The 56099-nt window shown below is 66.6% G+C and carries 53 protein-coding genes, 1 tRNA gene and 1 pseudogene (1 of these 55 only partly in view); 35 read left to right on the top strand and 20 right to left on the bottom strand.

Annotation, left to right across the window (positions count from 1 at the left end; translation table 11 throughout):
- Positions 1-540 precede the first annotated feature (540 nt).
- Positions 541-702 carry a hypothetical protein gene (locus tag ACWPXK_RS22930; RefSeq protein WP_454198232.1) on the top strand — a complete coding sequence of 54 codons (162 nt, stop codon included), beginning with the start codon at positions 541-543 and terminating at the stop codon, positions 700-702.
- 139 nt (positions 703-841) lie between these two features.
- Here the strand turns inward: ACWPXK_RS22930 and ACWPXK_RS22925 are convergent, their stop codons facing one another.
- Together ACWPXK_RS22925 and ACWPXK_RS22920 are read right to left on the bottom strand one after the other, a co-directional pair.
- Positions 842-1099, bottom strand: coding sequence for a hypothetical protein (locus tag ACWPXK_RS22925; protein WP_454198231.1), 258 nt, complete (start codon positions 1097-1099; stop codon positions 842-844).
- A 25-nt stretch (positions 1100-1124) separates the two neighbouring features.
- Entirely contained in the window at positions 1125-1592 is a 468-nt protein-coding gene (locus ACWPXK_RS22920; RefSeq protein ID WP_454198230.1) for a hypothetical protein, read from the bottom strand.
- 1074 nt (positions 1593-2666) lie between these two features.
- Here ACWPXK_RS22920 and hsdR point away from each other — a divergent pair.
- The 3 genes from hsdR to ACWPXK_RS22905 all read left to right on the top strand — a co-directional run bounded on the left by hsdR (position 2667) and on the right by ACWPXK_RS22905 (position 7915).
- Complete coding sequence (gene hsdR, locus ACWPXK_RS22915; RefSeq protein ID WP_364335415.1) at positions 2667-5117, top strand: EcoAI/FtnUII family type I restriction enzme subunit R; 2451 nt, start codon at positions 2667-2669, stop codon at positions 5115-5117.
- Between the two features lie 72 nt (positions 5118-5189).
- Positions 5190-6773: a class I SAM-dependent DNA methyltransferase gene (locus tag ACWPXK_RS22910; RefSeq protein ID WP_364335418.1), complete on the top strand. Its 1584-nt coding sequence runs from the start codon at positions 5190-5192 to the stop codon at positions 6771-6773.
- Entirely contained in the window at positions 6770-7915 is a 1146-nt protein-coding gene (locus ACWPXK_RS22905) for a hypothetical protein (RefSeq protein ID WP_454198229.1), read from the top strand. Before ACWPXK_RS22910 ends, ACWPXK_RS22905 begins: the two co-directional genes overlap by 4 nt.
- Here the strand turns inward: ACWPXK_RS22905 and ACWPXK_RS22900 are convergent.
- Both ACWPXK_RS22900 and ACWPXK_RS22895 read right to left on the bottom strand, forming a co-directional pair.
- Positions 7899-9524, bottom strand: coding sequence for a GmrSD restriction endonuclease domain-containing protein (locus ACWPXK_RS22900; protein WP_454198228.1), 1626 nt, complete (start codon positions 9522-9524; stop codon positions 7899-7901). The genes ACWPXK_RS22905 and ACWPXK_RS22900 overlap by 17 nt on opposite strands.
- A 453-nt stretch (positions 9525-9977) precedes the next feature.
- Positions 9978-10451 (bottom strand): hypothetical protein, encoded by a 474-nt coding sequence (locus ACWPXK_RS22895; protein WP_364332385.1) that lies wholly within the window; start codon positions 10449-10451, stop codon positions 9978-9980.
- 105 nt (positions 10452-10556) lie between these two features.
- On the opposite strand from ACWPXK_RS22895, the gene ACWPXK_RS22890 reads away from it, so the two are divergent.
- The 7 genes from ACWPXK_RS22890 (at position 10557) to ACWPXK_RS22860 (ending at position 16380) form a co-directional block, all read left to right on the top strand.
- Positions 10557-10874 carry a hypothetical protein gene (locus ACWPXK_RS22890; protein WP_364332382.1) on the top strand — a complete coding sequence of 106 codons (318 nt, stop codon included), beginning with the start codon at positions 10557-10559 and terminating at the stop codon, positions 10872-10874.
- Positions 10871-12628, top strand: coding sequence for an alpha/beta hydrolase (locus tag ACWPXK_RS22885; RefSeq protein ID WP_454198227.1), 1758 nt, complete (start codon positions 10871-10873; stop codon positions 12626-12628). Before ACWPXK_RS22890 ends, ACWPXK_RS22885 begins: the two co-directional genes overlap by 4 nt.
- 32 nt (positions 12629-12660) lie before the next feature.
- Positions 12661-13239, top strand: coding sequence for an LppA family lipoprotein (locus tag ACWPXK_RS22880; protein WP_454198226.1), 579 nt, complete (start codon positions 12661-12663; stop codon positions 13237-13239).
- Positions 13240-13317: 78 nt separating this feature from the next.
- Entirely contained in the window at positions 13318-13686 is a 369-nt protein-coding gene (locus tag ACWPXK_RS22875) for a hypothetical protein (RefSeq protein WP_454198225.1), read from the top strand.
- Complete coding sequence (locus tag ACWPXK_RS22870) at positions 13683-14309, top strand: DUF3558 domain-containing protein (RefSeq protein ID WP_454198224.1); 627 nt, start codon at positions 13683-13685, stop codon at positions 14307-14309. Before ACWPXK_RS22875 ends, ACWPXK_RS22870 begins: the two co-directional genes overlap by 4 nt.
- Positions 14310-14311: 2 nt before the next feature.
- A complete protein-coding gene (locus ACWPXK_RS22865) occupies positions 14312-15673 on the top strand; it encodes a hypothetical protein (protein WP_454198223.1) in 1362 nt (453 codons plus the stop codon).
- Entirely contained in the window at positions 15670-16380 is a 711-nt protein-coding gene (locus tag ACWPXK_RS22860; protein WP_454198222.1) for an ESX secretion-associated protein EspG, read from the top strand. The genes ACWPXK_RS22865 and ACWPXK_RS22860 overlap by 4 nt, the downstream gene beginning before the upstream one ends.
- A gap of 208 nt (positions 16381-16588) precedes the next feature.
- On the opposite strand, the gene ACWPXK_RS22855 is transcribed toward ACWPXK_RS22860, so the two are convergent.
- The 4 genes from ACWPXK_RS22855 to ACWPXK_RS22840 are packed head-to-tail and all read right to left on the bottom strand — an operon-like array spanning position 16589 to position 19713.
- Positions 16589-18886, bottom strand: coding sequence for an AAA family ATPase (locus ACWPXK_RS22855; protein ID WP_454198221.1), 2298 nt, complete (start codon positions 18884-18886; stop codon positions 16589-16591).
- Positions 18883-19272, bottom strand: coding sequence for a hypothetical protein (locus ACWPXK_RS22850; protein ID WP_454198220.1), 390 nt, complete (start codon positions 19270-19272; stop codon positions 18883-18885). The genes ACWPXK_RS22855 and ACWPXK_RS22850 overlap by 4 nt, the downstream gene beginning before the upstream one ends.
- Positions 19273-19301: 29 nt before the next feature.
- Positions 19302-19517: a DNA-binding protein gene (locus ACWPXK_RS22845; protein ID WP_454198219.1), complete on the bottom strand. Its 216-nt coding sequence runs from the start codon at positions 19515-19517 to the stop codon at positions 19302-19304.
- The gene (locus ACWPXK_RS22840; RefSeq protein WP_454198218.1) at positions 19507-19713 is read right to left on the bottom strand and encodes a helix-turn-helix transcriptional regulator; all 207 of its coding nucleotides are present in this window, start codon (positions 19711-19713) and stop codon (positions 19507-19509) included. The genes ACWPXK_RS22845 and ACWPXK_RS22840 overlap by 11 nt, the downstream gene beginning before the upstream one ends.
- Positions 19714-19805: 92 nt before the next feature.
- On the opposite strand from ACWPXK_RS22840, the gene ACWPXK_RS22835 reads away from it, so the two are divergent.
- Complete coding sequence (locus ACWPXK_RS22835) at positions 19806-20294, top strand: helix-turn-helix domain-containing protein (protein ID WP_454198217.1); 489 nt, start codon at positions 19806-19808, stop codon at positions 20292-20294.
- A complete protein-coding gene (locus ACWPXK_RS22830) occupies positions 20291-21679 on the top strand; it encodes a tyrosine-type recombinase/integrase (protein ID WP_454198216.1) in 1389 nt (462 codons plus the stop codon). The genes ACWPXK_RS22835 and ACWPXK_RS22830 overlap by 4 nt, the downstream gene beginning before the upstream one ends.
- Positions 21680-21783: 104 nt before the next feature.
- Here ACWPXK_RS22830 and ACWPXK_RS22825 read toward each other — a convergent pair.
- The 4 genes from ACWPXK_RS22825 to ACWPXK_RS22810 form a co-directional block, all read right to left on the bottom strand.
- Positions 21784-21855, bottom strand: a tRNA-Val gene (locus tag ACWPXK_RS22825).
- A 17-nt stretch (positions 21856-21872) separates the two neighbouring features.
- On the bottom strand, positions 21873-22337 hold the full coding sequence (locus tag ACWPXK_RS22820) for a peroxiredoxin (RefSeq protein WP_454198215.1): 465 nt from the start codon (positions 22335-22337) through the stop codon (positions 21873-21875).
- Between the two features lie 76 nt (positions 22338-22413).
- Positions 22414-22836: a DUF3052 domain-containing protein gene (locus tag ACWPXK_RS22815; RefSeq protein ID WP_195130917.1), complete on the bottom strand. Its 423-nt coding sequence runs from the start codon at positions 22834-22836 to the stop codon at positions 22414-22416.
- A 124-nt stretch (positions 22837-22960) separates the two neighbouring features.
- Positions 22961-23518 (bottom strand): hypothetical protein, encoded by a 558-nt coding sequence (locus ACWPXK_RS22810; RefSeq protein ID WP_454198214.1) that lies wholly within the window; start codon positions 23516-23518, stop codon positions 22961-22963.
- A gap of 188 nt (positions 23519-23706) precedes the next feature.
- Between ACWPXK_RS22810 and aceE the strand changes: the two genes are divergently transcribed.
- The 7 genes from aceE to ACWPXK_RS22775 all read left to right on the top strand — a co-directional run bounded on the left by aceE (position 23707) and on the right by ACWPXK_RS22775 (position 32871).
- Entirely contained in the window at positions 23707-26649 is a 2943-nt protein-coding gene (aceE, locus tag ACWPXK_RS22805) for a pyruvate dehydrogenase (acetyl-transferring), homodimeric type (RefSeq protein WP_454198213.1), read from the top strand.
- Positions 26650-26660: 11 nt separating this feature from the next.
- A complete protein-coding gene (locus tag ACWPXK_RS22800; protein WP_364332342.1) occupies positions 26661-27995 on the top strand; it encodes a PucR family transcriptional regulator in 1335 nt (444 codons plus the stop codon).
- Between the two features lie 128 nt (positions 27996-28123).
- Positions 28124-29038, top strand: coding sequence for an ACP S-malonyltransferase (locus tag ACWPXK_RS22795; RefSeq protein WP_454198212.1), 915 nt, complete (start codon positions 28124-28126; stop codon positions 29036-29038).
- A 122-nt stretch (positions 29039-29160) separates the two neighbouring features.
- The gene (acpM, locus tag ACWPXK_RS22790) at positions 29161-29463 is read left to right on the top strand and encodes a meromycolate extension acyl carrier protein AcpM (protein ID WP_040776189.1); all 303 of its coding nucleotides are present in this window, start codon (positions 29161-29163) and stop codon (positions 29461-29463) included.
- Positions 29464-29473: 10 nt separating this feature from the next.
- Positions 29474-30724, top strand: a complete 1251-nt coding sequence (locus ACWPXK_RS22785; protein WP_454198211.1) for a KasA/KasB family beta-ketoacyl-ACP synthase — start codon at positions 29474-29476, stop codon at positions 30722-30724.
- A 115-nt stretch (positions 30725-30839) separates the two neighbouring features.
- Complete coding sequence (locus ACWPXK_RS22780) at positions 30840-32273, top strand: acyl-CoA carboxylase subunit beta (protein WP_454198210.1); 1434 nt, start codon at positions 30840-30842, stop codon at positions 32271-32273.
- A 112-nt stretch (positions 32274-32385) separates the two neighbouring features.
- Complete coding sequence (locus tag ACWPXK_RS22775) at positions 32386-32871, top strand: winged helix-turn-helix transcriptional regulator (RefSeq protein ID WP_454198209.1); 486 nt, start codon at positions 32386-32388, stop codon at positions 32869-32871.
- Here ACWPXK_RS22775 and ACWPXK_RS22770 read toward each other — a convergent pair.
- Positions 32861-33154 (bottom strand): nitroreductase family protein, encoded by a 294-nt coding sequence (locus ACWPXK_RS22770; protein WP_454198208.1) that lies wholly within the window; start codon positions 33152-33154, stop codon positions 32861-32863. The genes ACWPXK_RS22775 and ACWPXK_RS22770 overlap by 11 nt on opposite strands.
- A gap of 164 nt (positions 33155-33318) precedes the next feature.
- Between ACWPXK_RS22770 and ACWPXK_RS22765 the strand changes: the two are divergent.
- Positions 33319-33933 (top strand): annotated as a pseudogene (locus ACWPXK_RS22765) (Eco57I restriction-modification methylase domain-containing protein); the annotation flags it as partial.
- A 1155-nt stretch (positions 33934-35088) separates the two neighbouring features.
- Here the strand turns inward: ACWPXK_RS22765 and ACWPXK_RS22760 are convergent.
- Positions 35089-35694, bottom strand: a complete 606-nt coding sequence (locus tag ACWPXK_RS22760) for a TetR/AcrR family transcriptional regulator (RefSeq protein WP_454198207.1) — start codon at positions 35692-35694, stop codon at positions 35089-35091.
- 285 nt (positions 35695-35979) lie between these two features.
- On the opposite strand from ACWPXK_RS22760, the gene ACWPXK_RS22755 reads away from it, so the two are divergent.
- The gene (locus ACWPXK_RS22755; RefSeq protein WP_454198206.1) at positions 35980-36792 is read left to right on the top strand and encodes an SDR family NAD(P)-dependent oxidoreductase; all 813 of its coding nucleotides are present in this window, start codon (positions 35980-35982) and stop codon (positions 36790-36792) included.
- Positions 36793-36918: 126 nt separating this feature from the next.
- Positions 36919-37917 carry a GAF domain-containing protein gene (locus ACWPXK_RS22750; RefSeq protein WP_454198205.1) on the top strand — a complete coding sequence of 333 codons (999 nt, stop codon included), beginning with the start codon at positions 36919-36921 and terminating at the stop codon, positions 37915-37917.
- Between the two features lie 14 nt (positions 37918-37931).
- Here ACWPXK_RS22750 and ACWPXK_RS22745 read toward each other — a convergent pair whose 3' ends face one another.
- The 3 genes from ACWPXK_RS22745 to ACWPXK_RS22735 form a co-directional block, all read right to left on the bottom strand.
- On the bottom strand, positions 37932-38144 hold the full coding sequence (locus tag ACWPXK_RS22745; RefSeq protein ID WP_364332319.1) for a hypothetical protein: 213 nt from the start codon (positions 38142-38144) through the stop codon (positions 37932-37934).
- A 140-nt stretch (positions 38145-38284) separates the two neighbouring features.
- Positions 38285-38800, bottom strand: a complete 516-nt coding sequence (locus tag ACWPXK_RS22740; protein WP_454198204.1) for a gamma carbonic anhydrase family protein — start codon at positions 38798-38800, stop codon at positions 38285-38287.
- A 10-nt stretch (positions 38801-38810) separates the two neighbouring features.
- The gene (locus ACWPXK_RS22735; protein WP_454198203.1) at positions 38811-39806 is read right to left on the bottom strand and encodes a GlxA family transcriptional regulator; all 996 of its coding nucleotides are present in this window, start codon (positions 39804-39806) and stop codon (positions 38811-38813) included.
- Between the two features lie 71 nt (positions 39807-39877).
- Between ACWPXK_RS22735 and ACWPXK_RS22730 the strand changes: the two genes are divergently transcribed.
- Entirely contained in the window at positions 39878-40714 is an 837-nt protein-coding gene (locus ACWPXK_RS22730; protein WP_454198202.1) for an MBL fold metallo-hydrolase, read from the top strand.
- Between the two features lie 129 nt (positions 40715-40843).
- Positions 40844-41953 carry an alanine dehydrogenase gene (gene ald / locus ACWPXK_RS22725; RefSeq protein WP_454198201.1) on the top strand — a complete coding sequence of 370 codons (1110 nt, stop codon included), beginning with the start codon at positions 40844-40846 and terminating at the stop codon, positions 41951-41953.
- 241 nt (positions 41954-42194) lie between these two features.
- Here the strand turns inward: ald and sigJ are convergent, their stop codons facing one another.
- The gene (gene sigJ / locus ACWPXK_RS22720) at positions 42195-43151 is read right to left on the bottom strand and encodes an RNA polymerase sigma factor SigJ (protein WP_454198200.1); all 957 of its coding nucleotides are present in this window, start codon (positions 43149-43151) and stop codon (positions 42195-42197) included.
- Positions 43152-43296: 145 nt separating this feature from the next.
- Between sigJ and ACWPXK_RS22715 the strand changes: the two genes are divergently transcribed.
- From ACWPXK_RS22715 to ACWPXK_RS22700, 4 genes are all read left to right on the top strand, one after another.
- On the top strand, positions 43297-44220 hold the full coding sequence (locus ACWPXK_RS22715) for a cobalamin biosynthesis protein (protein WP_454198199.1): 924 nt from the start codon (positions 43297-43299) through the stop codon (positions 44218-44220).
- A 446-nt stretch (positions 44221-44666) separates the two neighbouring features.
- Positions 44667-45197 carry a hypothetical protein gene (locus ACWPXK_RS22710; protein WP_454198198.1) on the top strand — a complete coding sequence of 177 codons (531 nt, stop codon included), beginning with the start codon at positions 44667-44669 and terminating at the stop codon, positions 45195-45197.
- A 195-nt stretch (positions 45198-45392) separates the two neighbouring features.
- Positions 45393-46601, top strand: coding sequence for a cytochrome P450 family protein (locus ACWPXK_RS22705; RefSeq protein WP_454198197.1), 1209 nt, complete (start codon positions 45393-45395; stop codon positions 46599-46601).
- Positions 46602-46631: 30 nt separating this feature from the next.
- Positions 46632-47078, top strand: a complete 447-nt coding sequence (locus ACWPXK_RS22700; RefSeq protein ID WP_454198196.1) for a helix-turn-helix transcriptional regulator — start codon at positions 46632-46634, stop codon at positions 47076-47078.
- Positions 47079-47144: 66 nt separating this feature from the next.
- Here ACWPXK_RS22700 and ACWPXK_RS22695 read toward each other — a convergent pair whose 3' ends face one another.
- Both ACWPXK_RS22695 and ACWPXK_RS22690 read right to left on the bottom strand, forming a co-directional pair.
- Positions 47145-48011 carry an SURF1 family cytochrome oxidase biogenesis protein gene (locus tag ACWPXK_RS22695; RefSeq protein ID WP_454198195.1) on the bottom strand — a complete coding sequence of 289 codons (867 nt, stop codon included), beginning with the start codon at positions 48009-48011 and terminating at the stop codon, positions 47145-47147.
- Complete coding sequence (locus tag ACWPXK_RS22690; protein WP_454198194.1) at positions 48011-48532, bottom strand: low molecular weight protein-tyrosine-phosphatase; 522 nt, start codon at positions 48530-48532, stop codon at positions 48011-48013. The genes ACWPXK_RS22695 and ACWPXK_RS22690 overlap by 1 nt, the downstream gene beginning before the upstream one ends.
- 44 nt (positions 48533-48576) lie before the next feature.
- Between ACWPXK_RS22690 and cobC the strand changes: the two genes are divergently transcribed.
- The 6 genes from cobC to ACWPXK_RS22660 form a co-directional block, all read left to right on the top strand.
- Positions 48577-49614 (top strand): Rv2231c family pyridoxal phosphate-dependent protein CobC, encoded by a 1038-nt coding sequence (gene cobC, locus ACWPXK_RS22685; protein WP_454198193.1) that lies wholly within the window; start codon positions 48577-48579, stop codon positions 49612-49614.
- A 439-nt stretch (positions 49615-50053) separates the two neighbouring features.
- Complete coding sequence (locus ACWPXK_RS22680) at positions 50054-51175, top strand: Nif3-like dinuclear metal center hexameric protein (RefSeq protein WP_454198192.1); 1122 nt, start codon at positions 50054-50056, stop codon at positions 51173-51175.
- A gap of 307 nt (positions 51176-51482) precedes the next feature.
- Complete coding sequence (locus tag ACWPXK_RS22675) at positions 51483-52127, top strand: hypothetical protein (protein ID WP_454198191.1); 645 nt, start codon at positions 51483-51485, stop codon at positions 52125-52127.
- 180 nt (positions 52128-52307) lie between these two features.
- Positions 52308-53045 (top strand): zinc ribbon domain-containing protein, encoded by a 738-nt coding sequence (locus ACWPXK_RS22670; RefSeq protein WP_454198190.1) that lies wholly within the window; start codon positions 52308-52310, stop codon positions 53043-53045.
- A gap of 182 nt (positions 53046-53227) precedes the next feature.
- The gene (locus ACWPXK_RS22665) at positions 53228-54418 is read left to right on the top strand and encodes a bifunctional RNase H/acid phosphatase (RefSeq protein WP_454198189.1); all 1191 of its coding nucleotides are present in this window, start codon (positions 53228-53230) and stop codon (positions 54416-54418) included.
- Positions 54419-54735: 317 nt separating this feature from the next.
- Positions 54736-56099: the 5' portion of an FAD-dependent monooxygenase gene (locus ACWPXK_RS22660; protein ID WP_454198188.1), read on the top strand. 1108 nt of this gene lie beyond the right edge of the window; the window shows 1364 of its 2472 coding nt (coding positions 1-1364); its start codon is at positions 54736-54738; its stop codon lies off the right edge, out of view.

Genomic DNA, 56099 nt, shown 5'->3' with positions numbered 1-56099 from the left:
CAATTGGTGAGTCAAATCACATCATTGCGCGTTTTGTATCAATGGTTGCAGCACCTCGACTCGGAATATCCGAATCCCACGTCGGGCGTGTCTTCGTAGCGTGACGAGCGGCACCCGGGTCTATCTCGGGCCTTCGGGCAGGAATCGGGGCCACACGAGCTGGGCGCATGAGTCGAACTCCCTGGTGAAGGCAGGCACGGAGCGCTGGCAACTGTGGTAGCTGGACAGTTGCAGCCGATGTTTCTGCTGCCGTTATCTTTTCGCGATTCGTGGTGACATATCTCGCACGGATTCGCCGCGAAATTTCTTGAGCGTGCGCATTTCGCATTGCAGCGGCTAGGTGCCCATCAGCGGTGGATGTAGCGTCGCATCCGGTTCAGTGGAGGGCTCGAAACGTGAAGCCGCCCCGGGAATCCAGGCAAGGACCGGGGCGGCTCGCAGAGCCCGATTCCGAGTTGAATAACCATGTCTCAGCTATCTCACGGAGGTAAGGGCTCTATGCCCAACGTAACGGAACCCCTGCGCACGAACAATTCCGTCATGGGATTGATCGACCGCTTCATCACCATCGGAGGAGGGTGCGCCTCGGCGGTTCTGATCACTGGTACCGAGCATCCGGGCATTGGTGCGTGCATCATGGCAGCCTGTGTTGGCACCCAGATCCCCAAGGCTGTTCTGGACATCTTCCGCACCCAGGCCTAGGGACCCTGGCGACCGGAAACACCGGTCGCAGGACCGATCCGGACCCCGGCCCTGCATGAGCAGCGTGCAGTGCCGGGGGCGCTCGTACGGTGTACCCGGTCGGCCATCGCTAATTTCGCCCACTTATCGGCGGCCAAAATCAGTCCCTTTGAGGAGGCGAGATAGTGAGAACATCACCCCATTTGAGTCGGGTCGTCCCGCGGTCACCCCAGTCTGGGAACCACCACGGCAGCATGTCTTGCTCATGCGTGGGAAGCGCCAGTCCCCGCAGCGGCTTGATGTCGGCTGCGATCGAGCCAAGGCGTTGCAGGATCAAACAGCAGTCCCGCATCCATCTCATCGCCTTGAGCGCATCTGCCAGATCATCCTCGGTGATCGTGTCGAGGTGCATCGTCATCTGTGACCAGGGGAGGCCATCGGGTTCAGAGTCGGGGTCTGGCACGTGGCGCCAACTCAGCCCGCGTGGGTGCCCCTCCGCTGTGGTTCTCGGCTCGCCCGGCACACCCATACGCACGATGTTCATAGTGCGCGGCTTTAGTGTCGGTGACGGAGTCGATGTAGAGCAGATGCGCAAGCTTGTGTCGCACCTTGCTGGTGAGGTCGGCTCCAGCCGACCAATCATCGTGCGGCCATCGAACGCCGAAGTGCTCCGCAGCCTTCCGAATCTTGGCAGGCAGAGTCACCTTCTCCAAGGGTGAGGCGCCGGGCCCTGCCGAATGGAAGTAGGCGAAGTTCACCTCCGACACCAGCATCTGCCAGCATCCGACCACGTTCCACGCCGTTCGTTCGAGGCTGTCGGCGGGATGCCACGCGGCCTCTTCCTTCCGCTGTCGCTCTTCCATTTCTCGGAATATGCGTTTCGACCGCTCTTCGTGCGTTTCGCCGTCCATGTGCACACCGTAGGCAGCACGGTCACCTCACTGAGCCCAAGACGCCATCTCAGGCCGAAACGGATAAGTCATCCCGCCGTGGACGTCGGCGACCTATGCAGCAGTGTGGAAGCGGATCTAACGATCGGCTGCCCCATGTCTGCCCCACGGAATCATCGTGGGGCAGACTGGCGAAGTGGTGCAGGCGATCTCTACCTGCTCTTCTTCGGTGGGCGCAGAGGGGATCGAACCCCCGACCGCTGGTGTGTAAAAGCGTGACATACCGTCCGGTCGGTACTATTCCGTCCATCTCGCCCAGGTCAGAAGCTTGATCGTGTCCAGCGTGTACCGCTGTTTCCTGCCGATATCTGCCTGTCTTGGCAAGCTCTTGGCAAGCTGGGGAATCGCTATGCTGCTCTGATCGTCACTCCACGGCCCGAACGCGTCGTTGATACAAAATATGATACAGAGAGAGTCGGGCGACAGATGTGTCATGGCTAGCTTGATGAGCGGGTTGAGATGCGGACCCCTCCCCCCGGGGGGTGCCTTGACCGGTGCTGTCCCTCCTTCGTCCCCAGATTCGGCACCGTGATCAGTCGGCCTCTGCTCCAACCCACCCTTGCCTGGAACCCCTGACTGTATCGCCTGGCGACAGCCGGACCGGGGGCAGTTACTGCGGACACAACGGCCACAGCAACGATTGCCGTCGCACCAGGGAGCGCTGTATCCGAACCGCCACTCATGGAGCGGGTAGCGGGACGTCCGGAGAGAGCGAGCTGATGTCGAAGTATGTGTCTGCTCAGTGATCGATCAGATTCCGGCTATCCTGATCTTGGACCGGAGGTCATGCTTCCGCATCGGCGCGGGTTTGCGTGCACGTTGCCCGACGAGGGTGCGGATAGAAGCCAGCACTTGCAACACAGCCGAGTACGCGCCCACGTGCTCGACGCTGTCCGGTCGAATGTTGTTGTCCGTCTTCATAAGAGCGACGTGCGCTCTCGGTGGGCAGGATTCACTCAGACGGGCATGTGTCGCTGTAGCCGACAATTACATGTTTGGGTGGCGCGCTGAACACCGGTCCGATATGAAGGGAACGTGTCTACTCTGCCTGGCGGGCGCGACGAGGCCGAAACCCGTGCTGCCCTAATCGATCCAGCGTTGCGACGGGCGGGCTGGGAGGACTCCCAACTCAACCTGGAATTCTGGATCGGCGATGGTCAGATCGTGGATGCCGGGGGGATCGCATACCGCAGCAGCCGCCTTCGCGCGGACTACGTGTTGGAGCACGAGCCTGGTTTTCCGCTCGCGGTCGTTGAGGCTAAGCGAGAGGATGAGCCGGCGGCCACCGGCGTCGAGCAGGCTAAGCGGTACGCGCGCGGCTTGGCCGTCCCGTTCGCGTACGCGACTAACGGCCACGAGATCCGTGAGATCGACATGACGGCGGGTACGGAGAAGGTCATCAACGCCTTCCCTCGGCCGGAGAAACTGTGGCACCGGTTCGTCACCGCCAAGCACTTGGACAACCAGCTGGCAATGAGGTTCCGGCGCACACCGTTCAGCCAGGCGCTGGCCAACTACGACGGCACGATCAAAAGGCCGCGCTATTACCAGAAGGCAGCGGTGGACGAAGCGCTCACCGCGATCGCGGCAGGCCAGCGGCGCATCCTGCTGACGTTGGCCACCGGCACCGGCAAGACCTTTGTTGCGTACCTGCTCGCCGCCAAGTTGTGGGATACCCAGTGGCCCAGCGGGACTGGCAGGCCGCGTGTTCTCTACCTGGCAGATCGCAACATCCTGGTGGATCAGCCAAAGGACGAGTACTTCATCCCGGGCTTCGGTGACGAGGCCGTGTGCAAGCTGGGCGAGGGCAGGGCTGTGACGAGCCGCAGCTTCTACTTCGCGCTCTACCAGTCGCTCGACCAGACCCGAGCCGACGACGCCCTATTCCTTCAGTACTCCCGTGACTTCTTCGACCTGATCATCGTCGATGAATGCCATCGAGGGTCCTCCGCCGCAGACTCGGCCTGGCGGGAGATCCTGGAGTACTTCGAACCGGCCGTGCAGGTTGGCATGACCGCAACCCCGGTGGACGACTCGACTCGAAGCACATATGAGTATTTCGGCGACCCCGTATACACCTACTCGCTCGGGGATGGAATACGCGATGGTTACCTCGCGCCGTACCGGGTTAGGAAGATCCAGCTGAACGTCGACATCACGGGTTGGCAGCCCGAGCCGGGGCAGCTGGACCGGTACGGTCGCGAGATCCCGGATAAGGTATATGGACGCAAGGAGTACGAGCGGCTGCTCGCAATAACTGAGCGGACCGTGGAGGCCGCACGTGCACTGACCGAGCATCTGCGCAATACCGACCCAATGTCCAAGACCATCGTGTTCTGCGAGAACATCGATCACGCGGGGCGGATGCGCGAGGCCCTGACCAACCTCAACGCTGACTTGGCGGGCCCAAACCACGACTATGTGTTCCGCATCACTGCAGACGACGGCAGCGCCGGGCTGGCAATGCTGTCGATGTTCCGCAAGGTGGATACCGAACGTCCGGTCATCGCTATCACCTCCCGACTCCTCAACACCGGGGTGGACCTCCCAACGGTGCGCAACATCGTGCTGTTCCGGATCATCGGATCGGTGCCGGAGTTCAAGCAGATCATCGGGCGCGGCACGAGGCTCTTCGAGGAGGACGGAAAGCTCGCCTTCGACATCATCGACTTCACTGACGCCACCAAGCACTTCAGCCGCCCGGACTTCGACGGCTTGCCCCTCGGGCGGCCCACCGTATCGGTTACCAACACGCAAGGTCACCTGGTCGATATTGATATGCCGGACCCGGACTCGGCTGGCGAGCCTGAAGAAGGGCTCGTTCAAATGAGCGAACCCGCGCCAGCCTACGGGCCTAGTGCTGGTCAAGTAGTGGCCGATCCGGTGCAAGCCGCGAGGATTCGCCAAAGCCGGGAGAGGTACTACGTTGATGGGGTTGAGGTTTTCGTTTTCAACGACTCGCTATACATCCTCAACGCCGGAACGCAAGAGTTGCGGCTGACAGAGTACCGCCAATGGGTCGGTGAGCAGGTACGTCGTCTGGACCTCACACCCACAAACCTGCGTGCTCAGTGGGCTCGTGCCGTCACCCGACGGAAGCTCGCCCAAGCCTTCCGCGATGCCGGGATCGGCACCGAGCAGGTATACCGGCATTTCGGTCACGAGGATGTCGATGAAGTCGACCTACTGCTGAACCTCGCTTACAACACCGCGCTGGTCACCAGGAGTGAGCGCGTCAAGCGAGTACGCCGGGAGCACCAGGCGTTCCTCGAGGGTTTCGCCGCGGAGGCCAGGGAGATCCTGGAGATCCTCCTGGACAAATACGAGCAGTCCGGGATCGAGGAGTTGTCAGCCAAAGCGCTACGGACCCCAGCTTTCGCTGGTATGGGTGGGGTAGTCAGCCTCGCAGGGCGCTTCGGCGGCGGCGAGAAGTTGCACGACGCGCTCGACAGCTTGACTGCCCGCCTGTACGACATCGCAAATTGACCGCCGTAATGTAGTGGCCTGCGCGGGCCGTTTCCGCGTGCTGCGTGAGTGGATAGTGGGAGCCGGGAGAGGATGACAGAGGACAATCAGGGCGCGTTGTTCGTAGCTGAATCAAGTCGGGCTCCCAAGCGCAAACCGAGGGCCCGTGCGCCCCGCAAGCAGGCGGCTCCGAAGCCGGCCCCCGTTCGTCTGGCGGCCATCGTGAAGTCTGCTCGCGACATCATGCGCACGGACGAGGGTCTCAACGGCGATCTCGACCGCCTTCCCCAGTTGGCCTGGTTATTGTTCCTGCGGTGTCTGGATGCCAAGGAGGACGAGCGAGAAGTCCTTGAAGGAGAGGCATTCACACCCGCGATCAAGCCCGAGTACCGGTGGCAGAGCTGGGCCGCGGACCCTCGTGGCCGGACAAATCAGGAGTTGATCGACTTCGTCAACACCGAGTTGCTGCCCTATTTGGCCAACCTGGAGAAGGAGATCGACGAGGACGACAGGGCTGGCTTCGACCCGCGACTGGTCATATCGGCGGTGTTCAAGGATCTCAGCAACCGCATGCGCAATGGCGCCTTGCTGCGCGAAGTGATTGACCAAGTCAACAAGGTCGACTTCACTCAGCAGGAGGACATCCACACGATGGCGGCCCTGTATGAGGGAATGCTGCGGGAGATGCGCGACGCCGCAGGCGATTCCGGCGAGTTTTACACCCCTCGACCAGTCATCCGGTTCATGGTGCAGCAGCTGTTCCTTGAGCTCGGCGAGTCCATCCTCGATCCAGCCTGTGGCACTGGCGGATTCCTCGTCGAGGCGCTTACCGAACTGGCCCCCAAGGCCGTGGACTCCCAGCTGATCGATCAACTGCACGCGGACCTGCGCGGCATCGAGAAGAAGTCCCTACCGTACCTGCTGTGCAACATGAACCTGCTGCTGCATGACGTCCCCCAGCCACACGTCCTTCGAGCCAACGCCCTCGTGCAGATGCGCAAGGAGGTCGGCGCGGCGACAAAGGTCGATGTCATTCTCACCAACCCGCCCTTTGGTGGCGAGGAGGAAAAGTCGGTCAGCAACGCGTTCGATGCTGGCTTCCAGAGCCGGGAGACTGCATGGCTGTTCCTGTATGCGGTGATCGACAAGCTCAAGCGTGGAGGGCGCTGCGGCATAGTCCTGCCGAACGGCGTGCTCTTTGGCAATGATGCCGTGGCAGTCAAGATCAAAGAGAGGCTGCTGGCCGATTGCAACCTGCACACTGTCGTCCGTCTCCAACAAGGTGTCTTCGCCCCTTACACCGACATTCCGGCGAACCTGCTGTTCTTCGAGAAGGGCACTCCGACCACCGAGACCTGGTACTACGAGCTCCCACTGCCAGAAGGACGACGCGCCTACACCAAGAGCAAACCGCTGTCCTTCGACGAGTTCGCGGAATGTCGGCGATGGTGGGGAGGTGCCGAACGGACCGGCCGCGAGAAGACGCCCCATGCATGGTGTGTCCCCGTTGAGGATCTCAAGGAACGAGGCTACAACCTCGATCTGAGCAACCCCCATAACACTGATAGCCTCGCTGATCACGATCCAGTCGAACTCGTCGCAGATCTGATAAAGACGCAACATCAGATCCTCGGATTGCTTGAAGAATTGCAGGCAGAATTGGAGGGCGGCCGATGAGTTATCCACAACGCCCGCTCGGAGAAGTGCTCCAGCTACATTGTGATGCCGTCGAAGTCAGAGCTGACAATACGTACAAGATTGCCGGTGTATACAGCTTCGGGCGTGGGCTATTTGAGCGGGAAAGTATCGCGGGCGTGCAGACCCAATACCGCTACCTTCACAGGCTTCATGCAGGGGCGGTCGTGCTAAGCAAACTAAAGGCATTCGAGGGTGCGATAGCGGTCATTCAGGAGGAATTTGAAGGCCGATATCTGTCGCCAGAATTCCCTACATTCATGATCAACAGCTCCGCAGCTGACGCGCGCTATATCCACTACCTTTGCTCCTGGCGCCAGCTGTGGGAACGGCTTGCCCAGAAATCAACGGGAATAGGATCGCGCCGTGAGCGCGTCAGCCCCAGGCAGCTGCAGGAAACCCTAGCCCCCCTCCCGGACCTCGCCGAGCAGCGCCGCATCGCCGCGAAGCTTGACGCTGTGATGGGGAAGCTGAAGCAGATCTCCGATCTCCAAGCGAGAAGTTCAAACCTACGAGATGCGTTCCTGCAGTCCGTATTTAATAAGCTACGCGGGGAAACGCATCGCACGATGAGCGACCTTGTGGAGTTTGAGCGATTGCCCGTAGACCTTCAGGAGAAAAAGGAGTACGTACAGATTGGCGTTCGTTCGTTCGGTAGGGGTATCTTCCACCGCCCTGCAGTGCGTCCGGATGAATTGAGCAAGCTAAAGTATTTTAAGATAATCCCTGGTCGGTTGATTGTTAGCAACATTATGGCATGGGAAGGGGCTGTAGCCCTGTCGAAATCTGCGGAAGCGGGTTGTATAGGATCGAGTCGGTTCCTAAGCTTTGTTCCAAAGAATCGTGTCAATCCCGCATACCTAAACTACTACTTCCGGACACATGAAGGACGACTGAGTATCGCGAGCGCCTCCACAGGTACAGTGAAGCGTAACCAGACACTTTCGGTTCGTAACTTCGAGCGCATCGCGATCCCTGTTCCTGATGTTGAAGTGCAGAACGAGGTAGTCCGCATGATTGATCTCACGGAACTACGCATCCACACTCTAGAGCAATCTCAGTCGGACAACGCGAAAAGTACGCGGACAGCGCTACTGGACGCTGCTTTCACGGGTCGGTTATAGAGCGTGTTGTGTCGGTGAGGTCCCGCGCGCGCTTGCAGAGCAATGCTGCCCTCTCTGTGAGGAATGTGTCGTAGTCGTTAACTAGCGCAGCGTCGAACGCAGCAGGCGGAACGAGGCTGGCCGCGCAGTTCGCGCGTATAGTTGCCTCGCCGTGCATGTCAATCAAGTCCTGGAGGTACTCGGATGGACGTTGGTCCGAGATATGGATATTCGTGATCGAGGTGAGCATAATTATGTTTGCAACCGAGTTGATGACGGCATCGCCATAGCCTTGCTTCTTTAGATACGCCTGCGGGAAGAAGTGGTGGTACTCCTTATCGTTGCTCCAAGACAATGCCTTGCCCACGTCGATCGGTCGTCCGGAGCGGAGATCCACTGGTCGTTCGCGTGCGAGCAGGAGTGCATGTGCCTTCGAGAACGCTGCTCCTTGCCGGAATCGGGTTCGTTTCCACGCGTCGGCTCCGGGCATTCCAGTCGCTGGTGGAAGCTCGGCGATATCGCCCGCAGCGAATGCCCGGATCGCGTCACGGGTTGCGATCATTTGCCGTCCGGACCAGCCGCTGAAGTAGCCGGCGAACGAGGTACGCCAGAACCAGCGTTCGAGCGCGGTGATCTGAGAGGAGGTCGGTTTGTCGACACGGTGGAACAGGTCAGCGAGGACGGTGAACTGGTTCTGGTAGGGCAGTGCTGCTGCACTGGGCAGTCCGAGGTCGGTAGCGAGGAAGTCTGCCGCGCGGCGGGCTCCCTCGGACGCCTTCTTGATGACGACCCGAAGTTCGGCCGAACTGTGGCGCCGTAACTTGTCGATATCTTCACGGTCATAGCCGTGTTCCGCCGCCGCAGCGATGATGCGGAGAAGAGTTGGTGGCTCGACTGTATCGAACCGCTTCGGTGCGAGACTGAGCGAGGCGTCCTCGAGTAGGTCGGCCAAATCGAAGTCCCGAGTCCAGGTCGCCGCGCGGATCAAGTCAGCGATGGTCAGCGTGGTCGCGGTGCTGTTGATCCGCTCGAAGACTCGCGCCACCTCATCGATATCCATGTCCTTGATGGTGGCGACCGCGATCTTGTAGTCCTGGAAGCGCCTGTACAGCCTGTCGGCCCGGTCTCGATACTCCTCGAGATTCGCACCAGCACACCGGAAGAAGGCTGCCCCGTCCGACAGTAGACGCGCGGGGATTTGGTGCACTGGCGGGTTCTCGAGCGTGGAGGCGTGAGTGAATTCCTCGGCGGCGAGGTCGTAGACGATGTTCCAATAGCTGTCCGGGTCGCCTTCGGGCATCCAGTACAACGCCCCGCAGATCGTGGACAACCGCTGCTGCCCGTCAAGCAGATAGTTTCGTGGGTAGTCCTCCCGCGGATCGGCCACCTCCAGGTTGGCGATCGCCCGGTCGCTGGCCAACTCTTCACGGCTCTGCCACAGCAGTACGCTACCGATCGGATAGTCACGCGCGACGGAATCCAGTAGTTCCAGAACTTGTTTGCGGTTCCACACGAACTCCCGCTGGAACTTGGGCAACAGGATGTCACCACTCTTGATCCGACGCGCGAGATCGATCAAGCTCTCGGTCCCAGTGTGCAACGCCCGCACCGACGCCAAACCGCCTGTCATTACTGGTCCTTTCGACGGGAGCCGCCATGCCCATGCGACCCTAGCAGCGAGGTCCGACAACGCCTCGGCGGCGCGGGATGCTGCTAGACGTAACCCAGGAAACGAGCTGAACGTTGGTGGCCGCTATACGCAGAGCGGGTCGTCTCCTATGGGCGGACGCGGTGACCGAGGGGTATGCACTGCCGCAACATCTCGCGGTCGTGACACCCCCTGAGGAATGTCATGTCACTAGCAGAACCGGGGCCCCGTCCCTTGTCCTACCCATCCTGAGCGTGGCGGTCGGCGGTCAATCGGTTGTGTTGTCCCGGACCAGACTGAAGGCCCGTCGAGACGATGAGCGGGGCTGACCAGGACAAACAGTGCAAATGACGGTAGACCAGCCCGTACCCGAAATCACTCACAAGAGCATCGGTGGGTCTAGGGTCAGGCGCGGGATGCACGACATTCCGCTCACTATTCGAGCCAGCTCTTGCGTTGGTAGTAGCGGTCCATCTCTTCGTCCTCCTCCGGCGTCGGTTCGCGTCGCTGCTGCGGCCTGGACTGCTGCGGAGCTGGCCAGGAAGGAGTTCGCGGCTGCGACCACGATGGCGCGGCTGGAGAAACTTCGCGAGGCAACGGCTGGCTGAGCGCGTCAACGGCACGCTCGTGCTGTGCGCGCAGGCGGGGATCGTTCTCGATCTGCGCTATCGCCGCGGCAACGGACTTGCGCGCATTGGCGAGCGCGGTGGCGTGCAGGCGAACGATAGCCTCGACAAGGGTGTCGGGGTCGAGTCGACGGCCGACATCGGTGAGCCGGATCGCGCGTAGGCTTCCATCCGGACCGACTTCCACGGCTGCGACATCACCGGCCATGGACGCCGTGGCGGGCTGGGCGAGGGAGGTTTCCAGCTGTTCGATGTTGCTGGTGAGCGGGTCGATATCCGACATGAGAAGTCCTCCCCGTTTCCTGATTCCTGCCGCCGAAGCTTATAGTGACCGGGGACCGGGAAACCAGCGGGCCGGAGGGTGGCCAAGCGAACCGAGGGGGAAAACTTGGGGGCACAAGACATTCTGTATCTCGACATCCCCGCCACCCGAGCGCTTGCCGATGGGCTCGGAACTGCCGGTGAACAGGTCCGCGTGGTCGGCCGGGGTGGTGCTCTCGCCGACGGGATGGTCGACGGTTTCCCAGGTGCCAACGCGCCCAACGCCTACCACGCTGCGAGCCGTCGAGCGGACCAAGCGATGGGCGCAGTAGCCACCGCGATGATGGAGATGGGCGGCACCGTCGTCGGTGCGATTGTGACTTATCAGCAGCGTGATCAGTCCACCGCCACCGGAATCGGTGCGGCCACCGAGGGTGTGCGATGAGCCAGCACCTGACCGTGCCGCAGGTATTGAGTTGGCGTCCCGAAGCATTCATCGCCCAAGCAGGCGACTGGGATCGGCAGGCGAACGAACTGCGTACCAACCTCGATGTCCAAAACCGCTCTGTCGACGGCTCTCACGAGACATTCCAGGGCCGGGCTGGCGACGCGATGCGCGATCGGTTTCGGCAGGTCTACGACAAGGCCCGGAAAGCTTTGGAGGCGTTGGAGAAAGGCCGTGATGCTGCCAAGATCGCGAGCTTGAACTTCACTGCAGCCAAGTCCCTGGTGCAGCAGACCAAGGCCGCTGCCGAGGCGAAGGGGCTGGATGTCGCTCCTGATGGCACCTGCACGATCAGGGAGTCGACCAAGCACGCCGTTTACGCATCCGTCAACGGTGATGCGAACAGGTACGTCACCGCTATGGCGGCGCTTCGGACATCCTCCGACCAGCAGACCGCATTCGTCAAGCAGGCGCTGAACCACGCTGCCGACGTGGATAGCCAGGCGGAAAGGGCCATCAACACCGCCTTCGCCGACCTACCAGCCGCGGATTCCTTCGGCAACGCGACCACGCCGACGTCGCAGCCGAAGCCGGCACCGAAGAACGGCACACCACAGGAGAATCGCGCGTGGTGGGATTCACTGACACCCCAGGAACAGGCGTCGATGATCAACACGCAGCCCGCGTCCGTGGGTAATCTCGATGGCTTGCCCGCCAGCGTGCGAGATCAGGCCAACCGAAATCTGATTCCGATCGAAAAGGCACGGCTCGATCAGGAAATTGCGGTCAACGAGGCACTGGTGAAGGCCAGCCCTACATCGGCATATGCGCAGCAACAGCTCGAAGACTCCAAGAAGCGCCGAGACGACCTTCTGGCCGTGGAGAAGGCGATCATGAACCATGATGGCAAACCGCCTCGGCAGCTGATGGTGCTCGATACGCAATCCGGTCGGCAGGTGCGGGCCGCCGTCGCAGTCGGTGACCCGGATAGCGCCGACCACGTGTCGGTAACCACTCCGGGCCTCGGCACGAACGTGCGTGAATCGCTGGGCAGCATGGTCAACGAAGCAGAGCAACTCAAGAAGGAATCCGAGTCACAACTGTCACAGGCGGGACGACCGAACGAGACCGTTTCCACAATCGCGTGGATCGGCTACGACCCACCGCAGAAGACATACAACGACCTCGATATCGTCAACGTTGCATCTCCGGACCGTGCGCAGGAAGCAGCACCGGTGCTGGCCAAGTTCTACGAGGGCCTCGATGTCGCGAGCACACAAAATGATCCGCACATCACGGCTTTGGGCCACTCGTACGGGTCACTGACAACCAGTTTGGCGCTCCAAGAGAACGGCCGGGCGGTCGACGACGTCGTGTTCTACGGGTCACCGGGCCTCGGCGGACATATTCCGGCAGCCCCCATCCCCGCACTTCCCGGGTTGATCGCGATGTCGGGTGTGAACGACGTAGTCGACTCGCCAGCTGATCTAGGGTTGCAGAGCCACCACGTGTACCAGATGACCGAGCACGATGACCCGGTGGCGAACTTCAGCAGCTTCGGTCGCAGCCCCAACCAAATTGATTGGATCACCCCTCTCAGCACCGATCCGATCACCGTGGATGGTCGGACTTACACGGGGGCATCGGGACATGCCGAATACCCGCGTACCGACCCCAGCACCGGTAACCTGCACCGCTCCGGATACAACCTCGCCGCAATCGTGGCAGGACTACCCGAGAATGCAATGCGATGAGAACCCGATTCCAACGGATCAGCCTCACCGTCGTGATCATCATCGCGAGCATCGCCTTGTCGATTATTGGGGCCGTCGTGCTGACGGTCGTGGTCTACGAGGCAGCCGATGATCCGCACCCACGGACGACAGACGAGGAAACTCGGCAGGCTACGCAGCAGCTGCTTGATCGACCCAGCCTCGAGGAAGCCGAACGCCAGGTGCGGACGATCATGGAACAGATCGGCACCGTGGCCGGCGAACTTGTGCCAGGAATCCGGCTGGGCCCGAACCGCGACCGAGAGGTCGCCAGCTGTCCGCGGCCATTCGACCAGACAGAGGGCCGTACCGTGCGACTTCAAAATCTGTACTCGGACACACGAATACCCGACGACGTCTGGCAAATGTATGTCGAACGCGTACGTGCGCTGGTCGCCACTCTTGGTGCCATCCAGCAGCGGCAGGCAACTGAGGAACCAAGCGCCGAGGTGGGGCGTGGGGCGAACTTCTACAACCCCGATACTGGCACGACGATATGGATCGGCAGCGACCGTGTCACCATCATCTCCGGAACCGTCGGATGCCACCTGCCGCAGGACAAGTTCGGCTCGACTATCCCGTCGACTCGGTGATATTCGTGGCAGGTGGAACCGTTTGGCCGCGCGGCACGTCCAACTAGGTAACCGCACGCTGTAGCAGGAAGGTCAGTGATGGACATCGGATACACCTCGGCGGCCGAACTGTGGCAGGCAGCGGTAGCCGGGCAGTTCCGCCTCGAGCCAGGTGCCGCGCGTGAATGTGCGGCCCACTTCGACTGGTTCGCGGAGATGATGCGCCTTCGCCAAGAGGAGATGGGACGACTCCAGAAGCTCGATGGATTTGGCGGATTCGACTCAGCGCAGCAATTGCAGTCTGGGTTCGAGGGCAAGGCTGTTCAGGGGGCAGAAGCCCTGATAGCTGCAGAACAAAGTGCGCTTCGCATGAAAGCGGCAATCCTCCGCGCAGCTGGATTGCTCGACGAGGCGGACGCTGCCAACGCAGCCGCGATCAGCACCGCAACCAGGGAGGTCACGCAATGAAATGGGGTGCCATCGGTCATAAGACAGCGGTGCTCGCTCTGACTATCGGAGCGCTGGGGGCGTGTTCGAACGACGGCACCCCGGCATCGGAGACGTCGGCATCTGAGCCAGCCACGGCGACGACAACTCTCAGCAGGCCAACCTTGACGGCATCCAAGCTGCAACCGCCTTCGCAGGACAACGAATTCACGAAAGCCGGTGGACGCCCCATGGTTGTAGTGGATCCTTGCACGTGGATCGAAGATGACGTGATTGCTCGACTCGGGTTCGACCCGGCCACACGGAAGCGCGGCAATGACATTGTCGGTGAATATACCTTCCTCACATGCGATTTCAGGACTTTGGACAGGACCCTGCAACTCGATTCCGGGAATGTCGCGCTCGAAGAGGTAAAGAGCAAGTATGCAGGGAAGACGCAGTCGGTGACCATCAATGGTCGTGAAGCCGTTATCACGCAGAAGACTAATCTCGACGAGTGCTCACTCGACATGCGAACAAAGGCGGGGTATCTCGGTCTTTCCTTCTTCGTTAGCACCCCAGGCCGCGTTAAGGGCCTCAAGCCCTGCGACGGCATAGTAGGAGCCGCGACAGCCCTTGAACCTTCCATCGGCAAGGATAACTGATCGTGGGCAACGACGAGTCGAACCCGTCTGGGTCCCCGTTCCCCGTCCTGCCGGGTATACCGGATCTTGATTCGAAGGTGGCGCCGAAACGTGATGCGTCACAAACGATGCAGCGTGGTGCCGAGGGTGCGGACCGTCTGGTTGGTCATGGAGGCCGGGACCCTGCCTACATCCAGCGGATGGAGGAGTTCGCTGGACTGTCGCATCAGGAGATCTACGAGAAGGCGCAGGCGATGCAGCCTGGTGTCATGCATTCGTCGGCGCAGGCGTGGAAGAAGATCGGTGACGCCTTCCTGGCCAACATGATGGGTCTCAACGGGAAGTTGCGTACGAGCATCGCACAAGGCTGGGAGGGGGCCTCAGCGGACGCAGTGCAGGCCGCGACGCAGCGTTTCCTGAACGAGTTGGGCGATATCCAGGACATCGTCCAAGGGGTGTACCAGAGGATCGAGGCTTCCGCTTTTGGGGCGGAGGTGGTGAAGGCGCAAATTCCGCCAGTCCCCCCGTCGGCGCCGATTCCCGCGCTTGCGGGTGCGGAAAGTCCCGCGCAGGCGGTCGCTCAGCAGGCGATTGAGCAGGAAGCGCATCAGACCGCCATCTGGGCGATGCGGAATTACTACGTGCCAACATACGAGCCTGCCGGACAAGGAGTCCCGACCTTCGTCGCCCCGAGTTCACCAGCGGACGGCCCTGGGTTGCCGGTCTCCAACGGCCTGGGCTCGACAGCAGGCTTCGCCAACGGCAACGAGCAGGTCGGCAGTGGCTCCAGTGAACCGACCGCGCCTGGCGGGCCTGACACCCAGGGACAGCCGGGAACCGAGGCAGCTGGCGTCTCACCGGCCGCTACGGCCGCGGATTCGCCTGGGAGCCAGGGAAGCAGTCCGCAGACCACTGGTACGCCAGCATCGACCACGCCCGCCGGTGTCGGTCCCGGCAATACCACGCCGACGGGAGCTGCTCCGGGGAGTGCCCCCGGACAACCAAGCTCCAGAATCCCGGGTTCGCCCGGTCCGGGCACCTCAGCGAGCCCTGGGGGTCCGGGGCATAGCGTCCGGAGTCCTGCCGGGACACCCGGAGCTGGCAACCCGTCCGGTGTGCCCGGTGGCGTTGCGGCACGGCCCACCGCTTCGGCGGGAATGCCGGGGATGATGCCACCCGGTGCGCGGGGGAAGTCCACGGACGACGACAAGGAGCACCAGGGCCGCCGGGAGCTGTTGGTCCATGAGCGGAACAAGATCGACCTCGTCGGTGAGCGCATGCCAACTACCCCGCCAGTGTTCGGCGCGGACGCAGCACCACCGTCCGATGACTGGACCGACGCTCGCGACCAATCTCGACCAGACCAGGGTGAGCGCAGTCGATGAGGTGGGAGTTCAGCCCTGACGAATTCCTGTATGCGTGGCAACAATTGGGTGCCGACCGCAACCCCGTCCCGCTGAGCCTGCGGCCGTCGGTGGCGTGGCGCGACGAATGGGAGGAGATCGAACGCGAACTGCGGCGACGACTTCCGGTGCTCGAGGATCCTGACCTGCTGCCGGTGCTGCGGACCGCCGCGGACCCAGACATGTCGCTCATCCTGATCGGCAGCCGGAGACACCCGCTACGCGCCTGCGGTGCGGTGACCGCGAACATCGGTGTCACGATGGTGCAGCGGCCCGGCCCGGAGCCTGCAGTCGGCGGCAACGTGATTATCGAGGTCGGCTCTCCAGGACTGGTGCCGAAGGTCTTTGCCGCTGTCTCTGGAAATCAGCCTGCGGGCCGACATGCCAGCATGGTCGCGACCTGGGACCGGCTCCAGGAGGCACACCCGGTTGTCGGGCTGGTTCGCGACGAGTCGTCAAATCTCGACCGGATGCGTAGCCTGCTTGCCGCACCTCGCGTCGGCTCTGGGCATGTCGAGATCCTGTGTGACCGCCGCGCGGCACGCCCTCTTCCACCCCGATACCTGAGCTGGTTCGATGTCGAGGGTGACGGCCGCTACAAATACACGCGCCAGCACGGCGACTTCCTCATCGACCCATGTAGTGCTGATGAGTTCTGTCGATCCCTTACTCAGCTGATGGAGGCGTAACCGCGCCGCTATAGACACCAAGATCCTCACGACGACGCCCGGCGGGGGAGGGGGTTGCCGGTGTGCCGGAGGAGGTCCGCGACGACGGCCTATCGGGAAAATTCACTCTCTAGTTGAACCTTTCACAAGACTGCTGAGCTATCGGGTCGATCCGTGGCCAGCCGCGTAACCGTGGGTAATTGGTTGTCGCACTTTGCAGCAACCCCTCTCATGGCATCGCCTGTTGAGTTTCGCCTTCGGCTTCGCGTTCACAATCGAAGTGCATGAGGTGCCCTTCCGGGACACTGTCGTATCCGCATCGCGAACAGATAGTTCTCGCGTTCGGAGTGGAATTCGGTCCAGTGGCGCCGTCCCTCACCGCTTGGCGCGACTGGAAACATCTGCCAGTGGCGCCAACGTGTTTATGCAGGTCAGGCCCAGTTGCGCCAGTGGCGCCAAGGTTTGGAGTCTCCGGGCGGTCATCGAGCACGGTGGCGCGACAGGGTAGCGACCACCACGTGACCCGCGGGAAGCCCTTCGGTTCGACCCTGACGCCCAGTTTCTTCGCGGCGCGCTCGACGGTGCGTTCGGCGATACCTGCCTTCCTGGCCTCGGCCTTGACCGCCTTCGATGGGGCCGCGCCCTGCTGCTCGAGGTAATCCGACACCCATTGCATGGCCTCGGTCAGAGCGTCCCCGTCACTGTCTTCGGCGGAGGTGGTCAGCAGGGTCCTGGCGTCGAGTTCCGAATTCCCGAGCCACACCACTTTCGCCGCGCCCAGGACACCGGAATCAACCAGGCGATAAATCAGGGCGGGGGGTTTTGGAGCGAGGTTGTTTTTCACACTCGCCAGCACGCACGAAGTCTCATCTTCCGGGTTCGGGGCTACGAGCAGACCCGCCCGGGCTGCACCCACAATTCCGATGGACCCCCCGCCGCGGTACAACGGGTCTGCTCCCTTGGCCTTGTTCAAGTGGCGCAGCAGCAGCACCGTGCAGCCGGTGCGGTCGGCCAGTTCGGACAGCCTCGCCAATACCCTTCTGATGTCTTGATCCTTATGCGAGTCCGCGCCTCGGGGAAGGTAGGCCATCAAGACGTCGATGATGAGCAACCGGGCACCGGTATCAGCGACTACCGTCTCGAGGTGCGCGATGTCGCCGAGGGTGGGAGGCCGTAGTGTCCCATCCGGCAACCGCACGCCTTGGATCGCGTGCACCCTCGTCACGTCGGCACCCGCAGCATCCAATCTCGGGCGCACCGTGTCGGCCAGCCCATCCTCCGCGGAAAGCAACACCACGTCGCCGGGGTCGTCGCACCGCGTACCATCGGCCCAGACTTCCCCTGTCGTCACCACCGCGGCGAACGCGAGCGACAACGTCGACTTCCCCAATCCAGGGTCGCCGTCGAGGGTAACCACCTTTCCGAGAGGTATCCGGCCCTGCCAGAGCCAATCCACGCGTTCGGGTTTCACGTCGGCCAAGCGGACGGTTACCGCCTGCTCGGGCTGTTCCTTCTCAACCTTCGTTGTGTCACCCGTGTCGGTGTCGCCGATGTCGTCATCCGGTAGAACGGTCGGGCCGCGGTCGGCCGCCACTATTTCCACTGCACCGGTCACCAGGGCATCGAAGTCGGCGAGCAACGATTCCGAGGTATGGCGCGGGTGCCGGTCTGTGGTGGATGCATAAGCCGCCCCCAGCGTCGCGAGCGCCACTTTCACACCGGGTTCCCCTTGCTCGCCGAGCCTTATTAGAGAGAGGACATGGTCCCGCGTCTTCTCGTGCCGGTGCTTGCCCTCAGCCTCCTTGGTCAAGCCAGCTCCGAGCGCCTCGGCAAGCCGGGCATCGACCTCTGCACTCGGTTCGCCGTTCGTCAGAAACTCTGAGGACAACGTGGCCAGCTTCGCTGGAGTCACCCGTGCACGTACGGCATCCTGCACGTCGTCGCCGGGCAGCTCCACCCCCAGCTCGGCGGCTAGTGCCTCGGGCTCCCAAGCCGTCACCGCGTCATCGTCGGGTCGGATGGCCCATGTGACCGGTAGGGGCGGATCGTGCTTGTGGTTCAGCGTGCCCGGCGGCCGGAGCAGGTCATTGTCGTTGATCTTGTCGTCACCGCCGAGCCGTTCTCGGAGCCCTCCACAGAGCGCACGGTGTTGCGGCCCGCTGACGTCCCGTGTGAGCCGAAGATAGATATGCAGGTGGCTGGGAGTGCCCGAACACACCGCGAACCCCCTCAGCGCCCGTACGGCTTCGAGTTCGACCGCTTGGTCGACGTCCGCGTGCACATGCATCCGGCGCGCCGCGTTGCCCTTCCATCTCCGCTGATCGCGCATCGGGTACGGGCACAGCCAGACATTGCCGAAAAACGTCGCGGTCCTCACGATCTCGCCGATCAGTACATCCCGGTTTCGGGGCACCCGGAACGGGGTCTCACGATGTTGACCGTTGTCGTCCTCGTAGGCCAGATACGCGAATCCGGCTGTATCGCCGAGCAACTCGCGTATGTATTCACCAATCATGTCCGCGTTCATTTGGCCCGCCCCCGCGTGAGACGAGAACCATTGAACATCCGCACCCGCAGCCCAGGCGCGACCTGCGTCACGGTCACTTCACCTACGGCGGCGGCCACCGGCACACCCAGCGCGTGGGCCAGCTCGACGCTCTCGGCGTGCGTCAATGGCCGGTGCCGGAGCCGGGCCAGAGGGTGCTTCTCGAACCACTCCCGGTCATCCTGCATCGCGCGGTCGGCACCCACACCGACGGGGCACGTGCTCGCATGGGTCAGGTGGCGGCCGCCGTCAGGCCCGGCACAGCAGTCCGGGCAGGGGCTTGGCTGCTGGCGGTAGACTGATTGGTGGTAATTTTCGGTGCCCCGGTGAGGTTCCCGTCCGCCGGGGCCATTTTTATTGTCGCTCATGTGATTTCCTGTGTCTCCAGGCCGCCCGTTCAGTCGAGTTGGAGTTGCCGCAGCACCCACGCGCTCGGAATCCGCAGTCGCCCCCGAACTCTGATGACTGGCCATTCGCCCGCACCGGCTGCCGCGTAACCGGTTGACCGGCTGACTCCGAGCACCCGGCTGGTGTCGTCGATGGACGCCGTGGGCTGCGATGTGATCCGACGCAGCACGTCGTCGCTGGTAGTCGTGTCTTTCTCAGTCGCCATCCGGAACCATCCCACCGCGTGTCGAGGCGGCCTCCTGCGCCGCGATCCACGCTTCTACTGCGGAACGTCGATAGACGACGCGCCGCCCCAGCCGGAACGATGCCGGGCCAGTGTTGTTGTGTCGGTAGTACCGAAGCGTCCCGGCGGGGATGCTGTAGTCGGTCTCCACTCGGCCCGTCGTCAGCAGCTCGTCCATAGTCATCCTCCTCGATGAGGTTTTCTCTTCCTTATCGAGGAAACCACTGCTTGAACCTTTTCGCAACCTTCTGTAGGTGATAGTTTTCTAATATGGGAAACGAAGGCGTTGAATTGGGAGCCGAGGCGCGCTTCGGTCGCCGCGTCAGGGCCGAGCGGCTGTCGCGGGGATGGACACAGGCAGAACTCGCCGAACGCCTGGCGGCACTGGGGTTGAACCTCCATCCCAGCGCAATCGCCAAGATCGAACTCCGCGATGTCGAACGACCTAGAGCGATCACATTGGACGAAGCGGAGATACTTGCGCGCGCTTTCGGCCTCACGGTCGGCGAGATGTACGAGACCGACGCCGATCGGGTGCGCAACGTTCAGGCGAAGATGCGTGCCGTCCTCGACGGGCTCTCTGATGTCCTGGCTGACGGCAACCTCGTGCAGCACGAAGTCGTCGCCGTTTACCACACCACTCCCGGCGAGACCGTCCTGGACGCACACCTCACCACGTTCAGCCAGCTCCTGTCCGAGTTGACTGACCTAGTCAAAGGAGCGAAAAAGCTCCGATCGGAACTGGAGAACGCACGATGAACACCGCCCGCAACCGCCGCGCTGGCGACACGGCAAGGGCGGGACGCCGCACCGAGCCGATCAACGTGCACACCGCCGAGAACGGCAAGGCTACCTACTGGTTCCAGGTCGACATCGGCGTGAGGCCGGACGGCAAGCGCAACCGGAAACGGTTCACCTACGCGACCAAGACGGAGGCGCGGCGCGAATTCCGCCGAATCTCAACAGAGGTCGCCGCCGGTACCTATGTCGCGCCTACGAAGACGACAGTGGCCCAGCACATCGCGACATGGTTGAACGGGCGACGCGATGTCCGGCGGGTGACCGTCGAGGGCTACCGCAACGCGTTGAAGCCGGTGGTCGATCGGCTCGGTAGCCTGCCGCTCCAGCAGTTGACCAAGAAGCATGTCGACGACCTGGTGAACTGGCGGCTGACCGAGGGCCGCGGCGGTAAGCGTCCGGTCAACGATGCGGCAACGGCCGTACTGGCGTTCGTTCGCCAGCACCCCGAGGGGGTCCGGTACGCAGAAGTCACCGCGAGGTTCGGCGAGAAGTCCGGTCGGTATCTCGATCGCCTTCGCGCCTCCGGTCGTGTGGAGCGGCCCAAGCGCGGGATCTACATCGCCGCACCGGACATTGTGCAGCCTGCTGAGCCGCGGGGGGTATCGGAGCGCACAGTCAGCACGATGCTGATACATCTGACCGCCGCGCTGGACGATGCTATGGCCCAAGGTCTGGTCACCCGCAACGTCGCCCGCTTGGTCAAGCGCCCCGATGTCGCCGACAAGGAAATGCAAACGTGGACCCGTGAGCAGTGCCGCCAGTTCCGCGAGCGCGTTCGCGAGCATCGCCTGTACGCCCTGTTCCTTCTTTCCCTGTGCGGGCTGCGCCGCTCGGAGATCATGGGCCTGCGCTGGTCGTGCATCGAGGGCCCCATGCTGAACGTCCGCCGCGGGCGTGTTGCCGTCGGTAAGGACGTAGAAGAGGGCGACCCGAAGTCGAGGCGCAGCAAGCGCAGCCTGCCATTGCCAGCCGATGTCGTCGCGGCGCTCGGTCGGCTGAAGATCACGCAGAAGACTGAAGCGCTGGCGCTGGGGGAGTCGTGGTCGGACGATCGCCTGGTCTCTGTGCATGAGGATGGGACGCCGCTCCGGCCTGAGTGGTACACCGACGAATTCCAGCGCCAGGCCAAGACGGCGGGCGTCCCCGTGATCCGGCTGCACGATGCCCGGCACACTGCCGCCACGATTCTGCTGGACTCTGGGACATCGGTCTCCGCGGCCGCGAAGTGGCTTGGTCATGACGCAGGGGTGCTGTTGCGGGTCTACGGCCACGTCTATGACGAAGCACTGGAAGCGGCGGGCGGGACCCTCTTCGGCGAAGGCGGCGCGACGACGGGAACCTAGTTCGCCTACTCGTTGGCAAGCTGTGGGCAAGATCACGCCTGCCCCGAGAATCGCACGTGGCGATGGCGTGGACGAAACGGGGCAATGACCTGCCAGTCCGTAAGTGGGCGCAGAGGGGATCGAACCCCCGACCGCTGGTGTGTAAAACCAGTGCTCTACCGCTGAGCTATACGCCCCGGCCGTGACCGGCGGATTATGAATCTAGCGCGGCGAGCGCTTTCTCCCAAGCCGCCTGGTCACGGGCCTCTCCGGGGCCGTTCATCTCGGCGAAGCGGATGTAGCCTTCGCGGTCGACGACGAACGTGCCCCGGTTGGGGTAGCCGGCTTTCTCGTTGAAGACGCCGTAGGCCTGGGCCACCGCGCCGTGTGGCCAGAAGTCCGACAGCAGCGGGAAGGTGTAGCCCTGTTCGGCCGCCCAGATCTTGTGGGTGGGCGGCGGGCCTACCGAGATCGCGAGGATCTCCGCGTTGTCGTTCTGGAACTTGGGCAGCTCGTCGCGGACCTTGCACAGCTCGCCCTGGCAGATCCCGGTGAACGCGAGCGGGTAGAAGACGATCAGCACGTTCTTCTTCCCGCGGTAGTCCGCCAGCCTGACTTCCTGGTTGTTCTGGTCTTTCAGCGTGAACTCCGGCGCGACAGTGCCAACCTCTAACGGCATAGCTAATCCTCCATCGTCTCGGGTTCCACCGGACGGGCGTGCGACACCGCCCTGGTGGAAACCATAGCGCGGCGGGTCAGCGCTGCTTCGAGGGAGCCTTGGGCTGCACCAGACGGCTACCCGTCCACGCGCCGAGGCTGATCGCCGAGGTCTGGGTGAGACCGGCGGTCGGCGCGGATTCGGCGATTTCACTGGGCTCGACGTGCCCCGGCTGTCCGGTCTTGGGCGTGAGCACCCAGACGAAACCGTCGTCGGCGAGCGGGCCGATCGCGTCCATCAACGCATCCACCAGGTCACCGTCGCCGTCGCGCCACCAGAGCAGTACGACGTCGATCACCTCGTCGGAGTCCTCGTCGACGATTTCGCCGCCGATCGCTTCCTCGACATCGGCCCGCAGGTCGTCGTCGACGTCCTCGTCCCAGCCCAATTCCTGGACAACCAAGCCGTGTGAAATGCCAAGCTTCTGAGCGTAGTTCTGCGCGTCCGCCGCGGCGACCACGGTGGTGTCCTCCTCAACTCCCGACAGTATTAGTTGCAAGCGAACATGGTTATGGCCTTCAGCGCAAGCCGATCCGGCGAAATAGCTACCGAATGTCGTGTTGCGATGGTGTGTCAGAGCGTTCTCAGCGTTGCGGGCAGGAGTCGCGCACGACGTTGCGTGCGTCGTTCACCCGTCTGCTGGCGTCGTTGAGCGCCCCGACCGGCGAGAGGTAGGTCATCGTGCGCGTCTCCGCGGCCAGCGCGCGCGCCGCGCTCACGTACTCGGTGAATTTGGCGGCCAGGTCCGGCGGCAGCGTGTCCCGGGCGGCGTTCACGCCGCTCTCCACCGTGTTCGCGGCGTCCTCGAGGGTCTGGGCGGCCGAGTCCCGTTTGGCGACGTAGTCGGGCGCGTTCGAATCGTGCGCGTCGACGAAGTCGTTGTACCTGGTGACACCCACACCGGTGGTGCCGGGGAACTGCGTGCAGTTGTCGGCGATGGCCTTGGCCTCGGCCGCCGCGCGCCGCGCGGAGGTGGCGGCCGCCGACGAGGAGGCCGCCTCGGTCTTGTACGCCGCCAGATCGCTCGCGTTCGGGCTCGCCGAGCCCTCCACCCGGTTGGCGCAGCCGGCCACGACCAATCCGATCGCGACGGCACCGGTAGCGCACACCATTCCGAACCCGCGTGGGTTCAGCAGCTTCATCGTCCTCCCCGCTCCTCACGGCTGCCACGGCTCATCATGCTCACCTTGCCTGTCGAACGGTACTGGATTTACGGCTGAGATGATGACCTGGGACGCGCCATCGGCAAGGATGGATGGTGCGCCCGAACCTTTCGTAAACGGGCGGTCCGCCAACCACGCGAACCCGCCCGGGGATACCGACGCCAAACATGTCCACCCCTGTACGAGGAGCAGATTTGACCGACCTGATCCACTCTCCCGCACCGGCGAAATCCGCCGGCGCCAGCTCCGCCCCAGCTCCCGCCGTGAGCCGCGATCCGAACGGGTCGCACGCGCCGCAGCAGGGTGGCCGGGTGCGGGTTATCCGCGAAGGGGTGGCGTCCTACCTACCGGACATCGACCCGGAGGAAACCAGCGAATGGCTCGAGTCGTTCGATGAGATGCTCGACCGGGAAGGCCCCGGCCGCGCGCGTTACCTCATGCTCCGTCTGTTGGAGCGGGCCGGTGAACGTCGTGTCGCCATCCCGTCGTTGACCTCCACCGACTACGTCAACACCATCCCCACCGAGAACGAGCCGTGGTTCCCCGGCGACGAAGAGGTGGAGCGGCGCTTCCGCGCCTGGATCCGCTGGAACGCCGCGATCATGGTGCACCGCGCCCAGCGTCCCGGCATCGGCGTCGGCGGGCACATCTCCACCTACGCGTCCTCGGCGGCGCTCTACGAGGTCGGCTTCAACCACTTCTTCCGCGGCAAGGACCACGCCGGCGGCGGCGATTCGATCTTCATCCAGGGTCACGCCTCGCCGGGCATCTACGCCCGCGCGTTCCTGGAGGGCAGGCTGTCGGCCGACCAGCTCGACGGATTCCGGCAGGAGTACAGCCACGGCGGCCCCGGCCGCGGGCTGCCGTCCTACCCACACCCGCGGCTGCTGAACACATTCTGGGAGTTCCCCACGGTGTCCATGGGCCTGGGTCCTATGAACGCGATCTACCAGGCCCGATTCAATCATTACCTGCACGATCGCGGCATCAAGGACACCTCCGACCAGCATGTCTGGGCGTTCCTCGGTGACGGCGAGATGGACGAGCCGGAGTCGCGTGGCCTCGCGCACGTGGCGGCCATGGAGGGCCTGGACAACCTCACCTTCGTGGTCAACTGCAACCTGCAGCGCCTGGACGGCCCGGTGCGCGGCAACGGCAAGATCATCCAGGAGCTGGAGTCGTTCTTCCGAGGCGCCGGCTGGAACGTCATCAAGGTGATCTGGGGTCGCGAATGGGACGCGCTGCTCGGCGCCGACCGCGACGGGGCGCTGGTGAACCTGATGAACAGCACCCCCGACGGCGACTACCAGACCTACAAGGCCAACGACGGCGCCTACGTTCGCGATCACTTCTTCGGCCGCGACCCGCGCACCAAGGCGCTGGTGCAGGACCTGAGCGACCAGGAGATCTGGAACCTCAAGCGCGGCGGCCACGACTACCGCAAGGTGTACGCCGCCTACGCGGCCGCGATGGCGCACAAGGGCCAGCCGACGGTGATCCTGGCCAAGACCATCAAGGGCTACACCCTCGGCAAGCACTTCGAGGGCCGCAATGCCACCCACCAGATGAAGAAGCTGACCCTGCAGGACCTCAAGGACTTCCGCGACCTGCAGCGGATTCCGATCAGCGACGCCGAGCTGGAGAAGGATCCCTACCTGCCGCCGTACTACCACCCCGGTATGGAGGCGCGGGAGATCCAGTACATGCTCGACCGGCGCCAAGCGCTGGGCGGATTCCTGCCGGAGCGGCGCGCGGCGTCGAAGCCGCTGAAGCTTCCCGGTGACGAGGCCTACCGCTCGGTACGCAAAGGCTCCGGCAAGCAGAACGTGGCCACCACGATGGCGCTGGTGCGGCTGATGAAGGAACTGCTGCGGGACAAGGAGATCGGCAAGCGGATCGTGCCGATCATTCCCGACGAGGCCCGCACCTTCGGTATGGACTCGTGGTTCCCTTCGTTGAAGATCTACAACCGCAACGGCCAGCTGTACACGTCGGTCGACGCGGAATTGATGCTTGCCTACAAAGAGAGCGCCGTCGGGCAGATCCTGCACGAGGGCATCAACGAGGCGGGCTCGACCGCGTCGTTCACCGCGGCGGGCACCTCGTACGCCACCCATGGCGAGCCGATGATCCCGCTGTACATCTTCTACTCGATGTTCGGCTTCCAGCGCACCGGCGACGGGCTGTGGGCGGCCGCCGACCAGCTGGCCCGCGGTTTCGTGCTCGGTGCGACCGCGGGACGCACCACGCTGACCGGTGAGGGTTTGCAGCACAACGACGGGCACTCGCTGCTGCTCGCCGCGACCAACCCGGCCGTGGTGACCTACGACCCGGCGTTCGCGTTCGAGATCGCCCACATCGTGCGCGACGGCCTGCGCCGGATGTACGGGGGCGGTACTCCGCCGGAGGCCTCGGCACCGCTGCCCGGCACCCGCCCGCACGGCAGTGCGGGTGAGTTCGGCGGGGAGGATGTCTTCTACTACATCACCCTCTACAACGAGCCGTACCAGCAGCCCGCCGAGCCGGAGGACCTGGATGTCGCGGGTCTGCTCAAGGGCATCTACCTGTACAAGCGCGGGGGCGAGGGCGCGGTGCGCGCCCAGATCCTGGTCTCCGGCGTCACCGTGCCGGACGGCCTGCGCGCGCAGGCGCTGCTCGCCGAGGAATGGGGTGTGCAGGCGGATGTCTGGTCGGTGACCTCGTGGGGCGAACTCCGCAAGGAGGCGCTGGACAAGGAGATCGCCGCGCTGCGCGACCCGGCCGCCGAGCCGGGCGTTCCGTACGTCACCGAGGCGCTGTCGCGGGTCGAAGGCCCGTACGTCGCCGCGACCGACTGGATGCGCGCGGTGCCCGATCAGGTCCGCAAGTGGGTTCCCGGCGACTTCACCACGCTCGGCACGGATGGTTTCGGCTTCTCCGACACCCGCCCCGCAGCCCGGCGGGTGTTCAACGTCGACGCGCAGTCCATCGCGGTCGCCGCGCTGGCCGGCCTGGCTCGCGCGGGCAAATTCGACGCCGCCAAGGTGGCCGAGGCGGCGGCGGAGTACGGGATCGCCGACGTGGACGCCGCGCCGAAGGCGGCGGTGAGTTCGGACGAAGACCTCGCGTAGCGGAATATTGGATGGTGGACCGTAAACCGCCGCGGCCGCGACGGATCTCCGAAGGCTCCTCCGAGCACGAGGTGTATCTGCCGACGGGCGCGCTCTCCCCGAACCGGCAGACCCGCGACCCTCTTCCGGACACGCTGCTCAAACGCGTCAAGCAGTTCTCCGGCCGCCTCTCCACCGAGGCGGTGGGGTCGATGCAGGATCGGTTGCCGTTCTTCGCCGATCTGGACGCCGCCCAGCGGGCCGGTGTGCAGATGCTGGTGCAGACCGCGGTGGTGAACTTCTTGGAATGGCTCCAGGACCCGGACAGCGACATCCGGTTCAGCCTGGACGCCTTCCAGGTGATCCCGCAGGACCTGGCGCGGCGGCTGACGCTGCGCCAGACCGTGGACATGGTCCGCGTCGCCATGGAGTTCTTCGAGCAGTGGCTGCCCGCGCTCGCGCGCAACGACCGGCAGCTGGTCGCCCTCACCGAGGCGGTGCTGCGTTACGGGCGTGAGCTCGGGTTCGCCGCCGCCTCGGTGTACGCCAGCGCCGCCGAGTCGCGCGGCGCGTGGGACACCCGGCTGGAGGCGCTGGTCGTCGACGCCGTGGTGCGCGGCGACACCGGCCCGGACATGCTCTCCCGGGCCGCGACGTTGAACTGGGACGCCACCGCACCGGCGACGGTGCTGGTCGGCACTCCGCCGGGCGAGCAGGGTGTCTCGTCGGTGGGCGCGGTGCATTCCATCGCGGCACGGCACGGTCGCGCCGCGCTGGCGGTGGTGCAGGGCACCAGGCTGGTGATGGTGGTCTCCGGGCATCTCGGTGACACCTCGTATGTCTCCCCGTTCCTGGCCGACCTGCTCGCCGAGGTGTTCTCCGACGGCCCGGTGGTGATCGGGCCGACCACGCGCACCCTGGGCGCGGCGCACGCCAGCGCGGTGGAGGCACTGGCGGGCATGGAGGCCGTGGTGGGCTGGCGTGGGGCGCCGCGACCGGTGCACGCGGCCGAATTGCTGCCGGAACGGGCTTTGTTGGGTGATCGAGCTGCGATCGACGCGTTGAACGAGTACCTTGTCCTACCGTTGGCCGCGGCGGGGTCGTCGCTGGCGGACACCCTCGATGCCTATCTGGATTGCGGTGGAGCGGTCGAGACGTGTGCGCGTCAGCTGTACGTCCATCCAAATACGGTCCGGTATCGCCTGAAGCGCATCGCCGAGATCACGGGCCGTGATCCGCTTAATCCGCGTGATGCGTACGTGCTCCGGATCGCCGCCACAGTAGGTCGTTTGACACGAACCCGTAACGAATCGTCAACACCTACCCCAGAAGTCACGCAAGTCGCGTTCGGCCACGAGGGCGTGTAACGCATCCGGCGAATCGGTCGATTCGGACAGCCCACGTGGTCTTTTGTGGAACCCCCACAAAAGCGCTTCGGAACCTTCATTCGCGTCGACATCTCGTGCGGCCCGCCTCACAGTGTTTTCTTAGAGGCGTGATCGCGTTGTTCGCCCCTGGACAGGGCTCTCAGACACCCGGCATGCTCGTGCCTTGGCTCGACCTTCCCGGCGCGAATGAGCGCCTGACGCTGTGGTCCAAGGCCTCCGGCCTGGATCTGGTCCGTCTCGGCACCACCGCGACGGCCGAGGAGATCACCGACACCGCCGTCACCCAGCCGTTGGTGGTCGCCGCGGCGCTGCTCGCGTACTCGGAAGTTCCGCAGGACGCGCTCCCTGCCGCTACCATCGTGGCCGGACACTCGGTCGGCGAGCTCGCCGCCGCGGCGGTCGCCGGAGTTCTCTCCGCCGACGACGCGGTCCGGTTGGCCGCGATCCGCGGAGCGGAGATGGCCAAGGCGTGTGCGCTGGAGCCGACCGGCATGTCCGCGGTACTCGGTGGCGATGAGGCCGCCGTGCTCGAACGGCTCGCCGAACTCGACCTCGTCCCGGCCAACCGCAACGCGGTGGGCCAGATCGTGGCCGCGGGTCGGCTGGACGCTCTCGCCGAGCTCGCCGCGAATCCCCCGGAGAAAGCCCGGGTTCGCGCGTTGCCCGTCGCGGGTGCGTTCCACACCGCGTTCATGGCCCCGGCGCAGGATGCTGTGACCGAAGCCATAACGAAGATCGCCCCGAACGAGCCGACCAAGACCTTGCTGTCGAACTTCGACGGCAAGCCCGTCGCGTCCGGACAGGACGCGATCGACAAGCTCGCCGCGCAGGTCACCCGGCCCGTGCGGTGGGATCTGTGCACCGAAAACGTCCGGCAGGCCGGTGTTTCGGCGGTGGCCGAGCTGCCGCCGGCGGGCACCCTTGTCGGCATCGCGAAACGGGAGCTGAAGGGTACGCCGACACTGGCCCTGAAGACCCCGGAAGACCTCCCCGCGTTGGCTGAGCTGACCACATCCGGCTAGCTTTCCTCCGCGACCATGCATCCAGATGCGAGGTCGTGACCGAGCAGGCGGTAACTATCGCCCTGCTCGATCCGAATAAGAACCAGTAGAGCCCTACAAAGTATCAAGAAGGGAGCCACCAAGTGGCCGCTCTGACCCAGGAACAAATCGTCGAGGAACTCGGCAAGATCATCGAAGAGGTGACCGGCATCGAGCCCTCCGAGGTGACGATCGAGAAGTCCTTCGTCGATGACCTGGACATCGACTCGCTGTCCATGGTCGAGATCGCGGTGCAGACCGAGGACAAGTACGGCGTGAAGATCCCCGACGAGGATCTGGCCAGCCTGAAGACGGTTGGCGACGCCGTCGCCTACATCCAGAAGCTCGAGGCGGAGAACGCTGAGGCGGCCGCCGAGCTCAAGGCCAAGTTCGACAACGCCGAGTAGGGCCGACACTGTGACCACTCCTTCCACCTTGAACGGGAACTTCCCCAACGTCGTCGTAACTAGCCTGGCGGCGACCACGTCGATCGCGGGTGACGTCGATGCGACGTGGAAGGGACTCCTCAACGGCGAGAGCGGCATCGACGTTCTCGAGGATTCCTTCGTCGAGGAATACGACCTTCCGGTCCGCATCGGCGGTCACCTGAAGGTCCGGCCCGACACCCTGCTGTCTCGTGTCGAATGCCGGCGCATGGCCTACGTCGAGCAGCTCGCGACCGTGCTCGGTCGCGAGGTGTGGCGGAACGCGGGCAGCCCGGAAGTCGACCCGGAGCGGCTGGGTGTCGCCATCGGCACCGGATTAGGTGGTGGCGACGCCCTCATCGATTCCGTGGACAAGCTGAAGAACGGCGGCTATCGCAAGATTTCGCCGTTGGCTGTGCAGATGGTCATGCCGAACGGCCCGTCGGCCGTTGTCGGTCTCGAACTGAAGGCCAGGGCGGGAGTGGTCACTCCGGTCTCGGCATGCTCGTCCGGCTCCGAGGCCATCGCCAATGCCTGGCGCATGATCGTCATGGGTGACGCCGACATCGTCGTCACCGGTGGCGTCGAAGGCTTCATCGACGCGGTGCCGATCGCGGCATTCACCATGATGCGTGCCATGAGCACCCGCAACGAGGACCCGAAGGGCGCGTCGCGTCCCTTCGACAAGGATCGCGACGGCTTCGTCTTCGGCGAGGCGGGTGCGCTCATGGTCATCGAGACCGAAGAGCACGCGAAAGCTCGTGGCGCCACGATCCATGCGCGCCTGCTCGGCGCGGGCATCACCTCCGACGGCTTCCACCTCGTCGCTCCCGACCCCACCGGCGACGGTGCGGCGCGGGCCATGACCAGGGCGATGCAGTCCGCGGGATTGACCAAGAAGGACATCACGCACATCAACGCGCACGCGACCGCGACGCCGATCGGTGACACCGCCGAGGCGAACGCGATCAACAAGGCCGTCGGCAACCACGCCTCGGTCTACGCGCCCAAGTCGGCACTCGGCCACTCGATCGGTGCCGTCGGCGCCCTGGAGTCCGTGCTGACCGTGATGAGTATCCGTGACGGCATCGTCCCGCCGACGCTGAACCTGGAGAACCAGGATCCGGAGATCGACCTCGACGTGGTGAAGGGCGAAGCCCGCCGCCAGGAGATCGAGTACGCGATCAACAACTCCTTCGGATTCGGTGGACACAATGTGGCGCTCGCCTTCGGTCGCGCATAGCCGCACGATCGACTGCACAACGATCCCGGCGGGGTCGGCCAGCCGAGCTGGTACGACCCCGCCGTGGTTCGACATATGCAGCCGCGGTAGCGGCACTGAGTGAGGAGACAACGCGATGACAATCATCGCTCCCGCGTTGCGACAAGAGACCGCGACCGACCCGCGCGATCCGCTGGGCCGACTCCAGCGCTTCTTCGACCCCGGCACCATTCTTCCGCTGCACCCGCGGGACAAGTCCGGTGTGCTCGCTGCCATCGGCGAGGTGGACGGTGTTCGCACCGTGGCCTACTGCTCCGACGCCACCGTCATGGGCGGCGCGATGGGCGTGGAGGGCTGCAAGCACATCGTCGACGCCATCGACACCGCCATCGACTCCGGCGTCCCGGTGGTCGGGCTGTGGCACTCCGGTGGCGCTCGCTTGGCCGAGGGCGTCGAGGCGCTGCACGCGGTCGGCCTGGTCTTCGAGGCCATGGTCCGCGCGTCCGGCCTGGTTCCGCAGATTTCCGTGGTGCTCGGCTTCGCCGCCGGTGGCGCCGCCTACGGTCCGGCGCTGACCGACATCGTGATCATGGCTCCGGAAGGCCGGGTCTTCGTGACCGGTCCGGACGTGGTGCGCAGCGTGACCGGCGAGCAGGTCGACATGGCCACCCTCGGCGGCCCGGAGACGCACGGCAAGAAGTCCGGCGTCACGCACATCGTCGCCCACGACGAGGCCGATGCGCTGCACCGTGCCCGCCGCTTGGTGTCGATGTTCGCCGAGCAGGGCGAATTCGACCTGGTCGCGGCCGCGCACGGCGACGTCGACCTGAAGGCGATGCTGCCGGAATCGGCCAAGCGCGCCTACGACGTGAAGCCGATCATCCATGAGCTGCTCGACAACGTCGACGGTGAGTCGAGCTTCGAGGAACTGCAGGGTCTGTACGCCCGCAGCATCGTCACCGGCATCGGTCGCCTCGGCGGCCGCACCGTCGGCGTGCTGGCGAACAACCCGATCCGGCTCGGCGGCTGCCTGAACTCCGAAAGCGCCGAGAAGGCGGCACGTTTCGTGCGGCTGTGCGACGCGTTCGGTATTCCGCTGGTCGTCGTCACCGACGTGCCGGGCTACCTGCCCGGTGTCGGCCAGGAGTGGGAAGGCGTGGTGCGCCGCGGCGCGAAGCTGCTGCACGCGTTCGCCGAGGCGCGCGTTCCGCGGGTCACGCTGGTCACCCGCAAGATCTACGGTGGCGCCTACATCGCGATGAACGCCCGCTCGCTCGGCGCGACGGCGGTCTACGCGTGGCCGGGCTCCGAGGTGGCCGTGATGGGCGCCAAGGCCGCGGTCGGCATCCTGCACAAGAAGGCCCTCGCGGCCGCGCCGGAGGAAGAGCGCGAAGCGCTGCACGAGCGGCTGACCGCCGAACACGAGCGCATCGCCGGCGGTGTGGAGCGCGCCATCGCGATCGGCGTGGTCGACCAGGTCATCGACCCGGCCAAGACCCGCAGCACCATCGCCGCGGCCCTCGCCGCGGCTCCGGCCCGCGCGAGTCACCACAAGAACATCCCCCTCTGAATCCAACGCACCGACGCGGGCTCCAGGACACCCCTGGGGCCCGCGTCGCGTGTGCGGACATAGTGAGAACTCACGAGGGCGAACGCGGCACGGCGCTCGGTAGCATCGGGGAGTGCGCTATGAAGAACTGGCCGATGTGCCGTGCTCGATCACGCGCCCACTCGTGATCTTCGGTGATCGCTGGACTCTGCTGATTCTCAAGTCCTGTTTCTCCGGCATCCGGCGTTTCAACGCCTTTCAGAGCGCACTGGGCATTTCCCGCAGCAGGTTGCAAGATCGCCTGGACCGGTTGATCGAGCACGGCATCCTGGTCAAGCAGAAGGCCGCGGTCGGTGCGCACGAGGAGTACCGCCTCACCGCCAAAGGTCACGACATCTACCCGATTCTGCTGGCCATCCGCGATTGGGGCGACACCTACATGGCGCCCGAGGGACCTCCGGTGCGCTACCGCCACCACGAGTGCACCGGTGAGGCGCACGTGCGGCTCGAATGCGATTCGTGTGGAAACGAGCTCACCGCACGGGATGTCGCCCCCGAGCCTGGACCCGGTCTGCTCGATGCCACCGGAGCCGAGGCGCGTGCGGGGTCTACGCGCTGAACGAGCGCCGCTCGGGTGCGCCTACCGGGTCGAGGCTGCGACGTGGCCGCGCTGCGTTCGATCGGCGATGACGAATCCGCCGCCCTTCCCACCGGCTCGATGGACGCACGTTGTGGGTGGCCGCGCTGGGCTGGGTGTTGCACCAGGACGGCGTTCGCTGGGCCAGCCGCAGCAGAGCCAGGATGGTCTCCCGTGCCACCGGCTGCGGGTGGAACTGCCTGCAGGTCCACCGTTCGTCGAGCACCCGCGTGAGCGCTGCGAATTCCTCGGTCGTCGCCGTCATATCCGGCCCTCTCCATATGGTCTTATTTCGAGACCGAACGCTGGCATCGAACGCTCCCCCGGGGAAGGTGGGAGAAGCGTGGGATCTCGAAGAGACGCGCCCGGCAGGAAACCGGTTGTCCGCGTTGCCGCGATCGGCCCGCCCGAACGAGGCAGAATCCCGATATGGCGTCCGAAGCCACCGCCGCGCGGGACCGCAAACGGCACGGCAGGCACTACACGCCGCCCGCGCTGGCCCGGTTCCTCGCGCAGCGGCTGCTGCGGTATGTCGCGCCGTCGGCATCGGGATTGCTGCGCGTACTCGATCCGGCCTGTGGCGACGGTGAGCTGCTGCTGGCCATGCACGCCGAGGCGGCGGTGCTGTTCCCGGGCGTCCGGCTGGTGCTGACCGGCTACGACCTCGACGCGTCCGCGCTCGCGGTGGCGCGCGAACGAGCCGGTGCGGCAGGAATCGTCGCGACCTGGCGCAGCGCCGACTTTCTCGCCGTCGAGGCCGAACTCGCGGACGGCTCGTTCGATGCGGTGATCACCAACCCGCCGTACGTGCGCACCCAGCAGCTCGGCGGATCGACCGCGCAATTGCTGAGCAAGCGGTTCGGCCTGCGCGGACGGATCGACCTCACCCATCCGTTCGTCGCGACGCTGCCGCGGTTGCTGACGGCCGGGGGAGTGCTCGGCCTGCTGTGCGCCAACCGCTTTCTGACCACCAAGGCCGGTGCGAACATCCGCCGCCTGTTGCTCACCGAACTGGCGCCGGTCGAGTTGTACGACCTCGGCGACACCAAACTCTTCGCCGCCGCCGTGCTGCCCGCGATCACCATCGCGCGGCGCGAGAGCTACCGCGAGGGCTGCCGGTACGTCTCCGCCTACCAGGTGGATGGCGAAATAGCTTGTGAACATCCACTTTTCGAGGCGCTGACCGACGAGCACGGTTCGATTGTCGAGCACAACGGGCGGACGTTCGTCGTCGAAGTCGGCACGTTGGTCACCGGGCGCGAACCGTCGGTGGCGTTCAACGCCGTGCTGGACGCCGGTACGCAGATCACGGTCGCGGCCAAGGGGGCGCGCGGACCCGTCCCGGGACGAAGTCCGAGTAGCCGCGGAACGCGTGAACCGGAGACCGCGTGGCGCATGTCGCATGACGAGGTCGACTCCTGGCTGACCCGGATCGGCACGGCCACCTGGCGCAGTTTCGGCGACGTGGCGCGCATCCGGGTCGGCATCAAGACGACCGCCGATCGCGTGTTCATCTCCGACCGCTGGGCCGAGGCCGACCCGTGTCCCGAGCCCGAACTGCTGCTCGCGCTGATCACCCACCATGACCTCGCACCCTGGCGGGCCACGCGGGGCCGCGATATCCGCGTGCTGTACCCCTACGATGTGGCGCGTTCCCGCCGCACCCCGATCGATCTCGCCGAATTCCCCGGCGCCGCCGCCTATCTGCTGGCCAACAAGGAGACGCTGGCCGGTCGCCGCTACGTCACCGAGAGCGGTCGCGAGTGGTTCGAGATCTGGGTGCCGCAGCGTCCGCATCTGTGGCGGGAGCCGAAGCTGGTCTTCCCGGACATCAGCGAGCGTCCCCGTTTCGCGCTGGACCGGTCGGGCGCGGTGGTCAACGGCGACTGCTATTGGATCTCCCTGCCCGATCTGGCCCGCGCGCCGACCGAGGCGATTCGATTGGCGTATCTGCTGATGGGCGTGGCCAATTCGGGGCTCGGACTACGGTACTACGACGCGGTCTGCGGAAATCGGCTGTATTCGGGCAGGCGGCGCTGGATCACGCAGTACGTGTCGCGGCTGCCGGTACCCGATCCGGCGGGCGCTCGGTCCGCGGACGTGATCGATCTGGTGCGCGAGTTCGTCGAGGGCCGCGTGCCCGATCCGGCGGCGCAGGCGGAGCTGGACGAGCGGGTGGCGGCCGCGTTCGGCGTCCGGTTACGCGCTGAGCCGGACGCCGACCATCGGCAGCAGGGTGCGGCGGGCGAACTCGCGTGCGGCGTCCTGGTCGGTGACCGGGATCAGGCCGTCGGGGGTGAGCGCGAGCGAAAGCGCCAGCCGGGCCATGATCTCGGCGACCAAGTCGGCGTCGAAATCGTGCGTCCCACCGGTATTCCGTAGTTCGCGCAGCTTCTCGCCCAGGTAGTCGCGGCCGACGGCGAGGATCGGTCCCGCGTCGGTGGTCAGGCGGGGCAGGATCAGGTCCGGCTCGGTCCGCAGCAGCCTGCGCAGCAGTTCATTGCCCGCGATGGCGGTGATGAACGCGACGAAGATCTCCACCAGCTGGTCTTCGGTGCCGGAAACGGTCTGCACCCGCTTGTCGATGGCGGCGACGAAGCGCTGCGCCTCCCGCACGCTCACCGCCTCGACGAGGTCGTTCTTCGACTCGTAGCGCCGGTACAGCGTGGCCGGGCTGATCCCGGCGCGGCGGGCGATCTCGCCCATGCTGGTCCGCTTGATGCCGAAGTCCAGGAACGCCGAGAGTGCGCTTTCCAGCAGCTTTTCGCCGTCGGCGACCGGTTTCTCCAGGATGCGCTGCAGCATGGGCGAGATGGTGGGCATCGGATCTCCAGTATGTTCGGCGCGGCCAGGCCGTGGCCGGCGGGCGCGGCATCGCGACGGGTGCGGACGGGAGGTTCATTATTTCATTGGGTCGGCGAAGCGTGACCGGGCATTGCCGAACCCGGGCGGCGGCCAGTGGGAGCCGCCTGGTCGGGTCGACGCGCGAACCGGTCGCCCTGCCTCAGTAGGTCGCGTGTCCAGATTAGACTGACCAGCCTGTGGTTGCGTCCGGCCGCACCATCGGCCGACGCGGAAAGGGGTTGGGCCATGGGGTATTTCGCGAATCGAGTGGTCGCGATCACGGGAGCGGGCTCCGGTATCGGCCGGGAGTTGGCGGTAGCGCTGGCCGGTGCGGGAGCGTGGCTGGCACTGTCGGACAAGGCCGCGGAAGCCGTCGCGGAGACGGGAGCGCTGTGCGCCGCCGCCGGTCGGGAGCCGATGGTGAGCACGGTCGACGTCACCGATCGCGCGGCCGTGCTCGCGCACGCGGAGCAGGCCGTCGCGCATTTCGGGCGGATCGAGGCACTGTTCAACAACGCGGGCGTGCTGCACGTCGGGAGCGTGGTCGAGTCGCCGTTCAGCGATTTCGAACGGGTGATGGACGTCGACTTCTGGGGTGTGGTCAACGGCACCAAGGCGTTTCTGCCGCATCTGCTGACGGCCGAGCGCGCGCACGTGGTCAATGTGTCCTCGGCGCTCGGGCTGGTGGCCGTGGCCCGGCACGCGCCCTATAGCGCGGCGAAGTTCGCCGTGCGCGGGTTCACCGACTCGCTGCGCCAGGATATGCGGGCGGCGGGCGGAACCGTGCGGGTCACCGGCGTCTACCCCGGCGGTGTGCTCACCGGCATCGCGCGGTCGGCGAGCGTCGCGCCAGGTGTCGACGCGGCCGAGGTGGTGCGGCGATTCGAGGGCCAGGTGGCGCGGACCAGCCCGGCCGCCGCGGCGCGGACCATCCTGCGCGGTGTCGCGCGCGGCGAGGCGAAGGTGCTCGTCGGACTGGACGCCATTGCTGTGGATCTGGTCACACGAATCGCCGGGTCCTACCACGAACGGGTGCTGGACATGGTATTCCGTTCCTGACCGTGCGCACGGCACTCGGACAGGGACGGGTATTGGCGGAATGGCAACTGGCCGAACGCATCTCACCATACAGGAGACTATTGACGAGGGGAAGGCCGGGCACGGCGCGGCGCCGGGGTGCGTCTTATGACGACGAAATGGATTCTGGTCGAATGCTTTTCCGGGTTTCCCGGGCGGGTCATCGCGCTGGGGGCCGCGCCGAAGTCGTTCGTGCCGCTGGCCAATATCCTGCGCAATCCCTTGTCGCTGGCCGACGCGGAGTCGGCGCTGCGGCAGGCGTGCGCCACCGGTGCGCCGGTCGCGCGGGTCTCGCCGGACGGTCGCCGCACGGTGCGCGCCGAACCGCTGCTCATCGCGCCGGGGCGCGCACACGGCGTGCGGCTGTGGGTCGGACCGGTGCGGGAACCGGTCGCGTCCCCGGATCCGATGGGCGCGTGGTACTTCAATCTCACCACCAACCGTTCGGTGCGCAGCATCGAGCTGCTGGACCTGTACGGTGTCGCACCGGAGAACCGTGCCGCCGAGCTGGCCATCGCGGGTGCGTTCACCCGGCTGGTCACCAACCGCGACGAGAGCGAAGCGCTGGCCAAGATCGTCAACTCGGCGCCGGGCACCGAGCATCAGGCGGTCTGGACCATCCGGCGCGACGACGACGCGTTGCGCGCCGGGCATTTCGCCTGCCGGATCGTCGAGGTCCTCGACGACTCGGGCACGCGTCAGGTGCTGCTGCGCGGAGTGACCCAGGACATCGGCGCCGCCACGGCGGTCTCCGCCGCACCGCCGCCGATGATCCTGGAGTACGCGCTGCTGGAAGCCTCGGCGGAGCCCGGCGAATACCGAGCGATCGTCAATCTGCGCTCCTTGCGGCTGATCCGGTGGATCGGCAGGCCGATGCCGGGCATCGCCTGGGAAGACCTCCCCGGTCAGCCGCCACCACAAATCCATCCGGACGATCTGGAGACGGCGCAGACCATGTCACGCGAGCTGGCAAGGCATCGCACCGAAGGGACGGTGCGCATCCGACGACTCGATGGTGGTTGGCAACCAGTGCGGATACGGGCCGCGTTGATGGCGCTGGATCAGCACACCACGGCCGGACTCGCCACGGTCACCGCGACATCGTGACCGCGGCGTCGAAGTCATTCGCGCGGCAGATCCAGCTCGGCCATTTCCTTCTCGATCGCGTTCGCGGCGAAATCCACCCCGCGGGAACGCAATTCATGAACCCGGCGCTGGAGTGCCTCGACTCCACCGGGCTGGGCCGCGATGTCGGCGACACTGATCCGCCCCTTGGGCCGATGCACACCCGACTGCACGTACGACACCGTGATACCTCCTGCCTGCACGCTCACCCACCCACCGACCCGGGTGGGTTCACCACTGCGCTACAAGTCGCACGACAACCGTGTCGACAGGAGAGCCCGGGTCGCCGGGCACGCTGGCTGAATGCTATCAGCGATTTCTGCTGGACACTTGATCAATGTGCCCTGTATCACACCGCATTCGCCGTGCGGTGCTGGGCGGTATTTGCTATGTAGACAGTCGCATTCAGGCGAACGCGATCTTGCTCCTCGGGGCGGAGTTCCCTGCGGACCTTGCCGGGCACGCCCGCCACCAGTGAGCCGGGCGGAATCTGCGCGCCCTCCGGGATCAGCGCGTTGGCCGCGATCAGGCTGCCCGCCCCGACGGTGGCGCCGTTGAGAACGGTGGCACCCATTCCGACCAGCACGTCGTCGCCGATGGTACATCCGTGCAGGATCGCGTTGTGGCCCACCGAGACCCCGGCGCCGACGGTGAGCGGGAAGCCCGGGTCGGCGTGCAGCACGCAGCCGTCCTGGATATTGCTGCGGGCGCCGACCTCGATCTCGTCCAGGTCGCCGCGCAGCACCGCGCCGTACCACACGCTCACTTCGCCCGCGAGCCGCACGCGGCCGATCACCGTGGCGTTCGGCGCGATCCACGCGCTCTTCTCGATCTCCGGCGCATACTCGCCCAGCTGAATCCGCATGATCACGAACTTAATGGGCGCGGCCGGAGGGAGTTCGCCCGCCTGTAGCGGAAGCCGCCTGGTCGTGTCCCTGGAAACTGGCGCGGTGGGCGGCGGGGCTGGTGCCGAGGATGCGGTGGAAGTGGTGACGCAGGCTCACCGCCGTGCCGAAGCCGGTGTCGGTGGCGATGCGTTCCACGGAGTCGGCGGTGGATTCCAGCAGTAGCCGCGCACGGTCGGTGCGTTGCAGCAGCAGCCATTGCTGCGGACTGCTGCCGGTGCGGTCGCGGAAGCGGCGGGTGAAGGTGCGCCGCGACATCAGCGCGACCCGGGCCCAGCTGTCCAGGTCGATCGGGTCGCTCAGATGTGTTCGCGCCCAGACCATGGCCCGCTCGATCGGGTCGTCCTCGGCGGTCTCGGGGACCGCGACCGGAATGTACTGCGCCTGTGAGCCGCTGCGGTGTGGGGCGGTGACCAGCGCTCGGGCGAGCTCGGTGGCCGCTTTGCTGCCCAGATCGCATCGGACCAGGTGCAGGCAGCAGTCGAGTGCGGCGGCCACGCCCGCGGAGGTGACGATGTCGCCCAGATCCGACCAGAGGGTGTCGGCGCGGACTCGGACCGTGGGGAACGCACGGGCCAGTTCGGCGGCGGCGGCCCAGTGCGTGGTGACTTCGCGTCCGTCGGCCAAGCCGCTGGCGGCCACCGCCCAGGAGCCGAGGCACAGGCCGACGATCCTCGCGCCGCCCGCGTGTGCGGTGTGCAGTGCGGAGCGCAGCCGGCTCGAGAGCGGCATATCGGGCAGCCAGCTCGGGATCACGATTGTCTCGGCGCCGCTGAGCGTATCGAGTCCGTGTCGCACATCGATGTCGAAACCGGCTGGAGTGCGCAAGATTCCGGGGCGTTCCGCGCACACGTCCACCTGGTAGGGAGCGGGGGTGCCCGTCCCTACTCGTCCGAAAACGAGGGAGGGCACCGACAGGTGGAAGGGGCTGATTCCGTCGAAGGCGACGACGGCTACGGTACGCATGGCCTGATCTTAGCGATAGGTGACTCACGGGCCACTGTTGGTGTGCGTTCCGGCTGGACAAGATCGACGGCATGAGCGAGCAAGTCGTCAACACAGCCTCCATTCCGCAGAACCGAGCCGAGCGCAAGGCAGGTGCGGTCGGGAGCGACACGATCGAGCGGACCGCGTTCGAAGTCCTGCACGTCGGCGGCCCCACGCTGCGGTTCCGCTACGCGGGCAGCACCTGGCTGACCGACCCCACGTTCGATGAGCCGGCCGACTATCCGGGGCGCGTCACACTGCACAAACTGATCGGGCCCGCGGTGTCACCGCAGGAGATCGGCCCGGTGGACGTCGTGCTGCTCTCACACGACGAACACGCCGACAACCTGGACGTCACCGGCCGGGAATTCCTGACCACCGTGCCGACCGTGCTGTCCACTCCCGGCGCCGCGACCCGGATCGACGGTGTGCGCGGACTCGAGAACTGGGAGACCGTGACGGTCCAAGGGGTCCAGGTGACCGGTGTGCCCGCCTTGCACGGCCCCGAGGGATGCGAGCCGATCACCGGAATCGTCACCGGCTTCGTGCTGCGCGCCGCCGGGGAGCCCACGGTGTACGTCTCGGGCGACAACGCCTCCGTCGAGGTGGTCGAGCGGATCGTCGAGCGGATCGGCCGCATCGACATCGCCGTGCTCAACGTCGGCGCCGCGAACATCGGTATCTTCGGCGACGCCGACGCCACCTTGAACGCACGCACCGCCCTGCTGGCCGCCGAGGTGCTCGGCGATGCTCTGATCGTGCCGGTGCACGGCGAAGGTTGGGCGCACTTCAGTGAGACGCTCGACCATCTGTCCCGCGTTTTCGACTATGCCGGTCGTGGGGACCAGTTGCGTATTCCCCCCTTGGGCCGCGTCGCCACCATCTGAATGGCGGCCGCCTGACCCAGCTGGGCAACGTGCCGAGAAAGTCGCGGGAAAAACTGGACCGGGTGGTCGCCGTGCGCGATCGGCGCGTCGGTCGTGGCGCGGGCCCGGCGCCGGGGCCACGATGGCGGTATGAGGATCGGAGTACCGCGGGAGGTCAAGGAGCAAGAATTCCGGGTGGCGCTGACTCCGGCGGGCGCCGGGGAACTGACCGGACACGGACACGAGGTGCTGGTGCAGGCGGGCGCGGGCATCGGCTCGGGTTTCCCCGACGCCGACTACGCCGCGGCCGGGGCGCGGCTGGTCGCGGACGCCGACGAGGTGTGGTGGGACGCCGAATTGGTGTTGAAGGTGAAGGAGCCGATCGCCGAGGAGTATCCGCGGATGCGCCGCGGGCAGGTGCTGTTCACCTTCCTGCACCTGGCCGCGTCGCGCGAGTGCACCGACGCCGTACTGCGTTCCGGGATCACCGCCGTCGCCTACGAAATGGTGCGCGCCGCCGATGGGTCGCTGCCGCTGCTGGCCCCGATGAGCGAGATCGCGGGCAAACTCGGCACGCAGGTCGGCGCGTACCACTTGATGGCGCCGCTCGGCGGCGCCGGACTGCTGCCCGGCGGCGTTCCCGGGGTACGCCCGGCGGAGGTGGTCGTGCTCGGTGGCGGCGTCGCGGGTTCGAACGCGGCCACGGTCGCCGTCGGGATGGGTGCGCGGGTGAGCGTGCTGGACACCAACCTGCAGCGGCTGCGCGACCTCGACGCCCGCTTCGGCGGCCGGGTCACCACCATCGCGTCCAACGCCGCGGAGATCCGGCGCGCGGTGTTGTCGGCCGACTTGGTGATCGGCGCGGTGCTGGTCCCCGGCGCGCGTGCGCCGAAACTGGTCTCGAAGGACCTCGTCGCGGGCATGCGCCCCGGTGCGGTACTGGTGGACATCTCCATCGACCAGGGTGGCTGCTTCGCCGCCTCACGCCCGACGACCCACGCGGATCCCACCTTCCGGGTGGCGGACGCGCTGTTCTATTGCGTCGCCAACATGCCCGGCGCGGTGCCGCACACCTCGACGATCGCGCTCACCAATGCGACATTGCCGTACGCGCGCGCGATCGCCGATCTCGGCTGGAAGGAGGCGTGCGCGGTAAACCCTGACCTCGCCCACGGTCTCACCGCCGACGCGGGTCACCTGCTCTCGGTGGAAGTCGCCACCGCGCACGGCTATTCGCGTCGGCTCGGCGTCGCGGGGTGACCGGCACCGAGCGCGGCGCACCGGATCGCCGCCGGGCGGCTGCTCGCCCCATGCCCGGTACCTGTCCCCTTGACGGACCGGCAGGAGGAGAGTTCGGTAACCCCTGATCTTGCTCACGGTCTCACCGCGGACTCGGGTCGGTTGCTGTCGGTTGAAGTCGCCGCCGGAACGGTGTTCGTATCCGCTCGTGTCGCGGGGTGACCGGCGGCGATCGCGGCGCACCGGGATCGCCGCCGAGCGGCTATTGCTGCTCCCGGCCCTGGCCCAGGTACCAGTCGGGCTGACCGGTGGTGGGCAGGTCGTGCAGTTTGTCCGGGTTGCGGACCACGTCGATCGCGACGATGCGGCCGTCGTCGACGGTGAAGGAGAAGACGCCGGTGTGCGTGCCGTCGAACACCACCAGGCCGGGCTGGCCGTTGACCAGAACCGCGCGCCCCCAGCCGCCCACGGCGGATGGCGCGTGGTACCAGCCGAGCAGGAGCTTGGCCACCAGTTCGGCGCCGTGGACGGGCTGCCGGATCGCGGGCACCTTGCCGCCGCCGTCAGCGGTGAGGCTCACGTTGCCGTCGAGTACGCCGAGCAGGGCGCCGAGATCGCCGGAACGCCAGGCCAGCGCGAAGGCCGACACGACCTTTTTCTGCTCGTCCGGTGACGCGGGGAAGCGTGGGGTGCCGTCCTCGACTCGCTTGCGGGCTCGGGAGGCGAGCTGTCGCACCGCGGCCGGGGTGCGGCCGACCACCTCGGCGACTTCCGGGCCGCTCATGCCGAAGACGTCTTGCAGGACGAACGCGGTGCGCTCGGCGGGAGAAAGGGATTCGAGAACGACCAGCAGCGCGGTGGTGACCCGCTCGTCCTGGGTGATCCGGTCGGCCGGGTCCTCCCAGGTGGTGACCTCCGGCTCCGGCAGCCATTCGCCCACGTACTGTTCGCGGCGCACGCGGGCGGAGCCGAGGTGGTCGAGCGCGAGCCGGCCGGTCACGGTGGACAGCCAGGCGCGCAGGTTGTCGATCTCGCCCGCGGTGCCCGCCTCGTACTGGCGCTGCAACCGCAGCCACGCCTCTTGCACCACGTCGTCGGCGTCGGTGAGGCTGCCAAGCGTGCTGTAGGCGAGTCGGCGCAGATACGGCCGGTGCTCCTCGAACCGCCGGGCCAGCTCGGCCTGGTCGAGGGGCTCCGGGGAAGGCTGCTCGGAAGTCACTGCTGTTCGCCGTTCGTCGTTGGCCCCCGCGGGGCGAGTCTATGGATGCGTCACCAGTTCGACGACGCAGGGGCACAGAGTGTGACACGTGGGTGACGGCATGGTGTGCGGGTAGGTCGGCGAGCCCACCCGATACTCTCGCGGGGTGCACAAGGGGACTTCCACCGCGGTCGGGCTGCTGCTCGGATTCGCGCTCGATCGGATGTTCGGCGATCCCAGGCGGTGGCATCCGGTGGCCGGATTCGGTGCGGCGGCCGCCGCTTTGGAAGGGGTGACCTACGCCGACCGGCGTGTGGCGGGACTGGCGCACGAGGCATTCGCGGTCGGCGCGGTGGTCGGGTTCGGCGCGGCGGCGCGGCGCGGCGGGACAGTCGCGACCGCGGTCGCGACCTGGACCGTCCTCGGCGGTCGCAGCCTCGCGGGCACCGGTCGAGCGATGGCCGATCGGCTCGCGGCCGGCGATCTGGACGGCGCTCGCGCGTTGCTGCCCGCACTGTGCGGCCGCGACCCGGACGTGCTGGACGCGGACGGCCTCGCGCGCGCCGCGCTGGAGTCCATCGCCGAGAACACGTCGGACGCGGCCGTCGCTCCGGTGGTCTGGGGCGCCGTGGCCGGTGTGCCGGGTTTACTGGGATATCGCGCGATCAACACCCTCGACGCGATGGTCGGCTATCGCACCGAGCGCTACCGGCGGTTCGGCTGGGCCGCCGCGCGCACCGACGACGTGGCAAATCTGCTCCCGGCGCGGCTCACCGGCCTACTCACGGCAGCGCTCGCACCGGTGGTCGGCGGTCGCCCCGTGGCGGCACTGCGGGCTTGGCGCCGCGACGCGGCAGGGCATCCCAGCCCCAACGCCGGAGTCGTCGAGGCGTCGATGGCGGGCGCGCTCGGCGTCCGGTTGGGTGGCCGCACGCAGTATCCGCACGGTGTCGAACTGCGCCCGCTACTCGGTGAAGGCCCCGCCCCCACCGTCGCTGACCTGCGCCGAGCCGTCCGCCTCTCGGAAGCAGTGCAACTCGCCGCCACGCTCCTCGCCGCCGCCGCCGCGGTCGCCGTCGCCAAGCGCTGACCGTGTACCTCTCGCCGGGTCATCAGGGCGTGCTGAACCCGCGAAGCTCCACCCCCCGGACGATCCCGATCCGGTAGTAGTAGATCTCGGCGGTGGCCAGATCCAGCTCGCCGGGTAGGTGTCGTATGCGCTCGGCCGCTTCGGCTGTGCGTCAGCCTCGGCGGCACCAGGCAGGCGCACAGCCGAAAGGGCCCTGACTGCGCGGCTGGGCAGAGACGCAGCCCGCTGATCGTGCACCGGATTTCGTTTCGGGGCAGAGTATCTGCGTTCGGCGGCACAGTATGTGTATTCGAACGAAGTGACGGACCTCTGCGATCGACACTGATCCGGCAAGCATGCGATCTCCGGAACAACCGATCGACCGAGGAGACATCGTGACCGAGACGGCCATCCAGTTACCCGGGTTGCCCGAGAACTCCGGAAAGCCTTGTGGTGGTGGCTGATTCATGACAGTTCTGGCTTTGGAGATCGGTGCGGCGGGATTCGCCGCAAGCCGGGTGGCCGCTGGCATCGGCACGCGGGACATCCGGCGGATACCGCTACCGGCGGATGGGGTATGGGACGCCTGCCGAGATCTCCTGCTCGATGTCGCCGGAGACGATGAGATCACCGCGGTCGGCATCGCCTGTCCGAGTCCGATCGACAAGGCTGCCGGGGTGGTCGCTCCCGCCGGAATCACCCAGTGGCGTGGCGGCTTCGGCATCGTGGCGGCGGTGCGCAGACTGTTCCCGGTCGCCATCGTCCGGATGGCATCCGATGGCCTGTGCCTGACGCTCGCCGAACGAAGCATCGGTTCTGCCGCGGGAGCCGAGGCGATCTTGACCGGCGCAGGCATCCTCGCCCTGATGGCGGAGGAACGGGCAATCCGCGGCACACCACTCGGCCACGGCGATGAACGTGCACACAGTCACCTCCGCACTCGGGACGACTATCGAACGGCACAGCGGATGGTGTGCGTTCGCCGCCGACGGCGGTGAGCGCAGTCCCATTCGATACCGGCCGGGCCGGACAAGGAATGCGCGAACCAACCCGGACTTCGGCGCGACGGCGTCAAAGTTTCGTTGCGAGGCAACGAATCACGGTTCCCACGTTCCGGTGCGCAACCGCGACCGACACTGGGCAGGCACGCGCCGACATGGTCGCGTATGACCGACCGCACCCTGGGAGACACTATGACCGAGTCCGTCATTCAGCTGCCGACCGCTGGCGAGCCGGTATTCGATACGTTCGATCGAATCTGCCGACGCGGTCCGGTCGTTCCGATCGAACTGCCCGGCAACGTTTCGGCCTGGATCGCGGTGAGCTATCAGGCGGTGAGCGAGATCCTCGCCGCTGACGGCACAGTGTTCAGCAAGAACGCGCGCAACTGCCCGGCACTGCACGACGGCACGATTCCGGCGGATTGGCCGATGCGCGCCTTCACCGACATCGATCACATGCTGAATATGGACGGTGCCGACCATCGAAGGCTGCGGAAGACCATCGGCCGGGCATTCAGCCCGGGGCGGGTCGCCGCACTCGAGCCCCGGATCCGGCAAATCGTCACCGAACTCATCGACGACATTCCAGACCCCACCGGCGAGGTCGACCTCGTCGAAGACGTCACCATGCCGTTTCCCGTGCGGGTGATCTGCGAGTTGTTCGGGGTGCCGATATCGGATCAACGGCAATTCCGGAGCTGGGCTGCCACGATCATGTCGCATCTGAGTACCGGCGATCAGATTCGGGCCGCGATGGGCGCCCTGATCGGCTACCTCACCCAATTGCTGAACAGCAAACGCCATCGTCCCGGTGACGACCTCACCTCCGCCTTGCTGCACGCCAATGCCGACGACGGTTTGGCCGACAAGGAGCTGGTCGACATGTTGTGGCTGGTGCTGATGGCCGGTCACGAGACCACGGTGCATCTGCTCGGCAATGCGGTGGTGACGCTGTGCACCCATCCCGAGCAGCTGGCCAAGGCCCGCGCCGAGGACCGGTGGGCGGATGTCGTCGAGGAGATGCTGCGCTTCCGCTCCCCGGCGGGCAATATGTTCAACCGCTACGCGCTCCGGGACGTCACCATCGCCGGCGTCGATATTCCCGCTGGGGCCATCGTGGGATGGTACGGCGGCGTCGGGCGGGACCCTGATCATTACCCGGGCGCCGATGTCTTCGACATAGACCACGACTTCCGAGACCAACTGGCTTTCGGCCGGGGACCACATTTCTGTCTCGGTGCGCCTCTGGCCAGACTGGAAGCCCGCATAGCGTTGTCGGCATTGTTCAACCGGTTCCCGCGATTGCGCCTTGCCTGCGACCCCTCCGTGATTCCCTACAGTCCGCAATTCATCACCTGCGGGCCGCTCAGCCTGCCGGTGCTCCTCGACTCCACCGCGTAGCGCCGGGCGCAGTTTCATCGAGGTGTCATTGTGAGGTACTCCGAACTGAGCGTGGACGATGCCGAGGAGTGGACCGCGCTCAGCGACAGCCAGGAGGCGGCCCTGCGTGCCGCATGTGACCTGCTCGCCCGGCCCGGACAGACCGCGACCATCGGCGAAGTGGCGGCATACTCCGGCTTCACCGAGACCTGGTTCTCCACCGCATTCGAAGCGCGATACGGCGAGACACCCCGCGAGTTCCGGCAACGCAGGCTGAGCGAACCGGCTGGCGGATCCGCATGGTCCGAGCGGGTCGCGACCGCAATAGACGCGGCCCTGGCCGACGACACGATTTCACTGGCATCCGTCGCGCGCCGCTTGGCTGTGGGACCACGGACACTGCAACGGCGGCTGGCCGAAGAAGGTACTACTTGGCGCCGAGAGCTGGACTCCGCGCGCCGACGGCGGCTTCACGATGCGACGGCACAGGATCGCTGATGTTCGTCGCGCTCTACGGTTGACACCGAGCGGCTCTTGGGTGCGCGCGGGCGGGGTGGTCCGGGATCAGCTGCGGCCGTAGCGGTCGGCGAGGCGGGCCTCGGTGGTAGTGGCGGCGGGCGCGGTGGGCTGATTCGCAGAGGTCGATCCGGCAAGAGTCGCTTCGGCGGGGGTTGTCGCGGCGGACCTTTTCTCTTTCCTCCGCTCCCGGATCTCGGCGTAGATGAAGTAGCCGAGGCCGAGTGGAGCCATGATGCCGAAGGCCAGCCATTGCAGGCCGTAGGACAGGTAGGGCCCGCGTCGAGCTGGGGAGGGGGTCGTGAAGGCGCCGGGCTGGTTCTCGCTCAGCTGCAAGTAGCCGCCGTTCGCCGGTCGGCAGCGGCGTGAGTGGCTGTTGCAGGACAGCGGATTCCTGGGTGGTGTCGATGGAATACACCTGGCGGTAGCCGTCCTGACGCTCGGGTCCTTGCCGGGCGTGACCCCTTCGGACATCCGGATCCGCGCTTCGATCCGCTGCGGTCCGGCGGGCGGGCCCGGGATCGAGGGCGGGCGGGTCCCGTCCACGGCGGACACCAGCCCGCGATCGACGAGCAGCACGCGTCCGTCCGCCAGCCGGAACGTCGCCAGCACCGCATAGCCCGGAGCGCCGTCGAGGTGGCGCAGCCGGACCAGCACGGTCGAGTCCGGCACGTAGGTACCGGAGGCGGTGACGCGCCGCCACTCGGTGGCGGCATTCGTATCGGAGAGCACCGCGGTGACGTCAACGGGGTCGGCTTTCACCGAGTCGGCGATCAGCTGATTGCGGTGCGAGGTGGCCGTGTTCTTGCCGAGCTGCCACGGCGCGAGCACGGTGAAGCACAGGTAGGCGAAGGCGGCGACCAGCACGGCCAGGATGAGCCAGCTGGGGCGCAGCAGGAACGCGAGCCTGCGCATCAGGGTCGACCGTCCGGGACAGGTAGCAGGTCGGGCGGCTCGGCGGCGCCGAGTTCGGCGCGCACCCAGTCGAGCAGGCCGGGGACGGCCGCCTCGATCTGGTCGCGCACGAGTTCGAAGTCCGCCGCGTCGCCGTAATACGGGTCGGCGACGTCCTGGCCGTCGGCGGTGGGATCGAAGGCGCGCAGCAACCGCAGCCGCTGCGGCGGGACGCCGAGGCGGGCGAGCTCCCGCTGGTGTGAGCGATCCAGCGCGACCACGAGATCGGCATCGAGGTGCTCGGCGCCGAACGCGGCGGCCACGTGGCCGGTCGGGTAGCCGAACTTGCGCAGCGTTGCGGAGGTCCGCGGATCCGCGTCGTCACCGACGTGCCACGACCCGGTGCCCGCGCTGCTCACCCGCACCCGATTGGCCAGTCCGGCGCGGTACAAATGCACCGCGAAGATCTTTTCCGCCATCGGAGAACGGCAGATGTTGCCGGTACAGACAAACGAGACGTGCAGCTGACCCACGACTGCCATTCTGGCCGGTGCGGCTACCGGTTCGCCACGTAGGGTGTGGTCTCGTGCCCGAGGACCGCGTCGATCGCGCGAAACTGCGCCACCACGGCGACGTGGACGCGCGCAAGGGCATGCTCGATTTCGCGGTGAACGTCCAGGGTGTCGCCCCGCCGGAGTGGCTGCGGCAGCGCTTGGCGGTGCGGCTGTCCGACCTGGGCCGCTATCCGAGCGCCGAGGAGGCCGATGCCGCTCGCCGTGCGGTCGCGGCCCGGCACCGCCGAACTCCCGGCGAGGTGCTGCTGCTCGCGGGGGCGGCGGAGGGGTTCGCGATGCTGCCCCGCCTCGCGCCGCGTCTGGCCGCGGTGGTGCATCCGTCGTTCACCGAGCCCGAACTCGCGCTGCGCGAGGCGGGTGTCCCGGTGGCCAGGGTGGTTCTGGAGTCCCCCTACCTGCTCGATCCCGCCGCGGTGCCCGCCGGCGCCGACCTGGTGGTGCTCGGCAACCCCACGAACCCGACCTCGGTACTGCACCCGGCCGACACCATCCGCGCCCTGCGCAGGCCGGGGCGCACCATCGTCGTCGACGAAGCCTTCGCCGACGCCGTGCCGGGCGAGCCCGAGTCCCTCGCCGCCGACCCCGCACCGGATCTGCTCGTGCTGCGCAGCCTGACCAAGACGTGGGCGCTGGCGGGCTTGCGCTGCGGATACTTTCTCGGCGCACCCGCCCTCCTGGCGCGCCTCGACCACGGGCGCGCCCACTGGCCGCTGGGCACCTTGCAGTTGGAGGCGATCACGGCGACCGCGAGCCCCGCGGCTGTGGCCGAAGCCGACCGCCGCGCCGGGACCCTGGCCCTGGCGCGTACCGCGATGATCGAACGGCTGACCCGCCTCGGCGTCCATGTCCATACCCCGGCCGACGGCCCGTTCCTGCTGCTGCGCGTCGCGGACGGCGAACTGCTCCGCAAACACCTGGCCGACCAGGGGATCGCGGTCCGCCGCGCCGACACTTTCCCCGGTCTCGGCCCGGACCACCTGCGCGTCGCGGTGCGCGGCGCCGACGAGGTCGACCGGCTGGTCGCCGCGATTCGATCGGCAGGTGTGTGATCAGCGCGCCATGTCGGCCGCGTGGCGTCTCGGCGGTGCGGACGCCGGCCGTGCTCGAGCGGGTGAACGGACGCCCTGCGGATCCGCTTCGGTACCAGATGGTCGGCACCGCGCCCACAGCGATATGCGCCGGGTACCCGGCACAGGCCGGGCGACGTTACGGGGAGGGCTGCGGGCCGGACGCTGTGCGGTGCCCACGCGGGCAGCAGCGTTTCAGCGGAGTTGGCTCCGGTGGCAGGGCTACGCGTGCTGAGCCCCGCGGCCCGGCGTCGGCTGGTCCTCGTGATCGCCTCGGCGGCCGTGCGATGAAGCCGCTGTGTCGGCTAGAGCTGTGGCGATTCGCGGTGCGGGCGCTGTGTAATGCCGGTACGGGTGGACGACTTCTCCCGGAACGAAATCGAATGGCGTAGGGCAGGACCGAAGCGAAGGAAGGTGGACGATGACGACGCTGGCGGATCTCATCGCGGTGCTCGACGCGGCGTACCCGCCCGCGCTGGCCGAGTCGTGGGACTCGCTCGGCCTGGTGTGCGGTGATCCGGCCGAGGAGCTGACTCGTGTGCTGTTCGCGGTCGACGCCACCGCGGCGGTCGTCGACGAGGCGATCGACTGGCGCGCCCAGGCCTTGGTGGTGCACCATCCGCTGCTGCTGCGCGGCGTCGACACCGTCGCGGCGAACACGCCGAAAGGCGCGCTGCTGCACCGGCTCATCCGCTCCGGGTGCGCCCTGTTCACCGCACACACCAACGCCGACTCCGCCGACCCCGGCGTCTCCGACGCGCTCGCCGCGGCCCTCGGGCTCACCGTGACCGGCCCGCTGGACGCGAAACCCGAGTCCGCCGTGGACAACTGGGCGGTCCGAGTGCCCCGCACACATACCGATGCCGTGCTCGCCGCCCTTTTCGCCGCAGGCGCGGGCGGTATCGGGGACTATCGCGACTGCGCGCTGCGTGTACCTGGGACGGGGCAGTTCCGTCCGCTGGCCGGGGAGGGTCCGGCGCACGGTGCGCTCGGCGAACTCCAGCGCGTCGAGGAGGACCGCGTCGAGGTGGTCGCCCCGCCCGCGGCGCGCTCGGCGGTACTCGCCGCGCTGCTCGCCGCCCATCCCTACGAGGACCCGGCCTACCACATCAGCGAACGGGCTGCGCTGCCCTCGTCGCTCGGTATCGGCCGGATCGGCACCCTGCCGGAACCGGAGTCGTTGCGCGCCTTCACCGATCGCGTGGCGAGCGCGCTCCCGCCCACCGCGTGGGGCGTGCGTGCCGCAGGCGACCCGGACCGCACCGTCTACACCGTCGCGGTGTGCGGCGGGGCGGGCGACTCCTACCTGAACGCGGCCACTCGCCTCGGCGTCGACGCCTACGTCACCGCCGACCTGCGCCACCACCCGGTCGACGAACATCTGCGCAAGGGCGGCCCCGCGCTGGTCGACGCCGCGCACTGGGCGACCGAATTCCCTTGGTGCGCCCAGGCGGAAACCCTCGTCCGGACCGCGCTGCCCGATCTCGAGACGAGGGTGTCCACGCTGCGCACCGACCCGTGGACGGTGGGCGCGTCCGCCTGACCCGCGGCGCGAGCGATGGTCCCGGGGCCGATACCGTGCGTGGCCACGCGGCGGACCCGTGAGCGACGTCGAATCAGCTCGGCGCGAGCAACGGCCCCGGATGCGGCGAGAACCGCCCAAATGAGCCGGCGCGAGGGACAGTCCCCGAGGCGGTGGCTCGCGTAGTCACGGTGGGACCGGCGAGCGGGGTGGCGCGGGTTCGGCGTGTGTGGCAACGGTTCCAGCGTGTCGGGGCGTGTCGGCGTCGAGCTGGAACGGGGTAGGCGGTTTGGGTGAATCGAGCGGTTTGCCGGGGTACAACTACCCCATGAGCTTCCCGGTTGATTTCGGGCTGGTGCAGATCGGCCTGATCCTGCTGCTGTTGGTCGGTGTCGCGCTGATCGTTTCCGGTCTGATCGCGGCCCGCCGGGTCGGGATGCGGGCGCTGCTCGCGCGTGGGGCAGGCGGGCTCGCGCTGCTGCTGGTCGCGGCGGTGCTGCTATGGATCGTGACGCTGCTGCAGACGTATCTGGGACTCACCGGGGAGATCAAGGCGGCGCATGTGGTGGCCAAGCCCGTGGCGGGGCAGGAGCACCAGCTCGACGTCGACCTCACTCTGTACGGCGACGACGACCACGCCGAACAGCGCAGCACCTATCGAGTCGAGGGCGACATGTGGGTGCTGCAAGCGGGCATCGTCGAGCTGGAGCCCTGGGTGAACGCCCTTGGCTTCCACTCCGGCTACCGGATCAGCCGCCTGTACGGCCAGCGCCTCGACGGCGTCGCCACCACGCAGAACCAGATCTTTCTCGGCGGCGGCGACCAGGACTTCTTCGCCGACATGCGCGCGGGCCGCTGGTGGACCCAGCCGTTCGTGCGCTCCGCCTACGGCAACGCGGTGATCGCGGTGCCCGGCGAATACGACGTCTACATCTCCCGGGACGCGATCAAGACCCGAACCGTCGGGGGTTAGCGGCTGCTCGATCCGATACGGGCCGGGGACGGACTGCCCGTCGCGCGGCTGCCTCTGCCGCGCCCGGCCCGATACCAGGGCTACGGACCTCCTCCGACTACGCCCATTACGCGGGGCCGCCGCTGCGGCGCGGTACGGTTGAACACCAGTCCCGTCCACCCATCCAGGAGTTTGTCCGCGTTGAATGTCGAACCCACGATCCAGGCCGAGCTGCTCCGGCTCGCCGCCGTCGACGCCGAGCTGACCCGGATCGCGCATCGCCGCACCGTGCTGCCCGAGCAGCAGGAGGTCGCCAGGCTGGAGGCCGAGCGCAACGCCCACTCCGACGCGGCGGTGGCCGTGCAGATCGTGCTGGACGACCTCGACCGCGATATCCGCAAGCTGGAGGGCGAGGTCGAGGCGGTGCGCAAGCGCGAGGACCGGGACAAAGGAATGCTCACCGCGGGAACGGTGAACGCCAAGCAGCTTTCGGAACTCCAGCACGAGCTGGGCAGCCTGGAGCGCCGCCGCTCGGTGCTGGAGGACGAACTGCTCGAGGTGATGGAACGGCGCGAGGCCTCCGCCGCCGACTACGAGCACGCGGGCGCCCGGCTGAGCAAGACCGAGGCGGATCTGGCCGACGCGCGGCGGCAGCGCGACGAGGCACTGGCGGATCTGGCTGTGGCGCAGGGCCGCTGCGACACCGATCGCGCCGGCGTGGTCGGGAAGCTGCCCGCCGAATTGCTCGCGATCTACGACCGCCAGCGCGCGCAGCACGGTGTGGGCGCCGCGCTGTTGCAGGCCCGCCGCTGCGGCGCGTGCCGCATCGAACTCGACCGCGGCGAGATCGCCCGGATCGCCAAGACCGCCCCCGATGTGGTGGTGCGCTGCCCGGAATGCGGCGCGATCCTGGTCCGGACCAAGGAATCGGGGCTGTGAGAGCGAACCGAGGACGCAGCGCGCCCCCGCGCACGACGGAGCCGAGGGGCAGCGAGGTGGAGTCGTGAGCGAGCGTCAGCGAGTGAACCGAGAGCACAGCGCGCCCTCGCGCACGACGGAGCCGAGCGCCAGCGAGGTGGAGTCGTGAGCGCACCCCGGCCGGGTGCCGAGCGGGCGCGGCGATGACCTATCCCGAGGTGATCGTCGAGGCCGACGGCGGCTCTCGCGGCAATCCCGGTCCGGCCGGGTACGGCGCGGTGGTCTACGACGCCGATCACACCCACGTGCTCGCCGAACGCCGGGAGTTCCTCGGCACCGCCACCAACAACGTCGCCGAATACCGCGGCCTGATCGCCGGTTTGGAGGCGGCGGCGGAGCTCGGCGCCGAAACCGTCGACGTGCGGATGGATTCCAAGCTGGTCGTCGAGCAGATGACCGGCCGCTGGAAAATCAAGCACGCGGCCATGATTCCGCTCGCCGACCGGGCGCGCAGGCTGGCCGCCGGGTTCGCGCGGGTGCGTTTCACCTGGATTCCCCGCGCCGAGAACGCCCACGCCGACCGGCTGGCGAACCAGGCCATGGACGACGCCACCCTGGTCGGCGAGGTCCGCGCGACGCCGGAGTCCGCGCGGTCGACCGAGGCCGCCGACCCGGCGCTCGCGGTCACCGAGCGCGATCTGCCGAGCTGGATCGACGAAGCCAGGCAGGCGGCCGCAGCGCCCGAACCAGTGCGGCACGGCCCCGGGTGGACCCGGGCCACCGGCCGTCCCACCCGGCTGTTGCTGCTGCGCCACGGCCAGACCGAGCTGTCGCTGGAGCGCCGCTATTCCGGTCGCGGCAATCCGCCGCTCACCGCGCTGGGCCGGGAACAGGCCGCGCGGGCCGCGAAAATGCTGGCCGTCAAGGGTGGTGTCGCCGCCGTGGTCAGCTCACCGCTCGGCCGGGCCAGGGAGACCGCGGAGGCCGCGGCGACCGCCCTCGGTGTGCCCGCCGAGATACACGACGGTCTGATCGAGACCGATTTCGGCGCGTGGGAGGGCCTGACCTTCGCCGAGGCCGCGCAGCGCGACCCCGATCTGCACGCCCGCTGGATCGGCGACCCGGCCACCGCCGCGCCCGGCGGGGAGAGCTTCGATCAGGTCCGGGAACGAGTGGACGCGGCCCGCCGTGATCTGATCGAACGGTATCCCGGTGTGAACGTGGTTGTGGTCAGCCACGTGACCCCGATCAAGACGCTGCTGCAACTGGCGCTCGATGCCGGGCCGTCGCTGCTGTACCGGTTGCATCTGGATCTGGCGTCGCTATCCATAGCGGAGTTCTATTCCGATGGCGGATCATCGGTGCGTCTGGTGAACGACACGTCGTATCTTTGAGGACGCCGCCACCCCTGGAACGAGGGCGAACACGGTGCGCGAAGGGCGAATTATGCCCTATTGCAACATGTTTGCGTTTCACATTCGCGCGATGCGGTGAATCTCACTTCGACTCGGCCTTGCGCGCCGAGTAGCGGTAGGCTTCCGGTCGGTCAGGCACAGGCGTCCTACCCTGCCAGCCTGGTCGGGGTCGACGCTGTGTGCCCTCGATCGGGTGTCACCAAGGGGGACGGTGGTTCGTGGGCAGCGCCGCCCATAGACCGCGTCACGGCGGGAAGCGCTTGTGCCGTCGCGTAGTTCGAGAGAGTGCAGGTTCGATGAGCAGTCCGATCAAGGTAATCGTTCTGGGGGCGGGGATCGGAGGACTCACCACCGCGGCCGCACTGCGGCACGCGGGTTTCGCCGTCGAACTATACGAAGCGGGCCCCGAGCTGCGTGCGCAGGGTTTCGGTCTTTCGGTGCAGGCCAACGGAATCAACGCGTTGCGCACCCTCGGCCGCGGCCTCGATGAGCAACTGCTCGAACGCGGCGGCCGGGTCGAGACCTTCCGCTTCTGCAACCCGGACGGCAGCCCGATCCGGGTGCTCCCGGTGCACCGGCTCGATGCCCAGCTCGGCGCGCCCGCCGTGGCACTGCACCGCACCGACCTGCACGACGTGCTGCTGCGCGCGATCGGCGACACGCCGACTTTCGTTGCCGCGCAGGCCACTCGGTTCGTCGATGACGGCGAGCACGTGCGGGTGGAGTTCGCCGACGGCCGGGTCGCCGAGGGCGATCTGCTCGTCGGCGCCGACGGCATCCATTCCATGGTGCGCGCCCAGCTGCACGGCCGCGCCGAACCCCGCCCGGGCAATTTCGTGTGCTGGCTGGCCTGCATCCCGTTCGAGCATCGCAACGTCGCGCGCGGCCTCTCTGCGCACTTCTGGGGCACCGGAATGCGGTTCGGCATCCACGACATCGGTCACGGCAGGGTGTACTGGTGGGGCACCCAGACCTTGCCCGCCGACGAGGCAGCGAACTGGCGCGGCGGCAAGGAAGACCTGCTGCGCTTGTACGCCGACTGGGCGCCGGAGGTGCGCGCCTGCATCGAGCAGACCGACGAATCCGCGATCCTCGCGGTGCCCGCCCAGGACCGCCCGCCACTTCCGCGGTGGGGCCGCGGCCGGGTGACCCTGCTCGGTGACGCGGCGCACCCGATGCTGCCCAGTCTCGGCCAGGGCGCCAACTCCGCCATCGAGGACGCGGTAGTGCTGGCGAACGTGCTGCGCAACGCGCTGGATCCGGTTGCGGGCCTGCGCCGTTACGAGCAGCTGCGCGCCGATCGCACCGCCATGTTCGTGAACGGCTCGGCCTCGCTCGCCAAGATCGAGCAGACCACCGATCCGCGTCTGGTCCGGGTGCGCGACACCTACTTCCGGCATGCGCCCACCGAATTCTTCCTGCGCGAGCTCGCCAAGCCGATGTCGTTCCCGCCGCTGGACGGGCCGACCGCGCGGCTGCCGCGCCCGCTGTCGCCGGTGGAGCGCTGGCACTGGATCGCCGATCAGCTGGCGCCGCTGCACATCTTGTCGCGCGTGCGGATCCGCGGGCAGGTCGACGTCGAACAGATCCGGGCCGGCCTGGACGAAGTGCAGCGCCGACATCCGCTCTTGCGGGTCGCCGTGGCCGCCGAACCCGACGG

The sequence above is a fragment of the Nocardia sp. Marseille-Q1738 genome, from assembly GCF_965283145.1.
This window is presented reverse-complemented; position numbering and strand designations above follow the sequence as displayed.

Excerpts from the sequence above, each read along its gene's own strand:
- ACWPXK_RS22930 (WP_454198232.1), top strand. The coding sequence starts at position 541 with ATGGGATTGATCGACCGCTTCATCACCATCGGAGGAGGGTGCGCCTCG.
- ACWPXK_RS22925 (WP_454198231.1), bottom strand. The coding sequence starts at position 1,099 with ATGACGATGCACCTCGACACGATCACCGAGGATGATCTGGCAGATGCG.
- ACWPXK_RS22920 (WP_454198230.1), bottom strand. The coding sequence starts at position 1,592 with ATGGACGGCGAAACGCACGAAGAGCGGTCGAAACGCATATTCCGAGAA.
- ACWPXK_RS22910 (WP_364335418.1), top strand. The coding sequence starts at position 5,190 with ATGACAGAGGACAATCAGGGCGCGTTGTTCGTAGCTGAATCAAGTCGG.
- ACWPXK_RS22905 (WP_454198229.1), top strand. The coding sequence starts at position 6,770 with ATGAGTTATCCACAACGCCCGCTCGGAGAAGTGCTCCAGCTACATTGT.
- ACWPXK_RS22900 (WP_454198228.1), bottom strand. The coding sequence starts at position 9,524 with ATGACAGGCGGTTTGGCGTCGGTGCGGGCGTTGCACACTGGGACCGAG.
- ACWPXK_RS22895 (WP_364332385.1), bottom strand. The coding sequence starts at position 10,451 with ATGTCGGATATCGACCCGCTCACCAGCAACATCGAACAGCTGGAAACC.
- ACWPXK_RS22885 (WP_454198227.1), top strand. The coding sequence starts at position 10,871 with ATGAGCCAGCACCTGACCGTGCCGCAGGTATTGAGTTGGCGTCCCGAA.
- ACWPXK_RS22875 (WP_454198225.1), top strand. The coding sequence starts at position 13,318 with ATGGACATCGGATACACCTCGGCGGCCGAACTGTGGCAGGCAGCGGTA.
- ACWPXK_RS22870 (WP_454198224.1), top strand. The coding sequence starts at position 13,683 with ATGAAATGGGGTGCCATCGGTCATAAGACAGCGGTGCTCGCTCTGACT.
- ACWPXK_RS22860 (WP_454198222.1), top strand. The coding sequence starts at position 15,670 with ATGAGGTGGGAGTTCAGCCCTGACGAATTCCTGTATGCGTGGCAACAA.
- ACWPXK_RS22855 (WP_454198221.1), bottom strand. The coding sequence starts at position 18,886 with ATGAACGCGGACATGATTGGTGAATACATACGCGAGTTGCTCGGCGAT.
- ACWPXK_RS22850 (WP_454198220.1), bottom strand. The coding sequence starts at position 19,272 with ATGAGCGACAATAAAAATGGCCCCGGCGGACGGGAACCTCACCGGGGC.
- ACWPXK_RS22845 (WP_454198219.1), bottom strand. The coding sequence starts at position 19,517 with ATGGCGACTGAGAAAGACACGACTACCAGCGACGACGTGCTGCGTCGG.
- ACWPXK_RS22840 (WP_454198218.1), bottom strand. The coding sequence starts at position 19,713 with ATGGACGAGCTGCTGACGACGGGCCGAGTGGAGACCGACTACAGCATC.
- ACWPXK_RS22835 (WP_454198217.1), top strand. The coding sequence starts at position 19,806 with ATGGGAAACGAAGGCGTTGAATTGGGAGCCGAGGCGCGCTTCGGTCGC.
- ACWPXK_RS22830 (WP_454198216.1), top strand. The coding sequence starts at position 20,291 with ATGAACACCGCCCGCAACCGCCGCGCTGGCGACACGGCAAGGGCGGGA.
- ACWPXK_RS22820 (WP_454198215.1), bottom strand. The coding sequence starts at position 22,337 with ATGCCGTTAGAGGTTGGCACTGTCGCGCCGGAGTTCACGCTGAAAGAC.
- ACWPXK_RS22810 (WP_454198214.1), bottom strand. The coding sequence starts at position 23,518 with ATGAAGCTGCTGAACCCACGCGGGTTCGGAATGGTGTGCGCTACCGGT.
- aceE (WP_454198213.1), top strand. The coding sequence starts at position 23,707 with ATGTCCACCCCTGTACGAGGAGCAGATTTGACCGACCTGATCCACTCT.
- ACWPXK_RS22800 (WP_364332342.1), top strand. The coding sequence starts at position 26,661 with ATGGTGGACCGTAAACCGCCGCGGCCGCGACGGATCTCCGAAGGCTCC.
- ACWPXK_RS22780 (WP_454198210.1), top strand. The coding sequence starts at position 30,840 with ATGACAATCATCGCTCCCGCGTTGCGACAAGAGACCGCGACCGACCCG.
- ACWPXK_RS22770 (WP_454198208.1), bottom strand. The coding sequence starts at position 33,154 with ATGACGGCGACGACCGAGGAATTCGCAGCGCTCACGCGGGTGCTCGAC.
- ACWPXK_RS22760 (WP_454198207.1), bottom strand. The coding sequence starts at position 35,694 with ATGCTGCAGCGCATCCTGGAGAAACCGGTCGCCGACGGCGAAAAGCTG.
- ACWPXK_RS22755 (WP_454198206.1), top strand. The coding sequence starts at position 35,980 with ATGGGGTATTTCGCGAATCGAGTGGTCGCGATCACGGGAGCGGGCTCC.
- ACWPXK_RS22750 (WP_454198205.1), top strand. The coding sequence starts at position 36,919 with ATGACGACGAAATGGATTCTGGTCGAATGCTTTTCCGGGTTTCCCGGG.
- ACWPXK_RS22740 (WP_454198204.1), bottom strand. The coding sequence starts at position 38,800 with ATGCGGATTCAGCTGGGCGAGTATGCGCCGGAGATCGAGAAGAGCGCG.
- ACWPXK_RS22735 (WP_454198203.1), bottom strand. The coding sequence starts at position 39,806 with ATGCGTACCGTAGCCGTCGTCGCCTTCGACGGAATCAGCCCCTTCCAC.
- ACWPXK_RS22730 (WP_454198202.1), top strand. The coding sequence starts at position 39,878 with ATGAGCGAGCAAGTCGTCAACACAGCCTCCATTCCGCAGAACCGAGCC.
- ald (WP_454198201.1), top strand. The coding sequence starts at position 40,844 with ATGAGGATCGGAGTACCGCGGGAGGTCAAGGAGCAAGAATTCCGGGTG.
- ACWPXK_RS22710 (WP_454198198.1), top strand. The coding sequence starts at position 44,667 with ATGACAGTTCTGGCTTTGGAGATCGGTGCGGCGGGATTCGCCGCAAGC.
- ACWPXK_RS22705 (WP_454198197.1), top strand. The coding sequence starts at position 45,393 with ATGACCGAGTCCGTCATTCAGCTGCCGACCGCTGGCGAGCCGGTATTC.
- ACWPXK_RS22695 (WP_454198195.1), bottom strand. The coding sequence starts at position 48,011 with ATGCGCAGGCTCGCGTTCCTGCTGCGCCCCAGCTGGCTCATCCTGGCC.
- ACWPXK_RS22690 (WP_454198194.1), bottom strand. The coding sequence starts at position 48,532 with ATGGCAGTCGTGGGTCAGCTGCACGTCTCGTTTGTCTGTACCGGCAAC.
- ACWPXK_RS22680 (WP_454198192.1), top strand. The coding sequence starts at position 50,054 with ATGACGACGCTGGCGGATCTCATCGCGGTGCTCGACGCGGCGTACCCG.
- ACWPXK_RS22675 (WP_454198191.1), top strand. The coding sequence starts at position 51,483 with ATGAGCTTCCCGGTTGATTTCGGGCTGGTGCAGATCGGCCTGATCCTG.
- ACWPXK_RS22665 (WP_454198189.1), top strand. The coding sequence starts at position 53,228 with ATGACCTATCCCGAGGTGATCGTCGAGGCCGACGGCGGCTCTCGCGGC.